This window comes from Nitrospira sp. SG-bin1, assembly GCA_002083365.1.
In the GTDB taxonomy this organism is placed as follows: Bacteria; Nitrospirota; Nitrospiria; order Nitrospirales; family Nitrospiraceae; genus Nitrospira_D.
This window is the reverse complement of sequence record LVWS01000033.1, coordinates 115,344-171,015: the sequence shown is the minus strand read 5'-3', so window position 1 is coordinate 171,015 and position 55,672 is coordinate 115,344. Positions and strand designations below refer to the sequence as shown.

Annotated in this window: 67 protein-coding genes and 2 pseudogenes (1 of these 69 running past the window's edge); 18 read left to right on the top strand and 51 right to left on the bottom strand. The window is 56.5% G+C overall.

Features of this window, described 5'->3' with window-relative positions:
* Positions 1-415 precede the first annotated feature (415 nt).
* A complete protein-coding gene (locus A4E19_05240; protein ID OQW32764.1) occupies positions 416-1,069 on the bottom strand; it encodes a DNA-binding response regulator in 654 nt (217 codons plus the stop codon).
* Positions 1,066-3,411 carry a hypothetical protein gene (locus A4E19_05235; protein OQW32763.1) on the bottom strand — a complete coding sequence of 782 codons (2,346 nt, stop codon included), beginning with the start codon at positions 3,409-3,411 and terminating at the stop codon, positions 1,066-1,068. Before A4E19_05235 ends, A4E19_05240 begins: the two co-directional genes overlap by 4 nt.
* Before the next feature lie 452 nt (positions 3,412-3,863).
* On the opposite strand from A4E19_05235, the gene A4E19_05230 reads away from it, so the two are divergent.
* Positions 3,864-4,526 (top strand): hypothetical protein, encoded by a 663-nt coding sequence (locus A4E19_05230; protein ID OQW32762.1) that lies wholly within the window; start codon positions 3,864-3,866, stop codon positions 4,524-4,526.
* Positions 4,527-4,677: 151 nt separating this feature from the next.
* Here A4E19_05230 and A4E19_05225 read toward each other — a convergent pair whose 3' ends face one another.
* From A4E19_05225 to A4E19_05170, 12 genes are all read right to left on the bottom strand, one after another.
* A complete protein-coding gene (locus A4E19_05225) occupies positions 4,678-5,529 on the bottom strand; it encodes a hypothetical protein (GenBank protein OQW32761.1) in 852 nt (283 codons plus the stop codon).
* 30 nt (positions 5,530-5,559) lie between these two features.
* Positions 5,560-5,922: a hypothetical protein gene (locus A4E19_05220; GenBank protein OQW32760.1), complete on the bottom strand. Its 363-nt coding sequence runs from the start codon at positions 5,920-5,922 to the stop codon at positions 5,560-5,562.
* A 126-nt stretch (positions 5,923-6,048) separates the two neighbouring features.
* A complete protein-coding gene (locus A4E19_05215) occupies positions 6,049-6,726 on the bottom strand; it encodes a hypothetical protein (GenBank protein OQW32759.1) in 678 nt (225 codons plus the stop codon).
* 232 nt (positions 6,727-6,958) lie between these two features.
* Complete coding sequence (locus A4E19_05210; protein OQW32758.1) at positions 6,959-7,258, bottom strand: hypothetical protein; 300 nt, start codon at positions 7,256-7,258, stop codon at positions 6,959-6,961.
* Positions 7,259-7,322: 64 nt separating this feature from the next.
* Complete coding sequence (locus A4E19_05205) at positions 7,323-7,691, bottom strand: hypothetical protein (protein OQW32757.1); 369 nt, start codon at positions 7,689-7,691, stop codon at positions 7,323-7,325.
* A 248-nt stretch (positions 7,692-7,939) separates the two neighbouring features.
* Positions 7,940-9,019, bottom strand: a complete 1,080-nt coding sequence (locus tag A4E19_05200) for a hydrogenase expression/formation protein HypE (GenBank protein OQW32756.1) — start codon at positions 9,017-9,019, stop codon at positions 7,940-7,942.
* Complete coding sequence (locus A4E19_05195) at positions 8,973-10,118, bottom strand: hydrogenase formation protein HypD (GenBank protein ID OQW32755.1); 1,146 nt, start codon at positions 10,116-10,118, stop codon at positions 8,973-8,975. The genes A4E19_05200 and A4E19_05195 overlap by 47 nt, the downstream gene beginning before the upstream one ends.
* A 197-nt stretch (positions 10,119-10,315) precedes the next feature.
* Entirely contained in the window at positions 10,316-10,909 is a 594-nt protein-coding gene (locus A4E19_05190) for a hypothetical protein (GenBank protein ID OQW32754.1), read from the bottom strand.
* A gap of 133 nt (positions 10,910-11,042) precedes the next feature.
* The gene (locus A4E19_05185) at positions 11,043-11,750 is read right to left on the bottom strand and encodes a hypothetical protein (GenBank protein ID OQW32753.1); all 708 of its coding nucleotides are present in this window, start codon (positions 11,748-11,750) and stop codon (positions 11,043-11,045) included.
* Positions 11,751-11,996: 246 nt separating this feature from the next.
* Positions 11,997-12,233, bottom strand: coding sequence for a hypothetical protein (locus A4E19_05180; GenBank protein OQW32752.1), 237 nt, complete (start codon positions 12,231-12,233; stop codon positions 11,997-11,999).
* Entirely contained in the window at positions 12,218-12,544 is a 327-nt protein-coding gene (locus A4E19_05175) for a hypothetical protein (protein ID OQW32751.1), read from the bottom strand. Before A4E19_05175 ends, A4E19_05180 begins: the two co-directional genes overlap by 16 nt.
* Before the next feature lie 418 nt (positions 12,545-12,962).
* A complete protein-coding gene (locus A4E19_05170) occupies positions 12,963-13,178 on the bottom strand; it encodes a hypothetical protein (protein ID OQW32750.1) in 216 nt (71 codons plus the stop codon).
* A gap of 228 nt (positions 13,179-13,406) precedes the next feature.
* Here A4E19_05170 and A4E19_05165 point away from each other — a divergent pair, with 228 nt between their 5' ends.
* Both A4E19_05165 and A4E19_05160 read left to right on the top strand, forming a co-directional pair.
* On the top strand, positions 13,407-13,658 hold the full coding sequence (locus A4E19_05165) for an antitoxin (protein OQW32749.1): 252 nt from the start codon (positions 13,407-13,409) through the stop codon (positions 13,656-13,658).
* Positions 13,655-13,909 carry a toxin YoeB gene (locus A4E19_05160; protein ID OQW32748.1) on the top strand — a complete coding sequence of 85 codons (255 nt, stop codon included), beginning with the start codon at positions 13,655-13,657 and terminating at the stop codon, positions 13,907-13,909. The genes A4E19_05165 and A4E19_05160 overlap by 4 nt, the downstream gene beginning before the upstream one ends.
* Before the next feature lie 62 nt (positions 13,910-13,971).
* On the opposite strand, the gene A4E19_05155 is transcribed toward A4E19_05160, so the two are convergent.
* The 8 genes from A4E19_05155 to A4E19_05120 form a co-directional block, all read right to left on the bottom strand.
* Complete coding sequence (locus A4E19_05155; protein ID OQW32747.1) at positions 13,972-14,220, bottom strand: hydrogenase assembly protein HupF; 249 nt, start codon at positions 14,218-14,220, stop codon at positions 13,972-13,974.
* 18 nt (positions 14,221-14,238) lie between these two features.
* Complete coding sequence (locus A4E19_05150) at positions 14,239-16,611, bottom strand: hypothetical protein (protein ID OQW32746.1); 2,373 nt, start codon at positions 16,609-16,611, stop codon at positions 14,239-14,241.
* Complete coding sequence (locus A4E19_05145; protein ID OQW32745.1) at positions 16,608-16,943, bottom strand: hypothetical protein; 336 nt, start codon at positions 16,941-16,943, stop codon at positions 16,608-16,610. Before A4E19_05145 ends, A4E19_05150 begins: the two co-directional genes overlap by 4 nt.
* Before the next feature lie 10 nt (positions 16,944-16,953).
* A complete protein-coding gene (locus A4E19_05140) occupies positions 16,954-17,415 on the bottom strand; it encodes a hypothetical protein (GenBank protein OQW32744.1) in 462 nt (153 codons plus the stop codon).
* Between the two features lie 77 nt (positions 17,416-17,492).
* Positions 17,493-18,794, bottom strand: a complete 1,302-nt coding sequence (locus A4E19_05135; protein OQW32743.1) for a dehydrogenase — start codon at positions 18,792-18,794, stop codon at positions 17,493-17,495.
* Between the two features lie 39 nt (positions 18,795-18,833).
* Positions 18,834-19,652, bottom strand: coding sequence for a hypothetical protein (locus A4E19_05130; protein OQW32742.1), 819 nt, complete (start codon positions 19,650-19,652; stop codon positions 18,834-18,836).
* Between the two features lie 9 nt (positions 19,653-19,661).
* Entirely contained in the window at positions 19,662-20,507 is an 846-nt protein-coding gene (locus A4E19_05125) for a Ni/Fe hydrogenase subunit gamma (GenBank protein ID OQW32741.1), read from the bottom strand.
* A complete protein-coding gene (locus A4E19_05120) occupies positions 20,504-21,640 on the bottom strand; it encodes a hypothetical protein (protein ID OQW32740.1) in 1,137 nt (378 codons plus the stop codon). The genes A4E19_05125 and A4E19_05120 overlap by 4 nt, the downstream gene beginning before the upstream one ends.
* Positions 21,641-22,085: 445 nt before the next feature.
* Here A4E19_05120 and A4E19_05115 point away from each other — a divergent pair, with 445 nt between their 5' ends.
* Positions 22,086-22,532, top strand: a complete 447-nt coding sequence (locus A4E19_05115) for a hypothetical protein (protein ID OQW32739.1) — start codon at positions 22,086-22,088, stop codon at positions 22,530-22,532.
* 96 nt (positions 22,533-22,628) lie between these two features.
* Here A4E19_05115 and A4E19_05110 read toward each other — a convergent pair whose 3' ends face one another.
* From A4E19_05110 to A4E19_05075, 8 genes are all read right to left on the bottom strand, one after another.
* On the bottom strand, positions 22,629-23,735 hold the full coding sequence (locus A4E19_05110) for a fructose 1,6-bisphosphatase (protein ID OQW32738.1): 1,107 nt from the start codon (positions 23,733-23,735) through the stop codon (positions 22,629-22,631).
* Between the two features lie 294 nt (positions 23,736-24,029).
* On the bottom strand, positions 24,030-25,226 hold the full coding sequence (locus tag A4E19_05105; GenBank protein OQW32737.1) for a hypothetical protein: 1,197 nt from the start codon (positions 25,224-25,226) through the stop codon (positions 24,030-24,032).
* 319 nt (positions 25,227-25,545) lie between these two features.
* Positions 25,546-25,896, bottom strand: a complete 351-nt coding sequence (locus A4E19_05100; protein ID OQW32736.1) for a hypothetical protein — start codon at positions 25,894-25,896, stop codon at positions 25,546-25,548.
* Between the two features lie 56 nt (positions 25,897-25,952).
* Complete coding sequence (locus A4E19_05095; GenBank protein ID OQW32735.1) at positions 25,953-26,201, bottom strand: hypothetical protein; 249 nt, start codon at positions 26,199-26,201, stop codon at positions 25,953-25,955.
* A gap of 25 nt (positions 26,202-26,226) precedes the next feature.
* A complete protein-coding gene (locus tag A4E19_05090; protein OQW32734.1) occupies positions 26,227-26,484 on the bottom strand; it encodes a hypothetical protein in 258 nt (85 codons plus the stop codon).
* A 270-nt stretch (positions 26,485-26,754) separates the two neighbouring features.
* On the bottom strand, positions 26,755-26,997 hold the full coding sequence (locus A4E19_05085) for a hypothetical protein (GenBank protein OQW32733.1): 243 nt from the start codon (positions 26,995-26,997) through the stop codon (positions 26,755-26,757).
* 943 nt (positions 26,998-27,940) lie between these two features.
* On the bottom strand, positions 27,941-28,186 hold the full coding sequence (locus A4E19_05080; GenBank protein OQW32732.1) for a hypothetical protein: 246 nt from the start codon (positions 28,184-28,186) through the stop codon (positions 27,941-27,943).
* Between the two features lie 12 nt (positions 28,187-28,198).
* Entirely contained in the window at positions 28,199-28,420 is a 222-nt protein-coding gene (locus A4E19_05075; GenBank protein OQW32731.1) for a hypothetical protein, read from the bottom strand.
* Between the two features lie 64 nt (positions 28,421-28,484).
* Between A4E19_05075 and A4E19_05070 the strand changes: the two genes are divergently transcribed.
* The 13 genes and pseudogenes from A4E19_05070 to A4E19_05010 all read left to right on the top strand — a co-directional run bounded on the left by A4E19_05070 (position 28,485) and on the right by A4E19_05010 (position 41,439).
* Positions 28,485-28,958, top strand: a complete 474-nt coding sequence (locus tag A4E19_05070; GenBank protein ID OQW32730.1) for a heat-shock protein Hsp20 — start codon at positions 28,485-28,487, stop codon at positions 28,956-28,958.
* 242 nt (positions 28,959-29,200) lie between these two features.
* A pseudogene (locus A4E19_05065) lies at positions 29,201-29,812 on the top strand (hypothetical protein).
* A gap of 103 nt (positions 29,813-29,915) precedes the next feature.
* Positions 29,916-30,404 carry an ATPase gene (locus tag A4E19_05060; GenBank protein ID OQW33180.1) on the top strand — a complete coding sequence of 163 codons (489 nt, stop codon included), beginning with the start codon at positions 29,916-29,918 and terminating at the stop codon, positions 30,402-30,404.
* A 7-nt stretch (positions 30,405-30,411) separates the two neighbouring features.
* Positions 30,412-30,999 carry a hypothetical protein gene (locus A4E19_05055; protein ID OQW32729.1) on the top strand — a complete coding sequence of 196 codons (588 nt, stop codon included), beginning with the start codon at positions 30,412-30,414 and terminating at the stop codon, positions 30,997-30,999.
* A gap of 24 nt (positions 31,000-31,023) precedes the next feature.
* The gene (locus A4E19_05050) at positions 31,024-31,881 is read left to right on the top strand and encodes a hypothetical protein (protein OQW32728.1); all 858 of its coding nucleotides are present in this window, start codon (positions 31,024-31,026) and stop codon (positions 31,879-31,881) included.
* An 11-nt stretch (positions 31,882-31,892) separates the two neighbouring features.
* On the top strand, positions 31,893-32,252 hold the full coding sequence (locus A4E19_05045) for a hypothetical protein (protein OQW32727.1): 360 nt from the start codon (positions 31,893-31,895) through the stop codon (positions 32,250-32,252).
* 11 nt (positions 32,253-32,263) lie between these two features.
* Positions 32,264-34,027 carry an acetate--CoA ligase gene (locus A4E19_05040; protein ID OQW32726.1) on the top strand — a complete coding sequence of 588 codons (1,764 nt, stop codon included), beginning with the start codon at positions 32,264-32,266 and terminating at the stop codon, positions 34,025-34,027.
* Between the two features lie 8 nt (positions 34,028-34,035).
* Complete coding sequence (locus A4E19_05035; protein ID OQW33179.1) at positions 34,036-35,025, top strand: pyruvate dehydrogenase (acetyl-transferring) E1 component subunit alpha; 990 nt, start codon at positions 34,036-34,038, stop codon at positions 35,023-35,025.
* Positions 35,026-35,042: 17 nt separating this feature from the next.
* On the top strand, positions 35,043-36,017 hold the full coding sequence (locus A4E19_05030) for a pyruvate dehydrogenase (protein ID OQW32725.1): 975 nt from the start codon (positions 35,043-35,045) through the stop codon (positions 36,015-36,017).
* Between the two features lie 65 nt (positions 36,018-36,082).
* Complete coding sequence (locus tag A4E19_05025; protein OQW32724.1) at positions 36,083-37,249, top strand: branched-chain alpha-keto acid dehydrogenase subunit E2; 1,167 nt, start codon at positions 36,083-36,085, stop codon at positions 37,247-37,249.
* Positions 37,246-37,506 (top strand): acyl carrier protein, encoded by a 261-nt coding sequence (locus tag A4E19_05020; GenBank protein OQW32723.1) that lies wholly within the window; start codon positions 37,246-37,248, stop codon positions 37,504-37,506. The genes A4E19_05025 and A4E19_05020 overlap by 4 nt, the downstream gene beginning before the upstream one ends.
* A 97-nt stretch (positions 37,507-37,603) precedes the next feature.
* On the top strand, positions 37,604-38,701 hold the full coding sequence (locus A4E19_05015) for an NrdH-redoxin (protein OQW33178.1): 1,098 nt from the start codon (positions 37,604-37,606) through the stop codon (positions 38,699-38,701).
* An 11-nt stretch (positions 38,702-38,712) separates the two neighbouring features.
* Positions 38,713-41,439, top strand: a pseudogene (locus A4E19_05010) (CoA-binding protein).
* Positions 41,440-41,469: 30 nt separating this feature from the next.
* Here A4E19_05010 and A4E19_05005 read toward each other — a convergent pair.
* From A4E19_05005 to A4E19_04960, 10 genes are all read right to left on the bottom strand, one after another.
* Positions 41,470-42,126, bottom strand: a complete 657-nt coding sequence (locus A4E19_05005) for a hypothetical protein (protein OQW32722.1) — start codon at positions 42,124-42,126, stop codon at positions 41,470-41,472.
* Positions 42,127-42,152: 26 nt separating this feature from the next.
* On the bottom strand, positions 42,153-42,776 hold the full coding sequence (locus tag A4E19_05000; GenBank protein ID OQW32721.1) for a hypothetical protein: 624 nt from the start codon (positions 42,774-42,776) through the stop codon (positions 42,153-42,155).
* Between the two features lie 135 nt (positions 42,777-42,911).
* On the bottom strand, positions 42,912-43,124 hold the full coding sequence (locus tag A4E19_04995; protein OQW33177.1) for an antitoxin: 213 nt from the start codon (positions 43,122-43,124) through the stop codon (positions 42,912-42,914).
* A 57-nt stretch (positions 43,125-43,181) separates the two neighbouring features.
* A complete protein-coding gene (locus tag A4E19_04990) occupies positions 43,182-43,700 on the bottom strand; it encodes a hypothetical protein (GenBank protein ID OQW32720.1) in 519 nt (172 codons plus the stop codon).
* A gap of 1 nt (position 43,701) precedes the next feature.
* The gene (locus A4E19_04985) at positions 43,702-44,169 is read right to left on the bottom strand and encodes a hypothetical protein (protein OQW32719.1); all 468 of its coding nucleotides are present in this window, start codon (positions 44,167-44,169) and stop codon (positions 43,702-43,704) included.
* Positions 44,170-44,175: 6 nt separating this feature from the next.
* Positions 44,176-44,661, bottom strand: coding sequence for a hypothetical protein (locus A4E19_04980; GenBank protein OQW32718.1), 486 nt, complete (start codon positions 44,659-44,661; stop codon positions 44,176-44,178).
* A 61-nt stretch (positions 44,662-44,722) separates the two neighbouring features.
* Positions 44,723-45,670, bottom strand: coding sequence for a pyruvate synthase (locus tag A4E19_04975; GenBank protein ID OQW32717.1), 948 nt, complete (start codon positions 45,668-45,670; stop codon positions 44,723-44,725).
* Between the two features lie 25 nt (positions 45,671-45,695).
* Positions 45,696-46,931, bottom strand: coding sequence for a pyruvate synthase (locus A4E19_04970; protein ID OQW32716.1), 1,236 nt, complete (start codon positions 46,929-46,931; stop codon positions 45,696-45,698).
* Complete coding sequence (locus tag A4E19_04965) at positions 46,916-47,833, bottom strand: hypothetical protein (protein OQW32715.1); 918 nt, start codon at positions 47,831-47,833, stop codon at positions 46,916-46,918. Before A4E19_04965 ends, A4E19_04970 begins: the two co-directional genes overlap by 16 nt.
* 8 nt (positions 47,834-47,841) lie before the next feature.
* Positions 47,842-48,153: a hypothetical protein gene (locus A4E19_04960; GenBank protein OQW32714.1), complete on the bottom strand. Its 312-nt coding sequence runs from the start codon at positions 48,151-48,153 to the stop codon at positions 47,842-47,844.
* 347 nt (positions 48,154-48,500) lie between these two features.
* Between A4E19_04960 and A4E19_04955 the strand changes: the two genes are divergently transcribed.
* On the top strand, positions 48,501-48,704 hold the full coding sequence (locus A4E19_04955; GenBank protein ID OQW32713.1) for a hypothetical protein: 204 nt from the start codon (positions 48,501-48,503) through the stop codon (positions 48,702-48,704).
* Between the two features lie 89 nt (positions 48,705-48,793).
* Here the strand turns inward: A4E19_04955 and A4E19_04950 are convergent, their stop codons facing one another.
* The 11 genes from A4E19_04950 to A4E19_04900 form a co-directional block, all read right to left on the bottom strand.
* Positions 48,794-49,153, bottom strand: coding sequence for a hypothetical protein (locus tag A4E19_04950; GenBank protein OQW32712.1), 360 nt, complete (start codon positions 49,151-49,153; stop codon positions 48,794-48,796).
* A gap of 79 nt (positions 49,154-49,232) precedes the next feature.
* A complete protein-coding gene (locus A4E19_04945; GenBank protein OQW32711.1) occupies positions 49,233-49,865 on the bottom strand; it encodes a hypothetical protein in 633 nt (210 codons plus the stop codon).
* Positions 49,866-49,950: 85 nt separating this feature from the next.
* Entirely contained in the window at positions 49,951-50,532 is a 582-nt protein-coding gene (locus A4E19_04940; protein OQW32710.1) for a hypothetical protein, read from the bottom strand.
* A 62-nt stretch (positions 50,533-50,594) separates the two neighbouring features.
* On the bottom strand, positions 50,595-51,128 hold the full coding sequence (locus A4E19_04935; GenBank protein OQW32709.1) for a hypothetical protein: 534 nt from the start codon (positions 51,126-51,128) through the stop codon (positions 50,595-50,597).
* A complete protein-coding gene (locus tag A4E19_04930; protein OQW32708.1) occupies positions 51,125-51,484 on the bottom strand; it encodes a glyoxalase in 360 nt (119 codons plus the stop codon). The genes A4E19_04935 and A4E19_04930 overlap by 4 nt, the downstream gene beginning before the upstream one ends.
* Before the next feature lie 16 nt (positions 51,485-51,500).
* On the bottom strand, positions 51,501-52,364 hold the full coding sequence (locus A4E19_04925; GenBank protein ID OQW33176.1) for a polyphosphate kinase 2: 864 nt from the start codon (positions 52,362-52,364) through the stop codon (positions 51,501-51,503).
* A gap of 218 nt (positions 52,365-52,582) precedes the next feature.
* Positions 52,583-52,942 (bottom strand): sulfur reduction protein DsrE, encoded by a 360-nt coding sequence (locus tag A4E19_04920; GenBank protein OQW32707.1) that lies wholly within the window; start codon positions 52,940-52,942, stop codon positions 52,583-52,585.
* Between the two features lie 52 nt (positions 52,943-52,994).
* Positions 52,995-54,404: a hypothetical protein gene (locus A4E19_04915; protein ID OQW32706.1), complete on the bottom strand. Its 1,410-nt coding sequence runs from the start codon at positions 54,402-54,404 to the stop codon at positions 52,995-52,997.
* Positions 54,405-54,466: 62 nt separating this feature from the next.
* On the bottom strand, positions 54,467-54,886 hold the full coding sequence (locus A4E19_04910; protein ID OQW32705.1) for a hypothetical protein: 420 nt from the start codon (positions 54,884-54,886) through the stop codon (positions 54,467-54,469).
* A complete protein-coding gene (locus tag A4E19_04905) occupies positions 54,883-55,410 on the bottom strand; it encodes a hypothetical protein (protein OQW32704.1) in 528 nt (175 codons plus the stop codon). The genes A4E19_04910 and A4E19_04905 overlap by 4 nt, the downstream gene beginning before the upstream one ends.
* A protein-coding gene (locus A4E19_04900) for a hypothetical protein (protein OQW32703.1) crosses the window boundary here: on the bottom strand, positions 55,407-55,672 show its end. It continues 298 nt past the right edge of the window; 266 of the gene's 564 nt are visible here — the last part of the coding sequence; its start codon lies off the right edge, out of view — the gene reads right to left on this strand; its stop codon occupies positions 55,407-55,409. Before A4E19_04900 ends, A4E19_04905 begins: the two co-directional genes overlap by 4 nt.

The window sequence follows — 55,672 nt, the reverse complement described above, 5'->3', positions numbered from 1 at the left end:
GGTCACGGAAACCTTTCCTGCTTTGTTTAAGTAATCAATGGCTAGGTACACTTGGTTCCAGGTAAGTTCCGGGCAGAGCCCGACCACCTCTTCCATTGAGCAAGTGGAACCAAACTGTTCCAAGGCTCCATAGACACGATCTATAATCGCTGAAACTTGCATAAGTTCACCACTCAGAGGTCAAACCTCGCAGCGTCTCTAGTCAGATCTCGAATCATCCGATTCGAAGGAGACAAACTAAACATTAACCACGGCTAATAGTAAGTACTGTGGAAGGACTTTGTGAACTAGTAATTTCACTAGAAAGATGTTGGTATATTACTAGCGAAACTGAAAATCCATGGGCGATCGAATCATAATGTTGTGGTGATGATGGCGAGAGATACCATTAGTGGAGACAAGCCGGTTTGAACTCTTACGAGGACACGCTCACAAGACCTTCCGCGATCGCATATTTGATGAGCTCAGCAGTTGAGTGGAGATCGAGTTCTCCCATAATACGAAACTTGTGAAATTCCACGGTCTTGACGGAAATATTTAAAATCGAGGCTATGGCCTTGGTACCCTTTCCCTCGGCGACAAGTTGTAAGACCTCCCGTTGCCGCTGGGTCAGGGAGGTCACCAATGGCTTGCTGGGCTGGCCATCGGGGGATTGTAGCGTCGCCGCCAAAACATCTTTCGTGATGAGCGGAGTCATATAGTGTTGTCCCCGCATGACCGCCTGAATGGCTTGTTTAAGCTCCACCGCAGCAGACCGTTTGATCAAATAGCCGGAGGCCCCTGCCTTAAAAGCTTCGGTCGCATAGGTCGGGGTGGCATGCATCGTCAGGAAGATCAGTTTACTTTCCGGCGTCAGTTTACTGATTTGCCGGGCCGCATCCAATCCATTGAGCAACGGCATCGAGATGTCCAGCAATACAATGTCTGGACGCAGCTGCTGTGCCGCTTCCACCAAGGCTCGCCCATCCTCCACCATACCGACCACCTCACCCTCGGCTTCCACCAACTTCCGAAGCCCAGCAAGGACGATGGCATGATCGTCGGCCATCAGGATACGGGGCCGCTTCATGTGACCTCCATCTCGCAAGGCACCCACGCACAGACCTTTGTGCCGTGGGATGGCTGCGAGTGGATCCGAAAGAACCCGTGCAGCTGTCGCAGTCGTTCCTCCATACTGCTCAATCCCAGTCCCTGTTGGTGAGCACGCAAGTCTTGCAGATCAAATCCCTTTCCATTGTCGATGACGGACAGGCCCACCCCCTTTGATGACCCGCGAAGCTGGACCGCCACGGCCGTCGCTTCCGCATGCTTCACCACATTTTGGACGCTTTCCTGCATGACGCGGAAGAGACAGGTCGCCTGATCGAGCGGCACCGCATTCGGAACATCCAGAATCTTCAGATGGATGGGTAAACCCGTGCGTCGGGATACCTGATGGACATGGTCTTCGACGGCCGGGCGCAATCCCGCGTGCTCCAACAACGAGGGATGAAGCCGGTACGCGAGCGTGTGCACATCGTCAGAAAGCTGCTCCAACTGTTCGCGCAGCGGTCCCAACGCGTGAGCCAGTTCAACGGGCTCGGTGGAAGGATGGCGTTCCAAGGATGCCACTTCCAAGACCAGCGCGGCCAACCGTTGGCTCACGTCGTCGTGCAAATCACGGGCGATTCGTTGCCGCTCATGCTCCTGTGCTTTCAGCAGCTTGGACGTCAGTTCTTCCAGTTGCACCTGCTGCTGATGCAATTCGAGTTGGTTGCGATGCAGAGCCTCCTCCGCCTGCTTGCGTTCGGTGATGTCGACTGCGACACCTCCCAAGAGCACTGGCGTACCCTTATGATCGACGATGGGAAACTTACTGACGAGCGCATGACGGATTTCCCCATCCCGAACGAACGGTGCGACCTCATGCAGCGGTGCCTTGTTCTCCCGCACTTTCTTATCGCTTAATTCGTACTGTTCAGCGATCTCCTCCGGCCACAACTCCCGCGCCGTCTTTTCTTTCCAATCTAATCCTTGGATGAGAGATTCTTCAAACAGCCGATTGATATACAGATATCGGCCTTGAACATCTTTGATCCACGCGAAGCCGTGCAAATTATCCATAAAGGATGCGAATCGGCGCTCGCTCATTTTCAGCGCCTCTTCGGCATGTTTCCGTTTCGTGATATCGATCATCGCCCCCAAGGTTCGAGTGGGGCGACGTTCCGGTCCGTCATGGTCGAATAACGTCCATGACCGAAAACTCACCCACCGGATACCGCCGTCATGTCGCAACACACGATGTTCAACCGAGAAAAGATCGTCACTGGCAGGGTCCTGTGCCTGCTTGATGGCAGCGACAATTGCGTCGCGGTCTTCCGGATGGATCAACCGGATGTATCCTTCCAGAGAAGCCGGTTCATCGGGCCCGACTCCGTAGATTTCTCTCATCGCGGGAGACCAGTACACTTTTCCGGTGCGATGGTCATGATCGAAAATGCCGAAGTTGGCCAACCGAATGACTTGATCGGACCGTTCCTCTCGTTCGTGCAATGCGTTCTTGGCTTCCACGCGGGCCGTCACGTCTTCGGTGACGACGACAATGCCGCCCACGTCACGGCCGCTATACCAGGGACGAACATCCCAGGTGATCCACTGGACGGAGCCATCGTGCCGAACGAACGGGTCTTCGTCCGCGCTCAGTACTTCTCCCGTCAATCCACGACGATGTACCTCCTTCCATCGCACTGGGATCTCGGGAAGTACGTCGTAGTGTGATCGGCCGATGAGGTCGCCGGCAAGCCGGTAATCTTCCATCCAACGACGGCTCGCCGCCAAGTAGCGCATCTCGCGATCAAACATCGCGATCGCAGCCGGGGCGTGCTCGACGAACAAGCGGAATCGTTCCTCACTATCCCGCATCGCCGCATTGATTCGTTCGAGATCGGCCGTTCGTTGCCGAACGCGTTGTTCCAACTCGTCATGCGTGCGGCGCAACGCCTCTTCAATCCTTTTGCGTTCGGTAATGTCATTGCCGATCGTCAGGAGGCAGGGTTTCCCCCTGAGCGTGATCAGGTCTGTCGAGATGAGGAACTGTCGCAATTCACCGTTCTTCATCCGCATCGACACTTCAAGATTGCGGACCGACCCTTCCGTCTTCAATCGATCGATGAGTCTGGCTCGATCATGAGGATCAGGCCAGATTCCCAACATCAACGTCGTTTTCCCGATGACTTCATCCCGGCGGAAACCGTAAATATCCAGGCAAGCGTCGTTGACTTCGAGACACAACCCGGTCTCGAGCTCCGTGATGCCGATGGGATGAGGGCTCAGACGGAAGGCTTCGGCGAAGAAATCGTCTCTTGCCGATTCGACCGCCTTCCCTTGCCAATCCTCTGTGTGAGGAACGTCCGAGAGCAGCCGTGCCTCCATCCAACGCTTCTTTTTGGTTGAGTTCGGTGTCATAGGGTAAAACTATTCTAGGCTTCTTACCTAAAGCTCGCAAGACTGAATTCCTGCACGGGCTATATCGGTAGCCACACTGGTCGGCATTTCATACAATTTCTGAACCCACACGAGTCATGACACAGCCTATGGTAGAAATTGTTCGACTCATGGGAATTTTTAACGACCGATGTTCGTGCAAGCATGCGGTAGGTAAAAAGGCTTTATATCTCTCTCCAAGATGATCGAGACCAGTGCCGAATCACCCACGAACTTCATATGCCATCGTCAAAGAGAGAGACACGCAGCGAAGACCATTCACGGCATCCGGTCGACGCAGAAGAAGAAACATCGGTTCGATGGCAAGGTCGTCTGGCATCGTGTAGACTCAAAGGTGACAGTTGTACTGGAGTGGCGAGTTTAGGAGAGAACACCATCGAATGGTACATCTCTGTGCGAGGAAACGGCGGGTTTCCACGAATGGCTTGCGGACTGTGGCGCTCGTCTTTGTCACTTTGTGGCTTTTCGCTTTTTCAGCTTCTTCGCAAGGGACCGAGGCTCCGACGGAAGCGGTGCGCGAGACGGTCACCAAGATTCTCCGTATCCTCGACGACCCATCCCTGAAAGACCCAACCCGACACGCACAGCGCCGTCGAATGCTGGAAGAGATTGCCGCCGACAGGTTTGACTATGCCGAAATGTCGAAGCGCGTGTTGGGCGGTTATTGGAGACCGCTGACTGAAGTTCAGCGGAAAGAGTTCGTCGAGGTTTATAAGAGTTTCCTCTCCGATAAGTATGCCGGAAGAATCGAGGACTATACGGGACGAAAACAAGAAGTGGGATACTTGGCGGAACGGATCGAAGGTTCGTATGCGGAAGTCCGGACGGAGTTGCGATCGGACAAAACCGCTCTTCCCATGGACTACCGCCTCTTGTTGAAGGATGGCCAATGGTCTGCCTACGACATCATTATTGACGGGGTGAGCCTGGTCAGCAACTATCGGAGCCAGTTTCAGAAGATCATTCGCGAGAGCTCCTACGATCAGCTGGTCACCAAGTTACGCGAGCGAACCGTGGTCGACGAGCCAAAATCAAAACGATAACTCGAGCGCTGCCACTGGGGCGCCCCAACCTGCAGCTTCACGATCCGATCGGGCCTGGCTCGCTTCAATCGTGTCGCCTCTGGCGGCCAGGCGGTCAGCATGTCCAATCATCCGCATCTGCTGAAGTACTGCGCTTGTCTCATGACGCCTCCTATCGGTCAGCGCCAGGATTGAGAATCATGGGGACATTCGTCTTTTCGGGCACGATGATCGTCTTCGCGTTGGGACTTTCATAGAGCTTGAACCGCAAGTAGTCCGGCGTCAGCGTTTTGGTGATGATTTCCTGCGCCTGCGACTGCCCGATGGCGCGGATTCTCATGCTGTCGGCTTCGCCTTCCGCGCGGATCTTCAAGGAATCGCCTTCGCCCTTGGCTTGAATCCTGGCTATCTCGGCATTGCGCTGCGCAATCACCACCTCGAAATCCTTCTGCTCCTTCTCTTGTTCTTTCGCTTGTTTCTGTTCGATGGCCCTCAATACCATCTGGGAGAATTCCATTTCCGAGAGCGCCACGTTGTAAACGTCCAGGTGACGCCCTTTCATCGCTTCGACCACGACAGCCTCGATTTTGCTTCCAATTTCGCTGCTGCGCTCGGGAAGCGTGACCATGGAATAGTTCGCGACGACTCCGCGCACAGCCGACAAGAGTTGCGGGTGCACCAGTTGCCTGTACCAATCAGGCCCCACTTCCTGCGCTAGAAAGTAGATTTCATCGGGAACTGGGCGCATCGTGATCGTGGCGTAGACCGTGACCGGCAGGTCGTCTGCGGTCAATGCATCGACCTTTTCTCGGAAGCTTTTCCATCGGGTGTCATAGATCAAGACGTCATTCCAAGGCGCTCGCCAGAAAATGCCTTCCTTGAGCGGTTCTTTCGTCAGTCCGGTGGTGAGGGGATACCAACGCAACCCCCGACTTCCAGGACTCACCGTACTGATGCAGCCTTGGAGGACCATCATGATCGGGATCAGCAAAAACAGCAGACGTGCCGTCGAAGAATGTGTCATATACTCCTCCTCTTTCGATGAGGTTAATGATTACCGGACGGTCTGTGGCCGCTGCCCGTGGCGACTCACGGCGGCATGAGCCTCGGCTACACGTTCAAGTTCCTGCGCCGTTTGTTCGTAGTAGTGAGCCAGTGACCGCGCACCGGCGACGGCGTCATCTTCGGGCCCGAAGAGCGCCTCGAAACGCGCCGCAGCGGTCGTTTGCGCATGGGCCTTTTCGCGCATCGAAACGGCTTGATCCCGGTAGTAGCCGGCTATGGCTTTCTGATCATGGGCGGGATCGAAGGAGCTCAAATCGAGAGGCGCATCAGCGGCGCAGCCACCGAATCCAAAGAGACACACCACCAGACTAATCCCTAACTTCACCGGTGGTGTGCGAGCCATCTTCACCATCAGCCGCATCTTCCGGTAATGAAGCATTCGCTACCAGCCCAATGATTGTACTACAAGCCGTACTTCACGGAATTTGAGCATGCGTCATAATGTTAGTTATGCGAATAGAGAGAGTGTCTTTTCAGTCTATTTTCCGACAATCTTGGTGGCACGCCGCAACTGCCACGCAAGACTGGTTCGGTTGAAGGCCCAGAACGGTGAAATCGGTAAGCCTGCCTTGCGCAAAGCATGAGCCGCATACTGGTGGCAGGTGTGAAACAGATGATAAGAACTCCTCGCAGGATAAAACGCAGATCGTCCAAACGAGGCGAGCGGAACCTCGTTCAACAGAGTCGATCGCAGATGTTGTCGGAGCCGCTGATGGCCCTCCTCACTCAGGCGGAACACGAACCGCTCAGCGGGTGGTTGTGGCGTACGATCCGCCCACACGCGATCATGATATCCCATTTCGACGACACCCTCAGTCGGCCAGAAGAGCGCGCGAAGAATCCCGACAAGTCCCGTCTTGCCCTCCACATACCACGCGCGCTCGGCATAGCCCCACTCCTCAAACAAGTGCTGAATGCTGAGCGATGAGTGCTGAGGAGAAATTCCTCTCTCCAGACTAAAATCTGACGGCTGATCGCTGTCTGCTTGATAAGTCGGAAACGCGATCATCGCGTGCCAGGTATCGAGCGAAACAATGACGGTCTGAGCCGGCGAGTTTTGCGCAGGCGGCCACAATCCTTCGACCGGCAAGGCACAGCCCGAGAGCGCTAGGATGGCCGAGAGAGCGACCACTATGACGGGACGAGCCGGTTGCAAAGGATTGCGAGCCTGTCTTTGATTGTGATCAGCCTTGGGCTAATGCACTGTCCGGACATCCTCGATGCCTACCGACCAAGCCCAACCCACGGTCGCGGTCTTCATACTAAATGGTTGGGGCGTATGGGGCGGATGGCGGGGAGGACAGCCGGTCGTTGCAAGTAGAACCATGGCGATCAGCCACAACAGCAGATGACGATTCATTTCAAGTCCATACCGTGTGTGTAGGCTCCTAGTAGATGATAGGCGGTCGGTTCTCGTTTATGATGAGCATGAGCCGCCGATGTTTGAGTGGCCGCTCTGGGTCTCGCGTGTAGTGTCCGAGATCCTCGGAAATCTCCGTGAGTCTGAGCGGAATCGAAATCCGCTGCTTCATATGAGGCACCTTGGTCTCAATCGCGAGATCGACTAGTTCCTCGGTAGTCCCAGTCACCTCGGCGTTCAGGTTCTTCTCGTCAAGGAAGTGCACGGTCACGCGTTCTTCCGGATCAATCCACGGGATGATCTGCTTTCGTTTTTCGTGGTTCGTCATCGCTGTCTCTCCGCCCTTATCGATAAAGTTTTCAATCCTAAGACATTCACATCTCACAAGAAGGTCATCGAACCAACGACCGGATATAGAGCAGGACATTTTGTTTATCCTTTTCCGATAAAACCCATTGCCAAGCCCCCATCGCGGTGCCTCGCTCTCCTCCATGGATAATCTGTGTCAGCTCGGCATCGGACTTTTTCTGAACGGCGGAACTGGTGAGGTCGGCCGGAGGAGGAGTCACCTCGTAGGCCTTGCCTTTGCCTTGTTCTCCGTGACAGAAGCGGCAATATTGTTCGTAGAGGCGCTTCCCATCCTGGAGATCGTAATGTTCGCGGAGCGCCTTCTGACTGCTTTTCTCTTCCGCAAAGGCGTTCGTAGCAAGTACGCATGACAGAGCAACTACCAATGACAACACCATGGATCGTGATGACATCACCCTTCCCCTTCTGAGCATTCTATGAGAATACCGGGCAACCATCGTGCCAATCGAAACGAGCCGCAGTTGGGTCGCAGTCGCGCTTGAAGCTATTGAAAGCACGAGTCTTTATCGTGGCGAGATGTTGGCCCATCTTCGAGGTCGGAAAAAAGTCCACGGAAAGAGAGCTGATCACTGTCGCGGAATGCTACAGCTGAAACGGAGTTGTCAGTACTTACTGGGCAGTTTCCTGCATACTTCCTAGTTCAACAAATTCTCGGCAGTTGCTCTCCCGACAACAGATCGAGGATACGATGTGTTCCGACGACGGTCCGCAGAATGACCATGGAAGGATCGCGTTCCGTGACCACGCCGATATTGATCGCCTGGTTCGCGGCCTTGTATCGACGCATCACTGCGAGCGCGGCCTCCGACTGTGAAGCCGGGACCATGGCGACGAAGCGCCCCTCGTTCGCCACATAGAGTGGATCGAGGCCTAAGAGCTCGCAGGCTCCGCGCACCGGCTCACTCACTGGAACAGCCGTCTCCTCCACCGTCATGCCCACCTTTGCTGCAACGGCCAGTTCGTTCAGCACGCTGGCCAACCCGCCACGGGTGAGATCACGCAGGCAATGGATGTCGATTCCGCTGTCGAGCAAATCCACAACGATGCGATGCAACGGGGCGGAATCGCTTTCGACGTTGCCGGCGAACGTCAGTCCTTCCCGCACACTGAGGACCGCCACGCCATGGGAGCCGAGATCGCCGCTTACAAGGATCGCGTCACCCGGCTGGATCAACGTCGGCAATATACGGACGCCCAGAGGCACCAAGCCCACCCCGGCCGTGTTGATGAAGATGCCGTCACCCTTGCCCCGATCCACCACTTTGGTATCGCCGGTCACGATCGGCACACCTGCCGCTCGCGCGGCTTCAGCCATCGAGTGCACGACTCGCTGCAGAACGTCCAGGCTCAGTCCCTCTTCCAGGATGAATCCCGCGCTCAGATAGAGCGGCTTCGCGCCACACATGGCCAGATCGTTGATCGTTCCGTTCACCGCCAAACTCCCGATGTCACCGCCGGGGAAAAACAGCGGATGCACCACATAGGAATCGGTGGTGAACGCAAGCGTCCCCTTGTCCATTGGCCAGGTCGCGCCGTCGTGCAGAGAATCCAGCAAGGGATTATGAAAAGCTCGTACGAATACGTCTTGAATCAACTCCTGCATGAGCCGTCCACCACCGCCATGAGCGAGTTGGATGGTGTTCTTGGCAGAGACAGGTAAGGGGCAGGTTGGCTCAAACGCTTTGTGGCTCACGATCGGCTCCGTCCTTGCCCTCGTCATGTTTCATGTGACTTCGGTATCGATAATAAGCGGCACAGGCTCCTTCACTCGACACCATCGGGGCGCCCAACGGTCGCTCCGGCGTGCATTTCGATCCGAAAGCCGGACAGTCCATCGGTTTGAGCAATCCCTGGAGAACCAACCCGCTCCGGCATTCTGGATCCTCCTTGCCTTCAACGAGCTGGGCAAGTTCTCGCTGAAACTTCAGCTCAGCGTCGTAGACACTGTAAGCAGATTTGAGGCGCAGACCGCTTGCTGGAATTTCGCCAATACCGCGCCATGCGCGAGCAGCTGGTTCAAAAACTTCCTCGACGATGGTCCTCGCCTGTCGGTTTCCCTCTCTGCTGACGGACCGCACGTATTGATTCTCGACTTCCACCCGTCCCTCTTCCAACTGACTCACCAGCATCGCGACGCCTTCGAGCACATCGAGCGGTTCAAAGCCGGTTACGACGATCGGCACGCGATACCGTTGTGCAATGGCCTCGTACTCCTCATAACCCATCACCGTGCAGACGTGGCCTGCGGCGAGAAATCCTTGGATCCGATTCTGCGGCGACGACAGGATCGCCTCCATCGCCGGCGGCACCAACACATGGGCGATCAACAGACTAAAGTTCGTGATCCCCGCCTGCTTCGCCTGCGTCACTGCCATGGCCCAAGCCGGTGCGGTGGTTTCAAATCCCACGGCGAAACAGACGATCTCACGATCCGGATTCTTACCAGCCAGTTCGAGGGCATCCAACGGCGAATAGATAATGCGCACATCTCCGCCTGCCGCCTTTACTCCGAAGAGGTCTCCGCGGGATCCGGGAACGCGCAACATGTCCCCGAACGAGCAGAAGATGACTCCCTGCATTGATGCGAGGCAGACGGCCTGGTCAATCAACGACACCGAGGTCACACAGACCGGACAGCCCGGTCCATGAACCAGCGTAAGGTTTGGTGGCAATAGGCTGTCGAGCCCGAACCGGACGATCGCATGGGTCTGCCCCCCGCAGACCTCCATGATCGTCCAAGGCCGACGCACGATCGTCTTGATCCGCTCCGCCAGCGCCGCCGCGACCGCCCGATCTCGAAACTCATCGACGTACTTCATAACCGTGATCCCTTGTAACGCCGTTGTTCGGCATTCGACCAAGCTCGGTGAGCATGGAAGTACCAGATCGGTAATTCAGGGCCGTACACCAATCTCAACAGTGACGCTTCATATTGTGTCCACGAAAGAATCATGTCCAGCGACGCCTTTGGAGAGTAGTGAGAAGGGAACTACCCTCGAACCGCTGAATAGAACGCTTAACTCGCATACTCTCTCGCTTTGGCCAGCGTAGCGTCGACCAAGTCGTGATCGCCAGCCATGCTTGAAAGTTGTGCTGCCGCAAGCAATGCAAAGGTACCCGCCAGGGTGAGAGCCGAGATTACCTCTTCGGCAGGATAGTTCACGGCACCTGTATATGTCTGTGTGACTCTGCGGACAAGCGCCTGATATCCGGTATGCGTAAAGCTGCAGAAGATCGACCAGTGCTTGGATTTGAGTGTGGATAACGGGCCTTCCGGTAAGCCAACCTGGGCTTCCACTAGATTGAGTAAAGTACCGAAGCCCATATCCAGTTTGTCCTTCTCGTACTTGTCGGCATCCTCGTCCTTGGCAACGTGAGACAGCCACAAGCCTCTTCCGAGCGCCTCGAATTCAACTCTTAAGAGGGCATACATCGGGCCGTACAGCTCGGATGTGCAAAGCAGGTGTATTCCTGCGTGATGTTCGATCGCGAGGTCGAAGCATGCGAGCGCAAGCTGGCGTTTCCGATCCACAGAGAAGGGGCGAGCGAGGTGATCGTTGATCCACCTTGCGATCTCTGCCTGCTTCTTCAGGTGTGAATCAATGGCCATGAGCGTTCTAACGGATCGGCTTTAACCGACGTGGGATTGCGCCGCTGGACTGCACCGAGCCTGAAAAGATTGATACCAAAACGGTACAGCCGCCATTTGAACTCCACCATTTCACGTCCGGTTCAACACCTTGTTAGGGCGCATCGGGCTTGGGCTTCCGAGTTCGCGACGGCCCGAACTGGATGGCCACGTCCTTCAGCTCCTCAGGCTTGACGGGTCCGTTTTCCACACCAAGCCATCCAATCAGTAAACGCGCACATTCCTGTTTGATCAGTACGAATATCCGGTGCATTCCCTCGTACGAGAAGTTGATCTCCTTGTCAGCCTTGAACATGTCACGAAGGAGTCGCAGCGACGCATGTTTGTCGGGACGAAGCACGCTCTTCGAATGCAAAATGACGTTTCGTAGCGTTCTCAGGTCGCCCATGATGTCCGATTGGACTTCGTTTAGTTCCACGCCCTTCGCACGCGCAAGCCGCGGCCGGATCTCGTCCTCCCAGTAAGTGAACAAGAAAATCAGAATCGAGCGAGAGTGCTGCTGCTCGTTCTTCCCTCCTGGTCGATTTGCCTCAAGGTATTCGTCGCTTCGGATAATCTGGTTGTGAATGATGCCGGGCTTGGAAGGGTCTTCGTAGCTGGCCCACACGACCGTTGGCATGCCCGTCTCATCAGGTGGCGTCGTTGAAACCGGGCGGTTAGATCGATGGATCTGGCGGGAAACACGAGCATAATGGCCAGCGAAGCCGGCCAATGCGCTCATGTACGCACCGACTTGCTCGTTGACGAAGTCGATGTACTCGCGCACGACCTCGTCGAACTGTTCCTCGGAAGGCTCGCTCATAGCGGCGACGTCCCGTGATGTAGCCTAACAACGTTTAGGGCCGATCCGCATAAGATCCAGAGCTTCCGATTTCTGTCCGTCTAACACGCCATCGAATGGTCCGAGCATAACGCCATAATCGTTAGCGATTCAATGCGATATGATATGACTGTGAATCTATTTATTGATGACGTCGGAGAGGAGAAGGAAAATCGACGACGAAGAGGATGCCTGGCGAGCCCCCATAAGACTCTCACCAGACGAGGTCTAGGCGGCGTCTTCCCCCGCGCTGGATTTGGCATGCAGAACAGTGACGCCGACCAGTTCGTTTCCGTCGTAATGATAGATGAAGCGCCCTTCCATTTCGCTGTCGCTCGCCCGTTGCGGTTTTCGCAGGCTGATATACAGCACGTCCGCTTCGTCATCGTAATCGAGCCACAGGTGGTTGGAACGCAGGTTCAATGAGTGCGGGACCAGGCTCAGGATGTCTATGACTTCTGCCATTGGATGCCTCTCTTGAGCAGCTTGTCGATCTTTGACGTCATGAACGCCGTGATCACGAACCCATCATGCTCCTGTTCCTTGTAAGCGACCACGACATGCTTCGCGCCAATCGCGGTGTGGTCATAACGCTTGACCGCCAGTCGTTCGCCTTTGACGCCGGTTACGACACAATCCGGATCACCGATTGTCTCTACAACAAGATCGAGATGTCCTGCCAGATAGTCGTGCGACTCGACAATGTGGCTCCACCGTTCATGCGTGAGGCGCACCGGAATGCCACGTTTGGAAATCAGTGTGGCGAGGGGTTCCACGCTCGCTGATCACTCCAGAGTCAAGATTCTGTATCTGCCGGAATCCCGACCACACAGTCGCCAGTGGGTAGTCGTGTTGAGGGCTTCAGTATTGCCCAGGCTGGCTGCTATTGCAAGTTTTGGAGACCTCTGGGTCTATTAGCTATTATTTACGACCTCGCAAGGGCAGCCTCGGGGCGATTGTTTAGGCTGCGTCGGTTCAAACCTTGCCGGGAAGCTTGCTGAGGCTCAGTTTCTGTAATTCGACCTTGTTGGTGGCATTGTCGATATCAATACCTCCAGCCGTCCACTCGAATCGTAATCGAGCACGACACCCTGAGACACTTCGCGACTTTCTACGCTCGGTCTTTCAGAAAGATCGATATACAACGAATCAGTATCCGGATGATAGTTGAGCTTCATGGTTCCGAACGCGTGATTATGCTGCTTCCACTTCGACGTGATCGCTTGTGGAGGCAGGAGTGGGAATCGGTTGACCCTGTTCCTTCAATCCCTCTAAGTGAAGCGCGATCGCTTCGCGAATCAGCGAGAGAGCCTCCTCCCTGGATTCACCGGCCGCGACGCAGCCAGGAAGGTCTGGAACGTATGCCCCATAGGAACTTGGGCCCTTTTCGACGACAACCAGGTAACGCATGCCCTTCACCTCTCTTTCTTAAGCCCGGCTTGCTTGAACGCACTATTCAACGTACCGGGCGGAATGTCAACGTTCGGCTTTCCGGCAATCGGCAGAACGTGCGAATTCACCGGTGCTGCACAGCCTTATCACCGAGCGTCTGGTGGGATGTGGGGTTAGGCATTGTGGCGACACTGGACATTTCCAGCATTCATCTGTACAGTAACGCGTACAGTACAGGAGGTGGCCATGGATACGCTGACCTATACCGCCGTTCGTGCCAATCTCGCTCGCGCCATGGACCGGGTGTGCGACGACCACGAAGCCTTGATCATTACCCGCAACGGCGAACAGTCCGTTGTAATGCTATCGCTGGAAGACTACAAGGCGCTGGAAGAAACCGCCTATCTTCTACGAACGCCGGCCAACGCCAAGAGACTTCTCTCCGCCGTTGCGCAACTGAACGCGGGCAAAGGCGTGGAGCGGAAACTGGCCAAGTGAAGCTGGTGTTCGCAGACGAGGCGTGGGAAGACTACCTGTATTGGCAGAAGCACGACAAACGCATGGTAGAACGAATCAACAAGCTCATCCGCGACACACAACGCGAACCCTTCGGTGGCGTCGGCAAACCGGAACCATTGAAGCATGCGCTCTCGGGGTTTTGGTCACGGCGGATTACCGACGAACATCGCATGGTGTATCGCGTGGTCAATGATACGTTAGAAATTGCGCAGCTCCGATTCCATTACTGATTCAGCCCGCCTCTCACTGTTGAGGCCGATTCGCTTAACGCATAACACGCCATAGCCAGCACTTACTGATCCGTTGTCTCTGACGATCCTGAGGCTGCTAACTCGGCATAGGTCTTCAACGTTCGTCGTGCTGCTTCTTCGTCGAGTTTGCTGATAGCAAAGCCGACATGGACGATGACGTAGTCGCCCACCCCTGCTTCCGGGACCAATGCCAACGAGACGGATTTCGTGACTCCGCCGAACGACACGGTTGCCGTGCGGAGCTGGTCATCTTCGATGTTCAGGACTTGCCCAGGAACTGCGAGACACATTCTGTGTACTATCTTTGTTTATTGACCGTCATTTCGCCGGTGCGCCGCTACCACTGCCTGGCCAAGTGACAGCCCTCCATCGTTGGGTGGAACCAGCGCATGACTATAAACAATGAACCCGGCGTTCTCCAGACGTTGTCTCACAAGTGAAAGAAGCAGTCGATTCTGAAAACAGCCTCCGGTCAGGACAATACGAGGTAAACGAGCCATTTGAGCCACGCGTACAGCTCCATTAACGAGGCTGACATGAAATCTGAGGGCAACCAACTCTGGACGGCAACCTCTAAGAAGGTCGTCCAGCATGGCACTGAGCATGGGACGCCAATCGACCACCCACTTGGCATCTGGATTCTGACTGGGCACCAGATCCATCTGATATCCTTCGACCCTCATTCCGCCTTCATCCTCCAGCTCCGCGGCAAACTGGACCGCCATGGCCGCTTGGCCTTCAAACGAAACTTGGTTGCACAATCCGGTGAGTGATGCGACGGCGTCGAACAGCCGCCCCATGCTCGTCGTCCACGGCGATGCGAGGCCGGACTGGAGCAGACTTGCCCATTGCGCACGCTGATCGTCCATCAGGTTCCAAGAAGGAAGCTGCTGGCTCAGCATCCCCTCTCCCATAATCTCCCACAGGACCGCTGCAGCAGATCGGCTCGGCTGCCGCATAGCCGCTTCACCACCCGGCAAACGAAAGGGCAAGAGATGTGCAAACCGTCTGAACTGCCGATAACTCGCGACCAAAAATTCTCCCCCCCACACTTGCCCGTCCGTTCCATAGCCGGCCCCGTCCCAGGCGATGCCCAACACCTCGCCGTCGAGCTTGTGTTCCGCCATACAAGAGGCCACATGAGCATGGTGATGCTGTACGGGGATCAAGGGTACAGATAGAGCCTCGCTCAGCGCTCGCGCGAAGGCTGTTGATCGATAATCAGGATGCAGATCGCAGGCAATGGCCCGTGGTTCGATATCAAGCAGCCGTTGGAGATCCTCGAGTGCCTGCCGGAAGGCTCTGTCCGCTTCAACAGTGGAAAGATCCCCAAGATGTTGGCTGAGGACAACGCGATTGCAGGTCAATATTGCGACGGTATTTTTGAGATGTCCGCCCACGGCGAGAATCGGGCTTTGCTCTCCATCAGCCAGAACATCACTCCAGCGAATGGCTTGAGGCACATAACCCCGCGCCCGCCTGAGGATCACCATGTCGGCTTTCGGTTTTTCCCCTTGCCCACCGTCTTTCGCCCAGACTCTTCCTGAAACCACCCACATCACCGAATCATCGACCGGCCTTGCGATCGGCCGGTCATGCACAAGGAACGCATCGGCGATCCCGTTCAATCGAACCAGCGCCTCCTGTTCGTCGGTCACGATCGGTTCTTCGGAGCGATTACCGCTCGTGGCCACCATGGGATGCCGGAGCGATGCCATCAAGAGGTGATGGAGCGGCGTCGCGGGCAACATCACACCTAGATAAGGATTGTCCGGCGCCACCGCGTCGGCGAGGCTTGCGTCTCGTCGCTTGCGGCTCAGGACGATCGGTGCTTGAGACGAGCAGAGTAGATGCTCCTCTTCCACAGACAACTGACAATAGCCTCTGACTGCCTCAATCGACGGAAACAGCACGGCGAAGGGCTTGTCCGCTCTCTGTTTTCGACCGCGCAACCGCTGAACAGCTTCCTCCGACGTTGCATCAACCCAAAGTTGGAATCCACCCAGTCCTTTCACTGCAACGATGAGTCCTCGTTCGAGCAGTGCCGATGTCTGCCGTAACGCTGCTTCTCCTCCTGCAACTCCGTGACCCTGTTCATCCCACAAAGATAGGCGCGGGCCGCAGGCTGGACAGGCTATCGGTTCCGCATGAAAGCGCCGATCTGATTCGGTGAAATACTCCGTGCGACAAGCAGAGCAGAGCTTGAACCCTGTCATCGTCGTGTTGGATCGTTCGTAAGGAATCGCCGTGATGAGGCTATAGCGAGGACCGCATTGCGTGCAGGTGAGGAACGGATACCGAAAGCGGCGGTCGCGAGGATCAGCAAGCTCGCGGCGACAGTCTTGGCAGGTCGCAAGATCGGGTGGAATGACAAGGGTTCGTTCACCTGACTCAGCACTCGTGACGATTGCAAAGCTCCTATCGCCATGTGCCGGAATGACGTTCGTGTGTATCGTCTCGATGGAAGAAGAACAAGGCACATCGGCTTGAAGCCGTCCGAGGAATATCTCGATAGCCTGCAAACTCCCTTCAGCCTCGATCATGACACCGTTCGTCGTGTTCCCTACCCAGCCGGTCAGTTCTAATGCATGTGCCAATCGGTAGACAAACGGGCGAAACCCCACACCTTGCACTGTTCCTTCTACGTTGACCCGAACACGCTTCACGAGGACCCTTCTCATTGCTGGACCACCAATTCGTGGAGCACTATTTCGGGCTTCTCCAGTCCCGCAACGACTGGTCCTCCGCAGACCGAACAAGCGTCATCCAATCCTGTGACGGCAGTGCCGCTCTTGCATTCGGGACACCATGCCTCGCTTGGAACAGGGATGATCTCTACTCTCGCGCCTTCGGCTTTCGTGCCGCGAGCGGCCAATCGAAATGTCGTCTGAAGCGTTGCCTGATCATGTGTCAAGAGATGCGAGAGGACGCTGACCTTCAGTCGCACGATTGACAGCCTGGCGCCTTCCGTTCTGTGCAACTCGTCCTCTACGGCTTTCACCACTTGCTCCATGAGGTGAAGTTCATGCACGGAGCACCTCGCACTCTTGGACGATCCGGTCTACGACCTGGTCCAAGGCCTTGGCAACCGGAGGGGACAACGGTCGGCCTGTTTCCGTGTTTCCAACTTCAACTCCGAAAACGATCACCGTAGCTGGAAGGACGCCCATTGCACGGGCCAGCTCCAGCGCATCCACCGTCCCGATGGCATGGCTGGAACGAGGAAAGATCTCGAGACCGATTGGGTCGATCGATGCATCAAGTCGATGGATCGTGCCCGGAACTTGCCCGCTTCGCGCTGCATCGATGAGAATCACGATATGCGCGTCCTTCATCAACTCGATGAGGTCTACTCCCACCATCTCCGCCTCGATCACTTCCGCACGGTGGTTGACTTCTTCTTGAAGTTTGCGGGCCGCCTGAAGACCGACCGCATCGTCCCCTCGCATGGCATTACCAAGGCCGATGATTCGAATGGTTGCCATGGTCTGCCTGATCTGTTGGGTCTATCTCGTCGATGGCATGTTGTCTGCTTCAGCTAATCTGTAAGCCCTCGCCATCCTTATGCACGCTCGATTTCCAATCGCAAAAAATGCGTCGCGCAGGAGATACAAGGATCATAGCAACGGATGACTCGTTCACAGGCCAGCGCCGCCTCCTTGTCGGGAAGATGCAAGAGGCGAGGCATGAAAAGACGCAGATCCCGTTCGATGCGCGATTGGTTCTGCGAGGTCGGAGGGATTATTTTTGCTTCACGAATCACGCCGTCTCCATCTAAGTTGTACCGATGATAGAGGATTCCCCTGGGGGCTTCCGTGCAGGCCATACCGGTACCTGGCCGAACTGCGACCGGCGATGTCGGTAAAGGCGGCGGCTCATACCGCTCAATGATGCGCAAGGATTCTTCCAACGCGTACAGGATTTCGATCGACCGCGCGATGATTCCGTGAAACGGATTGCCCAAGGGCAACGCAAGCCCTGTGTCGTCCAGCACTTGTCTGGCCGTGGGCGTCAGACGATCGTGATTGAGGTTCAAACGCGCCAGCGGGCCGACCAGATAGGGGGCGCCCTGCAATGTACAATGGAGGGCGTTGGAATAGGGCACCTGATGCTCGGCGAAATATTGTTCGAACTCGTTCGCCGAAATCTGCAGCACCGTGGATGCGGCTATCTGCCCTTCATTGAGCGGATACTCATCGGGGTGGCGAAGCGCGACATAATTGTAGTTTGGCTCAAATTCGGGAAACTCGAACGACGCCACCCACCGCACGGTTTCCACCGCCGCATCGCGCGCCCATAACAGTTCATCCTTCAACCCTTCAAGCTCACGCCGCAACGGCACCCGTGAGAAGCCGCCGACCTTCACCGAGACCGGATGCACGGATCGGCCACCGAGCAGCGTCATGACGGCGTTACCGGCCTTCTTGAGCTTCAAGCCTCGAGTCACTAGAGGCGCATGGTCCTTCGCCATCGCAACGGCGCTGCTGTAACCAAGGAAATCCGGTGCCTGGAGCAGATAGACGTGCAGGGCGTGGCTTTCGATCCACTCGCCGCAGTAGATCAGCCTGCGCAGGTCGCGCAATGCGCCTTCGACACGCAGGCCCAAAATTTGTTCGATCGCATGGACGGCGCTCATCTGGTACGCGATCGGGCAGATCCCGCAGATGCGCGCGACGATGTCCGGCACTTCGTCGTAATGCCGCCCTTTCAGGAAGGCCTCGAAAAACCTCGGCGGCTCGAAGATCCTGAGCTCCACATCGTGGACGGTACCGTCCTTTACCGTGACACGGAGCGCGCCTTCGCCTTCCACGCGCGCGACCATATCCACGGCAATGGTTCTGGTTTGCGCCGGTTCTTCAGGCATGAGCTCCTCGGCGCTCGCGAGTAAGATACCCTGTGCGCATCACGTCTTTTTCTCCCAGATCTCGCTCTCCGTCCGAAACGGCGACACGTAGCCGTTGATGCCGCGAAATCGCCGCATGACGTCGACCGGGATCAGGTGCAGGTCACGATGAAAGTGCATCGCGAGTGAAGCGGTGTTGGGGGGATTCCCTGGTCCTTTGCGTGTACCTTCGCTCGGGCCGAAGCAGCCGTAACAGTCGCGACCCATGCTCGGGCAGATCGCTCCACAGCCGATCCGCGTGACCGGCCCAAGACAAGGGATTCCCTTGGCGACCAGCACACAGACATTGCCGCGCCGTTTGCACTCCAGACACACGCTGTCGGCGGGCACCCGAGGCCGCACTCCGGCCACCAAGTCCGTGATGACGCGAAGCAGTTGGTCTTTATTGATCGGACAGCCCCACAATTCGAAGTCCACATGGACATGTTCCGAGATGGGCGTGGAGGTACTCAGACTCTGAATATATTCCGGGCTGGGATAGACCGCCTGCTTGAACGCTTCCACGTCGGCCCAGTTGCGCAACGCCTGAATCCCGCCGGCCGTGGCGCAAGCGCCGATCGTGATCAACACCTTCGTTTGCTGGCGCAGGGACAGAATGCGATGCGCATCCTCCGCAGTGGTGATGGATCCCTCTACCAGCGCAATATCGTATGGACCCGGGCTCATGTCGCTGGAGGCTTCGGGGAAATAGGCGATGTCCAACGCCTGGCCCAACGTCAGCAAGTCTTCTTCCAGATTCAAGATGCTGAGTTGACACCCGTCGCATGAGGCGAACTTGAAGACAGCCAATTTTGGCCGCTGTCCGTCTTGCTTAGACATGGCTTCTCCTCACACCCCAGCCCGTCCCAACCACCGCGCGACTCGGTCATACCGCATGACAGGGCCGTCTTTGCACACAAAGTGGGGGCCCAACTGACAATGGCCGCACAGCCCGATCCCGCACTCCATGTGCCGTTCCAGCGAGACATAGATCGCGGTTGCAGGAATGCCGCTGTTCATTAAGATTGGTACGCCCAGGCGCATCATGATCTCGGGCCCACACATCAGTACCATGCTCTTCGCGGAGTCAACCGACACCCGCTCGAACAGTTCCGTCACCACGCCGATGTGATAACTCCAGGTCTTGTCCGGTTGATCACTGGTCAACCACACTTCCGTATCGGGAACGCGTCGCCATGCGTCGAACCGCTCGCGATAGAGCAGATCGTGCGGCGTCTTGACGCCGTGGAGAATCTTGACCGACCCGTATTGTTCTCGCCGCCGGAAGATGTACTCGATGGCCCCGACCACCGGAGCACATCCCAGTCCGCCCGTGACGATCACCACATTGCGTCCACGCGCTTCGTCCAGCGGCCAACCTTGTCCGAACGGTCCTCGGATGCCCAAGACCTCACCGGGCTGGAGAGCGGCGATCGCCTTCGTGATTCGTCCTACAGTGCGGATGGTATGGTCAAGAAACCGAGGCTCATCCGGATCCGACACGATGGAAATCGCCACCTCACCGACTCCGAACAGGTACACCATATTGAACTGTCCCGCGTTGAATCGGAATTGCCGTCGCACCTGCTCGTCAACAAGCTGCAACCGGTAGGTATGGATGTCTTCGGCCTCCCGGATCTTCTCAATGATCGTGGCTGGATGTATGACATAGGGGTTCGCAGATTCGACGTTCACGACGACGTCCCTTCTTCCTGTCGACTCACGGCAGGCCGCTGACTTGCCGGTGTCAACAACGCCGGCAATTCCTCCGTCAAATCGATCCCGACCGGACACCAGGTGATGCAACGGCCGCAACCGACGCAGCCCGACATGCCGAACTGGTCGATCCACGAGGCAAGCTTATGCGTCAGCCACATCCGGTACCGATCTTTAATAGTTGGACGAATGTTCTTGCCGTGGATGTAGCCGTGCTCCTGCGTGAAACAGGAATCCCACAATCTGGTGTGCGCGGTGCGTTGATGATCGAGGTCCGGTGTCTCCTCGATCGCATGGCAAAAGCACGTCGGGCAGACCATCGTGCAATTCGTGCAGGAGAGGCACCGCCCCGCCACATCGTCCCATCGCGGATGTTCTTGAGCGTCATAGAGGGCTTGAGGCAAGCGAGTGTGATCCAGTCGGCGGACTTGGCTCTGGGCACAGCTTTCAATGAGCCTTGTTGCTTCCGTGATGAGGGCCTCTGATGCGGGAGAGAAGGAGAGATTCATAAGCAGATCAGATCCTGCTTCGCTGCCGGCTTCGATGAGCAGCTGGTCTTCGACTTCTGTCAGCACGAGATCGAATCCGTTCTTGGCGCGGGGGCCCGTGTCCATTGACGCGCAGAAACAGGTGGGCAGTGCCCTGGTGCAGTTCACGGCGATCACGAAGAGCGCGTCACGTCTGACCGCATAGTAGGGATCGCGGTACGCGTCCTTGAGAAAAATGCGATCTTGAATGACGAGGCCGGCGAGATCGCAGGGACGAGCCCCGATGACTGCAACTTTCTCTGATTGAGGAATCGTCGGACGAGCGGTGAATCCACCCTTACTCCGGTCGATTTGTAACAACGGCTCGCGCGGGACAAAGACAAACGGTTTCAACGATTGCGGGCCATGGACGACTCCGAATAGGTTTTGGGCTCCGGTCTGTTCAAGCCGATAACGTGCGGGCTCCTGCTGGTCTTGCCAGCCGATCGGCAGATCCGACACCGATCGGATCGTCTCCCACACCACGGACCCGTCATGCACCGTGGGTCCGATGATTCGATAGCCCTTGGCGCTTAAGGCATCGAACAAGCGTTGCAGGTCGGCTCTCGGTAGGATGCCGCGCATTTCACCAGCCGCTACTACGAAGGGAACCGCTCATTTTTTGATACACGGACCATCGCCATCGTACGGACTCTCTTCCTCCCATGCAAGACGGGAAGCATCGGAAGAGCAGCTGAGTGCTCTGTGCCCTTTGGCTGTTGCGTCATACACAGGGGAATCAACTAGTTGCGCGGTTCGTAGCGTCCCCCTATCATGCAAATGGCGCGAGAGCGCACGACCACGGCAAAGACACCACATGCTCGATCCATTCATCTACTCTGATGACGGATGAATGATGAATAAGTGAGCGACTATGGCAGCATCACGGTTTCATATGAGAGCGTTCGTCCCTTGGTTGATTCTCCTTGTCCTGGCCGCTGGATGCTCTGGCCGAACAGTCGCAACTACGGGGGAAGACCGGGCTTCTACGCCAAGTTCATCTCCGGCCGCTGTCACAGAAACAATAACAGTGAAAGCGGAACCACTGCCCACGGTTACGACTCCGATCGAAGAGGTACGCACGGCGGAACAACCGGTCCCTGTGCCCCCGGAGCCGGCAGCCTCTGCGTCGGCTCAACCGACGCCGGAGCTGTCGGACATTTTTTTCGATTTCGATCAGTACGCTATTCGGAGTGATGCACGACCCAGGCTCAAATCCAATGCCGCGATTCTGAAGGCGCAACCGTTTCAAAACGTTGTGATCGAAGGCCATTGCGACGAGCGGGGAACCAGTGCGTACAACCTCGTTCTTGGGGAGCGGCGCGCACAGGCCGCCAGTCGACATTTGCAGGCTCTCGGCGTGCAGGCATCTCGAATTCAGACGGCGAGCTATGGGAAAGAGCGGCCGTTCTGCATGGAGCGCACCGAAGCCTGCTGGCAATCAAATCGGCGTGCTCACTTCAGGTTGCTGCCTTAACCAGGCCTATGTGTCTTGCGACGAACTGTAAAGGACAGAATGCGATCGTCTCGCCCAACGCCATGATTCACGCCTGGCGTTGATCCTCCTGTCAGGTTAGGAATCTGTGCGTACGCGGAATCGTGGCTCAAGCGCCTTCAGGTTTTCCATGATGCCTGTATATTCCAATTCCCCCATGGGCAGCATGGCGGCACCGAAGAACCCTTGGCGGCGCATGTCGATGGCCTTGTCGGACACGGTGTCGCGTACTCGATTCCAAAACGGATGAGCGAACGGATCCACCGGTTCGGTGAACCGTCCCTCGTGCATGGCGAACGCCGCACAGGTGATCACCGGAGGGCCATCGAAGTAGCTGATACCGGACTGAAGGGGAACCGGCATCAAGGGCATCTGATGGGAGCCACGCATCCCACCTGCCACATAAGGCCCGACTGCATAAGGTGCCAAGATCTCGCCCGTGGCCGGGAAATCCTTCTGTACTCGGACAAGCATCACCGGATCGTCCTTGCCGGTGTACTTCCCGGCGATGTTATGTAGCCGGGAGGTGGAGGCGACCACCGCTTGTTCCCCGCTTGCGGCTGACCAGACCGATTCCACCGCGTACCGTTCGGTGTCCCGCAATAACGCGGCGATTTCGTATAATTGTTTCGGGGCATCCAGCTCGATGATCCGGTCGCCTTCAGTATGATTCACATCCATAATGACGAAGCGGAAGCCTTGTGCCATGTTGGGCGCCAGGATCAACCCCGGTGTGTTCATGGGATCGGCGAAAGCCAGATACAGCGGTAGATTAAAGGCACCCGGATCGGTCTTATCGGCCGCGAAGAACAGAAATGGCTCATTCGGCCGCTCGTTGAACTCCATCTCCGCCACGGCGGGTCCCATCCCGTGCACATTGCCCGAGAAGGCGTCTTTCAACAAATCCTGACCGGCACCGTAGAGCCCCTGTTGTTTGGCAACCTTCGTCCCGGCCAGGAAGGCGTCCCACGCCAGTTTGTGGACCGCCTCGTGTCCGACGCCATGCCGGTGGCTCATCAAGATCGCGATATCATCACCGGTACTGCTGACATACTGGTCGATCAATAACGAAGAGCCATGCTGAGCAACATAGCTCCGAACCGTTTCCAGCAATTGGCGCGAGGGACAGATATGGCCGCCGATCGATCCGATATCGGCTTTGATGATGCTCAGGGTGACCTTCATGGCTGTCTCCTCTTCTGGCGAACGAGAGCACGCCTGCTACCTAAACAAAGATGAGCAATCTCAATGCCACAGCGGTTTCGGAGCTATTTTACGTTCCGTGGTCGGATTCATAGAGATACGTGGCATGGGCAATGATTCAGGCACTTACTTGGGGAATGGGTCTACAGTGAAGTGAGGCGCGATGAGGCGCGATGCAACAGTGGACGAGGCTTAACATGGTCTTGCACCAGGCGCATTCATGAGAGTGCTGTCATTTGTTGCTGAGGCATTCGACACACGCCGCGTGTAACGCTTTCAGCACACTGCATACAGGCCCCTCGTCAGCGCGTTGCAGAAAGCCTTCACACGCGTGAAGGCCAATTGAACTTCTTGCCTAATTTGCGGACGTACGGCCTGCAGCGTCCTCCCGGCTGTCGGAACGACTTCGACGACCACCAATTGCGGTGAAGAAATCGGACGCCCGATCTGGCTAGTGATCCAAACGGTGACCTCTCGCACTCCGTGCACTTTCTTATGGATGTCTTCGGCTAATACCTGCGCCAGTACGTTGTATATTTTTCCGACATGCGTCACCGGATTCTTGCCGGCCGCGGCCTCGGCGCTGGCCGGCCGGCGGAGTGAGATAATCCCACAGACACGATTGCCCCGCCCCACCTCGCCGGAATCACCGGCCTCCGCCGATGTGCCGAGTAGCGTCAGATAGGCACCGGCCTCACCGGCGCCGCGCCGATCCAATGTATTCACGTGTATGTGCGGTGAAACGCCGCGCCCACTGTTTCGTTCCACAAACTCTTTTAGCGCGCGCGTCACCAGCGCCTTGCGTGCGAAATACTCGGACTCGCGACTGATCAACGGAGCGAGAAACGGCATCGCCACCGTCACAGTCAAATCCCTGCCGCGTCGTACGGCCAGTACCTTGACATCTTCGCCGGTGTCCGGAAATTCATTTTTGAATGAACGGCTGTTCAAGAATCGCTCGATCTGGAACACCAGCCGCTCCGTCGGCGTCAAAGGTGCGTATCCGACGGTGGCGGATGTATCATTGGCGACGGCTTCCCGCGGCTGCTCAGACACGGACCGCAGTTCCTCTGATGCCGGCCTCAATTCAACTTGGCATTCCAGTTCTTTGAGCGGCTTGATGCGAGGTAGATGCCGTTTGAGCCACCTGAATGCCGTTTGTTCGGCGATCTCGTTAATCGGCATACGCTTGTTTTTCCATTCGAAGGTGGCCCGGTCGCCCATCACCAACCGCATCGGCGTCAAGATCGACCCTCCGCCAAATCGACAATCGACCTGGCCGGCCACTAACATCCCCTTGTCGGCATTGAAATGGAGGACGCGGCCGCACGTCTTAAGATAGGTTCTGGCCAGTTGGACAGCAACAGCCTCCATCACGGCATCGCAAATGGTGTCGGGATGACCCAACCCTTTTCGTTCCACGATCTCCATCGCTTCCTCTGCGGGTGAGATCCGAGAGGATTCGACGATCATCGGCTCAATGAGACTCATTGTTCACAGGTAGGGTCCGATTAACTCACGTTTGCGCGAAAGGCAATCTGTTTCTGAGCGGATCACCAAGGGCCATCAGCGGTATCCACTGATCCGGTGCGTCATGATGAAGGTTTGCCCGCCTCAGGCCGTCCAACCCGCGTTCGCCCACTCTTCCCGCTTGGCCCTTCGCACGACGGTGCCAGCATCAAGGGCCCAGCTGCACGGGGAATCACCTGCTGCAACAATGTGGAGACAGATTCCGGTCCTTGTACTCACGCTTTCATTGGGCTCGCGCGCTCAGACTTGTTTACAAAGCGCTTTATCTCATCTTAGGTGATTTTTTCGGTTTCACCTTTTCCTCTTCCACATCGATCACCGCACCGCTCTCGGCGTCGATGTGGACCTCCATCACCTTATTCTCGGCCGTAAGGACTTCGACTTCCCAGACGATTTTGTTGTGCTTTTTCTCAAGCTCGGCCTCGATGACTTTCCCTGCCACCTTGTCCGATGCCGTTTTGATCGCCTCGTCGATCGTCACCTTGGCTGCTGCAGCCATCTCCGCCTTGCCTTTCTTTTCTTTGTCGGTGGCGTAGGCTCCTCCGGCGACGGCTAGTGTTCCAGCTGCCAATAACAGGGCCAAGGCACACACGGCGAATGATTGTCGTCTCATGGGCAACCTCCTTCTCTATTGAGTGATCCAAGCAGCGCAACTCCTGTTGGACGTGATTACGCGTTGCATTCGAGCCCGAGGATCTCTCGCTCTGCCTCCAACCAGTCCTCGAGCGCGCGGCCCTGCCGATATCCATGATCCACGTACAACTCATAGGCGCGATTGGTGATGCGGGCTTGGAGATCGTCACAGGGAGAAACCGGCTGGCAATGGACCGGCTCCTTCTCAGCGGCAGCCGACTCCGGTTTCTGGATCGATTCAGTGCCCTTCCGCTTGCGCGCTTCTTTCGCCGTCTGTGGTTGCATGGCTTCACTCCCTCCTTCTCTTCTCTCACGCAGGATGGTTGCACGATGTGGGGTTCGGCCCCGCATAGAGGCCGGTACTTTTCATCGTGAGTCGGACTTGTCCCCCTCGACTCAGGCGGTTCAGCTCACAGAACACCTGATTCCAGATCCAGGTCTGGACACTCAAGAACCACTTCTTCGAGCTGGCTACCTGGGGAACGAAGGATGACTTCCAGGATGTGTTCTCCCTTCTGATCGACGTGCGCACTGCTTTGGTCGTGGAACGGAAGAGCTCCGCTTGCATCTTGAATGCCACTCATGGTCGCCGGTGAGACGACAAGACGGAGCGGCTGAAAATGATGCTACTGCGAGCGGGCGGCGTTAAGGTCAGCCACCGATAAGCTCAGCGTTCCCTGTCATAACGTGTGGTATTGTGCGGCACTACCACTCGGAATCCTGTGGCGGAACACCGCTCTCACCGAGACGCACTCTATGTACGGTTCACGTCACGGCATCTCACGTGGAGAGAGACATCACGGAAGCAAGGCAAAGACTCTACGCTTATCTGGTCACATTACTTCGAACCTTGGTACGGATCGTCGAAGGTGGCCCCACACTCCAGGCATCGAACTTTGCCTGTTCGCTTGCCACCTCTGGTCAGGACCTCGTCGATGAGTCGTCCATGAACGCAGGACGAATTCGCGGTGGCTTCGTCGGATTTCTGCACCGTTTCACGCACTATGGGAGTCTCCATAGACACCTCCGCTCCTTCGAGCAACGAATGCTCGCCTTCGGACCCCTGGAGAGATTTTTCCATGTGCCCTTGCCGTTATCGATCACGATGGCAGAGGCTGTTATTGTAGGCCTCATCACAAAGACTCCACAAGAGCGACATGCTCCCGATCGGCTTGATAAGTGAGGAGTCAATAATATTTGCATGTATGATTAGGACAACCCTAGTGCCGAAACCTAGGAGAATGCTTGAGCGTCTTGCGCCATTTGCGCTGCCTCCGTTGTCCCCAAGAAAAGCCTCGATGCATCGGCCACACACTGGCTCGTCTATGCCCCCTCCGCTACAGTGGTCAAGTGATCGGGGATTGATTATGCGTAAAGCGGGGTTATCTCGTAGTTGAGCGGAGGCTTCGGTGAGAGGAACAGTCAGGGAACCGAGGTCGAGCGCTGGGGTGGTGAGCAAGCCCGCCGGTGTCGAGCGGGAAGCCTAAACCCCTCCAAGACCTCCACTTTTCACGAAGAGCTCTCTAGACCTGCCTCCGCTTTTGCCTTACGTCCAGGTGATGTCCCGGATAAATGGATGCAGGTCATAAAATAGAGTGAAGCCTTTTTAGACTGAGTGGTTGGTGTCGTTGGAGTCTTGGAAACAAGAATTCTCATAGAAGGAACATAAACAACGGCTCGCTCTTGTGTAGAACGACGGGGACCGTCATCTGGCCGGAATCACGCTCGGCAATCCTTCAGTCGCTTAAGGCTGATTGCCCCGCGCCTCAATCTTTATTCTGGCCCGCATTCACGGCCGTGCCTAATGGCACCGATGACCGATAGCGCGTCCCTCGAACTGTGACTCCGCGACGGAAACAGCGCCCGCATCCCTCGCACATTGGCTGCACAGGAGCGAGCCCTCACCTACCACCTTCGCCCTCTCTACATTCACGACACCTCCTTCACTTATCAGATAATCTCGATCTCGCCGGAATCAAGAAAGCCACAGAACCCGGCAGTATAAGGCCCGACGGAAGCAGTAACTAACTGAATCGGGCTTTCCCTTTCCTGGCAAAAAGCCTCTGCGCTTCTTCGTAAGCCATATCCTTCGGACTCTGTGTCTGACGATGGGCGAGAATGACCGCATCGACACGCTCCCCGCAGCAGACACAATGCCAATCGAATGAGCCAAGCTCCAACACTTTCTCCCGAACCATCAACCCGCCGCAGCGATCACAGCGGTGAAGGCGAACTCTTGTGTTTTCTTTCGTGGCAACAGCGCTGGTCATAGACTGTCCTCCTTAGGCCGTGAGAGCCACCGGGATGGAAAAGGATTCGACAATGACCTCGCTCGGCTTTCGTTCAAGACTCACTGCCGTGATGTCGAAAGAGGCAACAGCACCATGGATATCACTGTCCCGTAATGCCACATACTCCTCTCCCGTCGACCATCGCAAAATCAGTATTTCACAGAGATACCGCTTATCTTGGATGACATAGGTTTGCGTCGCGGACGGTGGCACCGTCGATGCACAGTCGTCAGACTAGAGGATCCGACACTCATCACCACACAAGGAGGTCTTAGTCATGAGCGCGTTGACTAGATGGGAACCGACGACGAGATGGAATCCCTTCAAAGAGATCGAGGATATGGAGAAACGACTTTCAGGCTTCTTCGGCCGGGCACCGATTTCCGCCGGTGGGGATAAGAAGGAAGCCATTACGGTTACGGAGTGGTCACCGCTGGTGGATATCTCGGAGGACGAGAAGGAATACCTCATCAAGGCTGAAGTACCGGAAATGAAGAAGGAGGAGATCAAGATCAGCGTTCACGACGATGTCCTGGCCATCAGTGGCGAGCGGAACTACGAGAAAGAAGAAAAGGGCAAGAAATATCACCGCGTCGAGCGCTCATACGGCAGTTTTATGCGAAGCTTTACCCTTCCCGAAGATGCCGACGGTTCCAAGGTCAACGCCGAGTACAAGGATGGCGTGCTTAAAGTGCATCTCCCCAAAGCGGAAAAGGCCAAACCCAAATCGATCGAAGTGAAGATTTCCTGACGGGAACCAGGCTCGGGATGTCTCATCCCGAGCTTCACTGACTGAAGGGAGGGCATCATGTTTCGGCACCCCCGCTACCTGGACATTCCCTGGGAAGTCCATTGGGATCAGAAAGAACACGAGCCTCATCATCATGTGCTCCTCATCCTCGCCATTATTCTCATGGCGATGTTCCTGATCGGGGTCGGTGTGACAAGCGGCTTGATGTAGAGCCGTCCGTCCAATCGGCAGAGAGGAAGACGGTGACGTTCAGGAATCGTGAAGAGGCTGGTCGTCGGCTCGTTGAGCCGCTGCTGCAGTACCGGAACGACTCCACGGCCATTATTTTGGCGCTTCCTCGCGGTGGAGTCGCCGTCGGGTATCAGTTGAGTCTGGGGCTGCGCCTTCCACTGGATGTCTTCATCGCTCGGAAGCTGGGGGCACCGGATAATCCGGAATATGCGCTGGGTGCCGTGGGGGAAACAGGGACGATCTATTTGAACCCTGAAGCCATGGCGGCCTATGGGTTGTCTCAGGCGGACTGCGACGCGTTGGTTCAGATGCAGCAACAAGAGATCAAGCGACGGCAACAGCTCTATCGCCAGGATCGCCATCTCCCCACGCTTGCCGACCGTATTGTCATTCTCGTCGATGACGGCATTGCCACGGGTTCCACGTTCTTTGCGGCGGCCAAGTCCATCAAGCAGCTGAGGCCGCACCGCCTGATCGGAGCCATTCCAGTCGGCCCATCGGAGACGATACGAGAAGCTCGTGAGCAGGTGGACGAGTTGGTGGTGCTTGCCACACCGGATCCGTTTTGGGCCGTCGGAAACCACTATGTCGATTTTACACAGGTCAGCGATCACGATGTGGTGGAGTATTTGAATTTGGCGGAAGAGTCGCTGTTGGGATGGAAGGAACGGACCCACTCTTCAGCTGCTTCACCGCCATGAAAATGGAGCGCGCATGACAGCCAAAATGAAGACACCGGCAGGCTTGGGAGCTCGACATGATCGAACTCTCCAGGAGCATCAGCACGATACCTATAAGCTGCGCGGGAAGCTCAAAGAACCGACCGTCTGTACCGAGTGCGGAGCCCTGTTCCACAAGGGACGGTGGACCTGGGGCGCAAGGCCTGCGCACGCCGATGAGATCGTCTGCCCCGCCTGCATGCGGATTCGCGACACATACCCTAAAGGTGTGGTCACGGTCGTCGGTAGTTTCAAGGACGAACAACGGGAACAGGTCATCGGTCTGGTAAAGAACACCGAACAAGTAGAGAAAAAGGAACACCCGCTGTCTCGAATCATGTCGATTGAGACCAAGCCTGAAGGCCTCGTCATTTCCACGACCGACAGCCATTTGCCCAGACGTATCGGCGAGGGACTGAAGCATGCCTATCATGGAGAGCTGGACCTGCATTACGACCAAGACGAGGATTTCGTGCGCGTCATATGGACGAGGTGACACATCGATGAACCCTTATTCGACCGCTGAGACAAGAAGAAGGCGAGGCGCTCCGATTCGACGCTTGAGCAGACGTGCGGCCGTCACAGCATGTCTCTTTCTCACCTTCCTGATCGGCCATGGAACGGCTGAAGCCAAGATCGTTGTGCCGGCTGGCGCGGTCATCGAAGTGGACGAGGCCACAGCCAAGGCCGTCGTCGCAACCTTTGACCTGGCAGAGCAGGCCGTCAAAGCCCATGATCTCGACAAGGTCATGGCCGTGTATTCTCCTCACTACAACTACCATGGGTTGAAAAAGGACGATCTGCGCAAGATCTGGAAAGACCTGTTTGACGAATATCAGGAGATCGCGAGCACCCATCTCTTCACGAAGATGGCCAAGGTGGGATCGGGTCGCGATGCCGTGCTGGAGGTCACCTGCACCGGCCATCTCTGGGCCAGATCGAAGACCAGCGGTTTGTACGTCCCCATCGACAGTTGGCATGAAGAAGTACACTATCTTGTCCTTGAAGACGGAGCGTGGCGGATACGCGGTAATGTGGGTGAATCACCGCGCGTGCTTCCATTCGGCACCGCGCCACATCCGCTGTTTTGAACCACGGATGGGAAAGGTCAGGGCATGAGAGTCATCATCGGCGTCGATTGGTCCGATCAGGCGTTTGCCGCCGTCACGCAGACGTTCCAACTCTATCGTCCGACCGATGTCACACTCGTCCACGGAGTGGAGTTGGGAATTTTGGAACATCCGTTCGTGGCTCAGGCGGGCAATGTGCAAGGGTATGACGATTTCCGCAAGGCAATGGTCGATTCGGGCCGCCAGGTGCTGGAGCGTGCCGCCGCTCTCATACCGCCCGAGGTGGGGTCGATCAGGACGGTGAACGAAATCGGCAGTCCCGCTCAGCTCATTCTCGACAGCGCCAAAAACCTCTCTGCCGACCTGGTCGTCATGGGCGTGCGCGGACGAAATCGTCTGTCCGAGATGGTCCTCGGCAGTGTGTCTCATCGGGTGCTCCTGCACGGCTCCTCTCCGACGCTGATCGTCAGGGGAGCCGCCCGCAAGGTTCAGCGGGTGCTCGTCGCCATCGAGGATCGAGACGACGCAGACCGGATCGTAAAATGGCTCCTGCGATATCCCTTCGCAAATCCCACCGAGCTCTGTGTGCTTCATGCCCTCGTCCCGATCGGAGTCAGCGACCCCTATGACGCGTTGGGAACCGGAGCATGGTGGGAGGGCGCGGAACGTTACGCCGATGAGCTCGTCACCTCAACAGCCGGCAAACTATTGTGCCCTCACTACAGGGTGAACACGAAAGTCGCCACGGGCGATCCGGCGGAGGTGATTGAACAGGAAGCCAAAGACATGGATCTGGTCGTCGTGACCTCTCATGGGCGTAGAGGCCTGTCTCGCTTTCTCTTGGGAAGCGTCTCCCACGCCGTCGTACATCACGTGACCTGTCCGGTCATTGTCTTGCGGTGAAAGGAACGAACATGAAGACGACGGCGCCTCTCGTACTCCTCATGCTTTGCGTCTCGATCGCTGCCGCCTTCGCTCAAGTGATCCGAGGGGATGCCAAGGCGGGACAAGCAGTCTATGAACGACAGTGTGTGCGTTGTCATGGGGCCAAACTCGATGGGAATGGCCCGGACAGTCAAGATCTCATTGTGCGTCCGGCCGATCTACAATCACACGCGACGCGGGCCAAGACCGACTGGGAGCTGCTGGTCGCGATTTCAAACGGCGTGCTGTTCAGCCCCATGCACAGCTTTCGCGGCAAACTGACGGATCAGCAGATGTTGGATGTGTTGTCGTACATCCGATCCATGGCACCACCCGACATCACCAGCTAGTACGAAACGACGTGGTTTGGACACCAATCATCAAATCCCGCCGAGAGTGGGAGACGGTTCCGCATCTCTACGACTATGGAACCGTCCGTTCGCATTTTTCCTGGGAGCAGGCCAGGCAAGACTTAGATGGGCTTCCCGATGGGCAGGGTCTCAATATCGCGCATGAAGCGATCGATCGTCATGCGACGGGAGTTCGTGCCTCCCACCTGGCGATCCGATGGTTGGGAAAAAACGGAACGGTCGAAGACTATTCCTACGGCCGCCTGAACGAGCTGACCAACCGCTTTGCCAATCTCCTCCAGCAATTAGGTGTGAGACATGGCGATCGTGTGTTCGTATTGGCGGGACGGATCCCTGAACTCTACATTGCCGCCCTCGGAACCTTGAAGAACCGCAGCGTGTTCTGCCCTCTGTTTTCTGCATTCGGCCCTGAACCGATTCGGGCACGGCTCACCATCGGCGAGGCGAAAGTGCTGGTAACCACTAACACGCTGTATCAACGAAAAGTCGCTGCGATCCGCTCGACGGTGCCCAGCCTCGAACATGTCTTACTCATTGGAGAAGACCGCCGACCGACCGCCATCGACGGCACGCAGGACTTGGGCGTCCTTATGCAGCGGGCAAGTCCAGATTTCACGATCGGTCCCACAGACCCGGAGGATATGGCGCTGCTCCATTTTACGAGCGGAACGACTGGCACACCGAAGGGTGCGATGCACGTGCATCAGGCTGTAGTCGCTCACCACATGACCGGCAAATATGCTCTGGATTTCCACGAGGATGACCGGTTCTGGTGCACGGCAGACCCTGGGTGGGTCACGGGAACGTCATATGGCGTCATCGCACCCTTGACGAGCGGCATCACCAGCATCGTCGACGAAGCGGAATTCGATGCCGAACGCTGGTATCGCACCCTGCAAGACCAACAAGTATCGATCTGGTATACCGCCCCGACGGCCATTCGCATGATGATGAAAGGCGGCGCAGATTTGGTTCGTAAGTACGATCTTCGTCGCCTTCGTTTTCTCGCCAGCGTGGGCGAGCCTCTCAACCCCGAGGCTGTCGTCTGGGGACAAGAGGCGTTCGGCCAGCCGTTCCACGACAATTGGTGGCAGACCGAGACGGGCGGCATCATGATCGCCAACTATGCCTCCATGGACATCCGCCCCGGTTCCATGGGTCGCCCGCTGCCCGGCATTGAAGCAGCAGTCGTCCGAAGAACCGACAGCGGTGTGGAGGTCCTGGTGGAACCGAATGCCCAAGGGGAACTGGCATTGAGACCCGGCTGGCCTTCGATGTTCCGTGGGTACTGGAACGAACCGGAACGGTATAAGAAATGTTTCGTTGGGGGCTGGTATCTCACGGGCGATCTCGCGAAACGAGACGGAGACGGCTATTTCTGGTTTGTCGGTCGTGCCGACGACGTGATCAAGACCTCCGGCCACCTCATCGGACCGTTCGAAGTGGAAAGCGTGCTGATCGAACATAAGGCTGTGGCGGAGGCGGGCGTGATCGGCAAACCGGATCCCGTGGCGATGGAAGTCGTCAAAGCCTTCGTGTCTTTGAAAAATGGTTACGCGCCCAGCGAGGAATTGCGTCGTGAGTTGCTGGGCTTCGCGCGGGCACGCCTCGGAGCCGTCGTGGCCCCGAAAGAGATTACGTTTTTGCCGACTTTGCCCAAGACCAGGAGCGGGAAGATCATGCGGAGGCTGCTGAAGGCCAGAGAGCTGGGTTTACCCGAGGGCGATACGTCGACGTTGGAGGCGGGCTCATGACAGCGTCGATAGACCAACACCATGCCCTCGAGCTGCTCCAGCAAATGCTGCGTATCCGACGGTTTGAAGAGAAATGCGCTGAACTCTATAGCCTTGGCAAGATCCGCGGTTTCCTCCATCTCTACATCGGTGAGGAGGCCGTCGCTGTCGGTGCCATGCCTTGCTTCACCTCGGATGACGCAATCGTCGGCACCTATCGCGAACATGGCCACGCCTTGATACGGGGCACGCCGATGGGACCGTTGATGGCGGAGCTTTACGGGAAAGCGAACGGCTGTGCGAGGGGACGCGGAGGCTCTATGCACTTTTTTGACGCCTCGCGGCGGTTCTACGGAGGGCTCGCGATCGTGGGAGGCGGTTTACCTGTCGCGGTCGGATTGGCGTTAGCCGACCAGATGCAGAAGCGTCCCCGAGTGACCGCCTGCTTCTTCGGCGATGGCGCTGTGGCGGAAGGTGAATTTCATGAGTCGCTCAACTTGGCGGCGCTCTGGAAATTGCCGGTGCTCTTTCTCTGCGAGAACAACCTGTACGCGATGGGTACCGCGCTGGCCCGACATCAAGCTCAGACCGACATCGCCAAGAAGGCCGATGCCTATGCCATTCCGGCCGAATCGGTGGACGGAATGGATGTCCTGGCGGTGGAGTCAGCGACTCAACAAGCCGTGAATATCGTACGACAAGGCGGTGGGCCTTACCTCATTGAGTATCGCACATACCGCTTTCGACCCCACTCGATGTACGACGCCGAGCTGTATCGCACCAAAGACGAAGTCGCCCAATGGAAACAGCGCGACCCCATTGCTTCCTTTGAGCAATATCTTCGGGGTAACGGGCTGCTGCACGATGCCGATATCGAGAAGATGGAGACCGCCGTCGCCGTTGAAATTGCCGAAGCAGTGGCGTTTGCCGAGGCCGGAGAGTGGGAACCGATCGAAGATCTTGAGAAAGACGTGTATACGCCGGCGAGCAGTTCAAAGGCTCTGACTGCCGGGGGCTAACCGCCCATATATCTTACATGATCAAGATGACATACAGAGAAGCCGTTCGAGCCGGACTCCGTGAAGCATTGCAGAATGACCCTCGCGTCTTTCTCATGGGCGAAGACGTCGGCAAGTACGGCGGCACCTATGCCTGCAGTAAGGGGTTCCTGGAAGAATTCGGACCGGAACGCATCCGCGACACGCCGTTGTCCGAATCCACCTTCGTCGGTGCCGGTATCGGCGCTGCCCTTGGCGGCATGAGGCCGATCGTGGAAGTGATGACGGTGAACTTCAGTCTTCTGGCCCTCGACCAGATCGTGAATAATGCCGCTACGATTCGACACATGTCCGGCGGACAGTTTAGCATTCCGCTCGTCGTGCGTATGGCCACGGGGGCCGGTCGGCAAGTCGCCGCCCAACATTCCCATAGTCTGGAAGGTTGGTATGCTCACATCCCCGGCATCACAGTCCTCACGCCCGCGACCGTGACCGATGCGAAAGGCATGTTGCTGACAGCGTTGAAGGAACCGGACCCGGTCTTTATTTTTGAACATGCCTATCTGTACCCGATGGAAGGAGAGTTGAACGAAGGTGTATTGCCTGTCGACATTTCGACAGCGGCCTTGCGCCGACAAGGAAAGGACGTGAGTTTGATTACGTTCGGCGGCTCGCTGTGGAAGACACTACAAGCCGCCGAGACGTTGGCCAGTGAGGGAATTGACGCAGAAGTCGTCGATCTCCGCGTGCTACGCCCCCTCGATCAGGCGACGATACTCGCTTCCGTGAAAAAGACGCATATGGCCGTCGTCATCGACGAAGGGTGGCGCACCGGAAGTTTCGCTGCAGAGATCAGCGCGCAGATCATGGAGAGAGGCTTCTATGATCTCGATGGTCCGGTGGCTCGCGTGTGTAGCACCGAAGTACCGATCCCCTACCCGAAACATTTGGAAGACGCGGCGCTTCCGCAGCCGGAGAAGATTGTCAGCGTCGTGCATAGCCTCATGGGTTGATGTATGGTTACTGCTTGCCCCTCCCTCATCACGTATCACCATTCATGCGTCGCGAGGTTTTTGTCATGGCTGAATTCGTGATGCCGACATTGGGCTCGGACATGACCGAAGGGACGTTGGTCGAATGGAAAAAGAAGGTCGGTGATCGAGTGACCAAAGGCGAGATCATCGCGGAAGTAGATACCGAAAAGTCCGCGATCGAAGTCGAGTCCTTCCATACCGGTATCATTGAACAGTTGATAACAAAGCTCGGCGATACGGTTCCAGTCGGCACAGTCATGGCCATCATCAGCGAAGAGGGGAAACCGGCTGAGCGGGTCGAAGCAAAAGTCGCAGCCGAGCCCGCGAAGGAGTCGCCGTCTCCCCAAGTGAGTCAGCCGATGGTTCCCTCACCGCTCGAGCCAGGCCGATTACGCATATCACCCGCCGCCAAACAGCTCGCGGTGGAGCTTCGTGTCGATCCTTCGGCCCTGAAAGGAACTGGGCCTGGTGGTGCCATCACCCTCGACGATGTGCGAGCTGCGGCGGCAGTATCGACGAAGGAACCAGCTGCCACAGCAGTCGACCGCCAGGCCCGGATGCGGGAGACCATCGCCGCCGCGATGGCGCGATCGAAACGGGAGATTCCCCATTATTACCTGAGCACGACGATCGACATGGGCCGGGCCATGGCCTGGCTCACGGAAGAAAATGTCAGTCGATCCGTGACGGATCGACTGCTCTACGGCGTGTTGTTGATCAAGACCGTGGCCTTGGCACTTCGACAGGTGCCGGAATTGAACGCTCTCTGGAAAGGAGGTACCGCCGTTCAGAGCCCCGACATCCACGTCGGTGTCGCCGTGTCGCTTCGGCAAGGTGGTCTTGTCGCCCCGGCCATTCACCATACCGACAAACAAAGTCTTGGGGAATTGATGACCCGCTTTCAGGACGTGGTGAAACGGGCTCGCGCCGGGATGTTACGGAGTTCGGAATTCTCCGATCCGACGATCACGGTCACGAGCCTCGGTGAACAGGGAGTAGAAACGGTATTCGGGGTCATCTATCCGCCACAGGTTGCTTTAGTCGGTTTCGGCAAAGTCGTGGAGCGCCCGTGGGTCATCGAGGGGCACGTGGTCTCAAGGCCGGTTGTGACGGCAAGCCTCTCCGCAGACCATCGCGTGACTGACGGTCACCGCGGCGGAGTCTTTCTTTCGGCCGTCGATCGATTGTTGCAGGAGCCGGCGCAACTATGAACAGGTCTCTCCCACGGGATGAAATTAGACAGACGGTCCTTCGCCTGCTGGGTGAAATTGCCCCGGAAGCAGATCTTGCCGCCGTGAAGCCGAATGTTAGCTTCCGTGATCAGCTGGACATCGACTCGATGGACTTTTTGAATTTTGTGGTCTCGATCCATCGGACCTTTGGCGTGGAGATCCCGGAAGTCGACTATCCTAAATACAGCACCCTCGATGGCTGCGTGGAGCAGTTATCTGATCATCGAGCGAAATGACTGCTCCTTCTTTTCCCGCTGGCGAGCTGTTGTGTTCCACCTCCAACAAGGCATAGGAGACTACGTCGGCACAATCGGCACCTCCATCCTCTTCCTCATGCTCGTTCTAGGGAACGTGGTACAAGTTTCAGCCGACGAGCCAATCCCGGATCTCGAGGTCTTCGTCCGTACCGGCTGTCCTCACTGCGAAGCCGCCAAGGTGTTTCTCGCTGAACTTCAGCATGAACTACCATCATTTCAGATTGCCGTTTATAACATCGCGGAGGACTCAGTTGCACGGCAGCGTCTTGCGTCACTGGCTGCTGAGCGAGGCATACCTGATTTCGGTGTTCCTGCCTTTCTCGTCGACGGAGAACTGATGATTGGGTTCCACTCATCCGGCACAACAGGAGCTGAGATCCGCGCCAGGCTCGAACGGCATGCACAAGGCGCTGCCGCACCGCCCGTACCGAAAAGTATCAAGACCGAGTGGTTCGGTGAGCTTCGAGCGCAGGACCTCGGCCTCCCACTGTTCACCATCGCGATCGGGTTGCTGGATGGATTCAATCCCTGCGCGATGTGGGTCCTGTTGTTCCTGTTGTCGTTGCTCGTCAATCTCCAAGACCGGAGAAAGATGGCCCTCATTGCCGGAACGTTCGTCCTCGTCAGCGGATTGATTTATTTTGCCTTCATGGCGGCCTGGCTGAACGTGTTTCTCTTGATCGGTCTTTCGCGCGGCATTCAAATCACGCTGGGTGTCGTCGCCCTCTTCATGGGAACAATCAACGTCAAAGATTTCTTTACCTTCCACCGTGGGCTCTCGTTGAGCATTCCTGAAGCGGCCAAGCCGGGGTTCTACGCCAGAGTCAGAGGAATCCTCCAAGCTGAACACCTCGCCGGGGCCATGGCGGGAATCGTCGTCCTCGCCGGGCTCGTGAACATGATCGAACTGCTCTGTACCGCCGGGTTCCCGGCACTCTATACACACATCCTTACGATGCAGCAGTTGCCGGCCTGGGAGTACTATGGTTATCTCGGGTTGTATAACCTGGCCTACATTCTGGATGATAGCCTCATGGTGGCGATTGCGGTATTCACATTGAGTCGCAGAAAGTTGCAAGAACATGCCGGTCGCTGGTTGAAACTGACCGCTGGAGCGGTGATGACGAGCCTCGGCATCGTGCTGATCGCGAAACCCGAATGGCTGGCGCTTTAGACGGACGGACGATGAGAACAGTTCGCCCCCTCTACATTCCGCCCCTCAAGACAGACTACAGCGAGTCTGGCTCGCTCATCATGCGAGACGGCTCGACTGCCGCCATCCGACCGGCCGAGCCCGCTGATGCAACAATGCTGCAAGAGTTCGTCAGCCGCTTGTCGCCCGAGTCAAGACGTCACCGGTTCTTTTCTGAAAGCATCCCGCCGACCGAGGCCGTCGCCGTCTTGTGCGATGCTTCCAATCCCCGTTCCCAGTTCACGTTGATCGTGACCCGAACATGGGAGGGGCAGCAACGCATTATTGCTGCCGGCTCCTATTGGGCGAAGGACCGTCACACGGCAGAAGTGGCCATGGCTGTAGACGACCTGTTTCACGGGAAAGGCCTGGGGACGCTGCTGCTGGAACGACTGGCCTTGGTCGCCATCCGACACAATTTTACTCACCTGTGGGCTGTCACTCATCCCGATAATCTGGCCATGCGCGAAGTTTTCCGAGAATCGGGGTTTACGTCCCATGAAGCGTACGAAGGCGACGACATGGAAGTGGAGTTGTCCTTGATCCCCACGGAGAAGACCGTTACTTGCGCCGAGGTCCGAGAACGGCTCGCTACAACTGCCTCACTCCAACCGTTTTTCCACCCACGATCAGTCGCAGTAATCGGAGCGTCACGCGACCCCCTGAGCATCGGCTATCGGCTTCTCGATGCACTCCGCATCAATCGATTTCAGGGTGTCATCTATCCGGTCAATCCACATGCCTTAGAAATCGCTGGCGTCCCGGTGCATCCATCGGTCCACGCGATTCCTGAGTCAGTAGACCTGGCCATCATCGCGGTGCCGCGCCAACAGGTCTTATCCGTCGTCGATGACTGTGCGGGCAAAGGTGTCCGGGCGTTGGTGGTGATTACGGCAGGCTTTGCCGAAGTGGGAGCTGAAGGGTCGGCGCTCCAGAGGCAGCTGGTTGACAAGACCCGTCAGTACGGGATGCGCATGATCGGTCCCAATTGCTTCGGTATCTTGAATACAGACCCCGACGTCCAGTTGAACGCGACCTTCACTACCCTGTTTCCCCCTCGCGGCCGTGCCGCCATGTCGTCCCAAAGCGGCGCCATCGGGATTGCGACCCTTGCCGGCGCGCGCCGGTTCCACTTGGGCATCTCGTCCTTTGTAAGCGTGGGAAACAAGGCCGATGTGTCCACCAACGATCTGTTGCAATATTGGGAAGAAGACCCTTCCACGAATGTCATACTCCTTTACATGGAGTCCTTCGGCAATCCTCGAAAATTCGCTCGCATCGCGCGGCGCGTGAGCCGTCGCAAACCCATCATTGCGGTCAAAGCCGGACGGTCACAGTCGGGACGGCGAGCGGCCAGTTCTCACACGGCGGCGCTCGCAGCCAGCGATGTGGCCGTCGAGGCCTTGTTTCATCAAGCCGGCGTCATTCGCGCAGAATCGCTCGACGAATTGTTGCATTTGGCCGCCGGCCTCTCGAATCAACCCTTCCCACCTGGGCGGCGGGTCGGAATAATCACCAATGCGGGAGGGCCGGCCGTGCTCTGTACCGACGCGTGCGAGCAATGTGAGATGGTCGTTCCGGAACTGTCCGCCCAAACCAAAGCCACGCTCGCTTCTTTTCTTCCGATGGCTGCCGCGCTGGGCAATCCCATCGATTTGATCGCTTCGGCGACTGCGGATCAGTATGCCAAGGCAATCGAAACGCTCCTTTCGGCGAGCGAGATCGATGCATTGATCATTCTCTATACGGCTGTGACCGTCACGGATACAGCCGACATCGCTCGTGGCATCATGGCAGGAATCGAGAATGGTCGAAACGCCGGCGCGAAGACCAAGCCGGTACTCATCGGTTGGATGGCAGAAGGTAATCGGGATCGCACATTCCGTTCCTCAACGGAAACCATCCCCGCTTACCACTTGCCGGAGACCCCCGCCCTCGTGCTCAGCAAAGCGGCAACGTACTCGGATTGGCGACAGCAACCTGCCGGCATGGTGCCCGACTTCGACGATCTAGACCTCTCCGCTGTTCGACATATCTGTACCGACGCCCTGTCGCGTCGCGGATCCGGCTGGTTGACGGTGGAAGAAACTCGAAACGTCCTGAGTACGATCAAACTTCCTGTTCAGCCTGGGGGAGTAGCCAGAACAGCCGACGAAGCAGTAGCCTTGGCAAATCAAGCCGGCTATCCAGTTGCTGTTAAATTGGCCTCGCATCAGATCGTGCACAAGACCGAGATTGGTGGCGTGCAATTGAACCTCAGCGACGAACAGGCGGTGCGCAGGGCGTTCGACTTGATCAGAAATAAACTCGCCGAAGCCGACCAGCTCGACGCCATGGAAGGCGTGCTCATACAATCGATGGTCACCGGTGGTGTGGAAGTCATGATCGGAATGACTGAGGACCCGTTATTCGGTCCGTTGATTGCGTTCGGCCTCGGCGGGATTCACGTCGAGATTCTCGGCGATGTGCAATTCCGGATCACGCCGCTCACCGACCGTGACGCGGCAGAAATGATACAAGAAATTAAAGGCTATCGGCTGCTGACCGGCTATCGAGGTCATCCACCGGCCGATCTAGAAGCGCTGGAAGAAACCCTGCTGCGGATTTCTCGTCTCGTCGAAGAAATTCCGGAAATCAGCGAGCTCGATCTGAATCCAATCTTCGCCCTCCCACCCGGCCAGGGCTGTCGAATCGTGGATGCGAGGATCAGGGTTTCTGGGGAGGGAAGAAATGATATGACTGACAAATTACTAGCGAAGAAATCCGTCTCTTCGGGCATCCTCCACAAACAACCTGGACGTCGATAATAATTCCTCTAGAAGGCGGTCACTCACGCTACCGTACTCTATATTCATGATCTCCCAGTCGCTCGATTTAAAAGGAACGACAAGGGCGATGGCGAACCATGCCAGTTGTTTTCCACGTATCGAATACTGGTAGCGATTCTTAAGCTTGGCATCGATAAACAGTTCATATGTCACATTGTATCCCAGCGAATCGTCATAAAATGGAATTAGCAACTGGACTGAGATTGAAAATACAGCCCACGCTTTCCTCAAACCCGACGCCTCCAATTCCTCAAGCCGCAGTGAACTAAATATGCCGGTTTCGGGAGCACTCTCCATCACTTGAAAAATACCAATCCCATTCTGGGTCTTTATCTTGCTCTTCAATGCGTCAATGATCTTATGAGGTGAGGGCAAGAGAAAGCGCTCAGATGGCAAAGGCCCCTCAGACAAATACTTTGGAATATACAAAGGAAGCGAGGCTAATTCTGGATGTCTTTCGATCGCCGCGTCCTGAAAAGACCCAACGCTAGCCCCTTTCCAGTTCTGTATCTGACAGGCTGTGAGCAGGAGGATCGTGATCATTGCTAGACTGACGCGGGGAAAGACTTGGAGCTTCATCGATCCTCAAATGACAACTATCGCGCCTATGTGGGAGCCATGTGTAAGTGGAGGTGTCCATCTGCTTGGGCATCCCGAAGAAATTGGTAGATCGTTCCTTGGAAAGCCTGACGGTAATCGACCATCAAACCATTCATCCACATGATCGGAAGGAGTGCGATCCACTGCGCTCTTCTTTCCTTAATCTCGTACCGATAGGTCTTTTTCAATTCGCTGTCCACCAGCAGATCATACTGCACCAGAAATCCTCCTCTGGAGCTATAGCAAGGAAGAGCGGTGAGGGTTAGAAGCGACAATGAGCAAAAGAACCTGCTAGCTATGGATTCTTCAATCACTATTTCATAGACATTCAGATGAATACCCTTGAGAGACGCTGGAGTCGAAACGGTAGCCGCGGCAAACCCACCTTTATTCTCTAAAGCCTCTTGGATAAGTCTAAATTCTATGGGCAGGGAGTTTTGTTCTTTTTTTGGATCACCTACCGCACCAGTATAGAAAAAGAATCCTGCAATTCCCGCTTTGGTGGGAGGCGGGGTGGGTTCAACCGCTTCCGGCATGTAGCTGATGATCATGCACCCAGTGACAGTAAAGAAAATACCAACACAAAAGATGCTTCTACAGAACCAACCAATCAGTCTGGAATGCAGCATCCCTATGCCTCAACGAATAAGTTAATGGTATGTAGCATGGTAACGTTTTCATTCTAGACTCGCTTACCCCTCACGCTGCAAACTCAACACGCGTGATGAGCATTTCCAAGCTGAATTTGTCCCACGTTCCACGCACTACGACGCCCATTTCATGTGGAGTTTGCGGTGGTTCACCGCACAGTCTCGAGGGTAAAGATTGATCAGGCTCTGATATGGGATTCCCATTTCTTCCGCGATGGATTTGAAATAGGTAACCGTATCGCGGTCGAGCCTCATCGTGACCGGCTGACTCTTGATATACGGATTCTTGCGCCCTTTCATTTTGGAGAAATCGTAATGGGCTCTCATCATTCTTTGCTCAATAAGAACTCTTAATCATTGATAGCCTCATGCCAAGCTTTGAGCCTACTGCTCCGGGTGGGGATCTTTTCGGATGAGCGCGAGGTAGAGCAACATATCGGTAAGCTCTTGATCGGTCATCGTCGTGTCGGGGAACATGCCGGTCCCAGGATGGCCTTCTCGGATGGCGCGGGCCCTTTCCTTGTCGGTTTTCAAACGCAGCTCCTCGGAATTTCGTAAATCTGAAGGAGGAGGATTCAGTTTGGCGATGAGGGCAGCAGTGTCCGGTGCAAGTCGAGGCGGCCTACCGATATACCCATCAATGCCATGGCAGTAATAACACACGCCTTTTCCGTTGAAGATTTCTCGCCCCCTCAATATATTGCCCTTTAATTTGCCGCTCGGTTCTGACTGACCGGACTCAGCCCAAGCGGAATGGCTTACCGTTACCGTCTCCATTCCCAACCAGCCCGCGAAGAGCAGGCCTAACCACGTGGGCACCCCTAAGCTGACGTGAAAGAGAATGTGTCTCACATTGCTTAATCGTTCTTGTTGATTATCGTCAGTGATCACTGCAACAGGCATTCTACCGGTCTTCCGGAATCCTGTTCATGTTGCTGAAGATGGTGGCACGCTCGTCCCCGTTGGTCACGTTATCGATCGAGGGATAGAGCGCCCGCTCTTCCTTCCGATTATGAGAGCTCAAGAGATTGAACAGCGCCTGCTCGTCCTGATCGGAGTCGAGATTTTGCTGTTCCACCTTTTGATGGATGGATTCGAGCAATTTCTTGATTTGTTCATGCTCAAATCGCATCACGGGGGTCGGGCCGTCCTCGATCATCCCGGTTTTCTCTTCCCACATCGGAAACAGCAGTTCCTCTTCCCACACGATATGCCGCTGAAGGCCAACCTTGAATTTCTTGAACGCCTCCTTCGCCTTCGAAAAGTCCGAGCGTTTCGATGTTTGAAAAGCCTTGAACAGCTCATCAAGCCGATCATGATCCCGTTCATAGTATGCAGTGATGGTTTTCTCCTCGCTCATGCCTACTCCCATGCGTGATCAACCTTCCTCCCCGACTTTGTATTCCACATGACAGGCCACACAGGCCTTCAGGAGATTATTGAACGCCGGTAAGATCTTCTTCAAGTCCTTGGAGGGAATAGTTTCGGCCAACTCCTCCGCTGCTTCGTGATGCGCCATGGCCAGGTCGTGATAAGCCGGAGGAAAGCTTTCTGATTCGCCATAGGCGAGCGCCTGGCGATGCCTGAAGAAGCCGAGATGCGATTCGGTCAACCCTTTTGCCAACTCGTAGTCCTCTTCGACCAGCGCACCGACAATCACCTGCATCGTTTCCAGGTGCTGCAGCATCACGGCCCGATGTTCCTTCCCCGCCGATGATGACAACGGAATAGCCTGCCTCGTATCCGGGGTGAGATAGGGATTGGGTCGCGTCGCTCTCTGTGCTTGCCCGACGTCGGTGCAACCGACGGCTACCGTGGCACAGACCAGTCCTCCACTGACAAGGAGGATAATCCTCTTCCACAATGGAGATGTTACGAATCCGGGAACTGTTCCCGATCCTCCAACGATCAATCTTTGCAAGTCGTCACGCCTTCTGTTCTGTCTGTTTCACCCGTTCCCAGTATGCATCCACTCTGTTTTGAATGTGCGCGATCGCATTCTTCTGTACGGTCGGTTCAAACAGATGACGGAAACGCCCTTGGAGCGTGAGGTATTCTTCGACCGGCCTGCGCTTGGGAAAGTAGGTATGGGTAACCTCCCCGTTGATCGACTCTTTCAAAGGCCAGAGGCCCGTCTCGACCGCCAGCTTAGCAACCTCCGGCGTCTCACCCGGGTCGTACAGCCAGCCGGTGGGACAAGCGGACAGTGCAAGGAACAGTTTCGGTCCGGTGAACGTGGCCGCACGAGCGAATTTTTCCTCCAGATCCAACGGGTAGCGGGGCGAGACGGTTGCAAGATAGGGCGGCTTGTGCGCTCGCCAGATTTCGAAGATGTCCTTCTTCTCTTGGATCGTGCCTGTAGGATGTTGCAGGCTGCACGGTGACGTCGCCGTCCGCGCACCATATGGCGTCGCTGAGGACAGCTGCATGCCGGTATTGCCGTAGGCTTCGTTGTCGTAGCAGAAATAGTAGAAGTCCAACCCCCTTTCGATGGCTCCTGATGTCGAGGAGAGCGCCATGTCGTAGGTCGACCCATCCCCTCCCAACACCACGGCTTTCAGATCCTCGTTTTTCGGCAACCGCCCCTTAGCGATCAGGATATCAAGCGCGTCGCGCACACCTTGCGCGCCGGCCGGCGCTGACCCCATCGTGGCGTAGAGCCAGGAACCTTTAAACGGTGTGTAGGGATAGGCCGCCAGCATGGTAAAGCAGCCGGCTGCGTTCACGTACACTACGTTGTCACCCAACACTTTTGCGGCCAACCGCAGCGCCTCTAATCCCCCGCACCCGGCGCAGAGAGACGTCCCCGCCAAGACGTATTCCTCCCGCGGGATTTGTTTAATTTTCTTATATGTCTCACGTTGCCATGGCATATGAATGCGCCCCGACTATTGACTCTCAGCCACCCATCGGAGGTCCTGTCGCCAGCATTTGAATTTCCAACATGTTCCGATGCTCGGCTTCCGTGTAAAGCAACACTGGCCCGATTCCATTGCCGCGTACTCCGGCTTCGGCCGTCTGTTCGAACATCGCGTGAAACTCACCGTCAGAAATATCCTTTCCACCGAGACCGCCGATGAATGAACAGAGCGCGCGCGGCCGTAACGGTTCGTGGTAGAGACAGGCCGCGATTTCCTGAAAGAGGATGCCTCCCTGCCCTGGAGAGACATTCTGGTCCAGAACTGCGACAGCCCGCCTGCCTTGCAGTGCATGACGGATATCATCGGCCGGCCATGGTCGGATCACGCGCAGCCGGAGTAGACCGACTTTACGGCCTTCATTCCTCGCTGCATCCACTGCCGCCTTGCCCTTGCTCGCGAACGCATTGGTCATGATCAGCACATCCTCCGCGTCATCAAGTCGATACCTCTCCACGAGACCATAGCGACGGCCAAACAACCGTTCGAACTCCACCGCCGCCTCTTCATGGACACGCAGGGCGTTCATCGATGCCAAATGAATCTGATGTCGGAAATAACTGTAGGCCGAACCGCCGAGCACCGCCGTCCCCAGAGCATGGGGAGCTGAAGCTTTAAACCCGAGATGGGTGGGACGGAAGGGCCGCAAAAATTGCTTCACCTTATCCAGATCCGGCACAGCCACCGGCTCGCGGGTAAAGGACAAATAGAAGCCGTCCAGATTCACGATGACGGGCAGCATGACCCGTTCATCCTCTGCAATCCGATAGGCCATGAGAATCGAGTCCAGCACTTCCTGGCAGGTCTCGGCGTGGATCTGCAGAAACCCGGAATCTCGCGCCGCCAATACGTCGTTGTGATCCGGCTCAAGCGTGATAGGAGCGGCCAGCGCCCGCGAGACGTTCACCACTACGAGAGGAACGCGCCAGCCGGAGACCGAATAGAGCAGCTCGAATGCGTACAAGAGTCCTTGGCTGGATGTCGCGCTAAACACACGCGCCCCCGTCGCACCGGCAGCTCCGGCCGCCGTCATCATGGAATGCTCGGAATCCATCGTCACCAACCGCGCTGCCAGTTCTCCGCTCTGGCACCACGCGGCCAGTGCCTCGATGATTTCGGTCTGAGGAGTGATGGGAAAGGCCGGGATATAGTCGACATCGGCAAGACGAGCACCCCAGGCCGCGGCCAGGTTACCGGTCATCATTTCGCCGTCCATGCCGCTTCTCCTTCTTTCTCTCGCTCGGCGACCAATGCGTGAGTCGGGCACTCCTGGACGCAGATCTGACAACCCTTGCAATGATCGTAGTCAATCACGGGTCTGTTATCCTTGGTCATTGAGATCACTCCATCCGGACAATAGACGAAACAAAGCCAGCAGCCGTTACACTTGTCGGGCACCAGCACAGGCCTGAAGGTCCGCCACCCTCCGGTTTCGCGCAAAAGCGAATTTGCGGCAGCGCTGATCCTGGCCGTTCCTCTGGTCGGCGGTTCATAGGTCGGTACTCGAAGTCGCGCCGGACTTGGAGCCTCGCGTGCGCTGGTTTCAAGGGGAACTACCGGAACCGCTGCATAACAGTGCCGCGCGGCTGTTTGATTTTGCTCGATAACCGAGGCGGCCAGCCCGAGAGCCGCCAACTCGCGTGCGATCGCGCCGCGGATCGATTCCTCACGGAGGCCAAGGAGTCGTCCGGCGACGGCGCCGAGTAATGCGCTGATCGCCTCACGCTTACCGAGCTGCTGGAGGGCAATCTCAGTCAGATCCAAGGTCGTCACACGACTGGAATCTGAAGCCTGAATCGCAAACCGCTCGGCCGACAGTGACGAATTGACGAACACGACCGTCTTCTTGCCGACTCCCTCAAGCACCCGAGCTGAGGGATCATGGATGAGCGACGAATCGGCTACAATCACCACATCGGGATGAGTAATGACTCCACGCTCACGGATTGGTTCTCTCGCAATACGGGTAGACGCCGCGACCGGTGCGCCACGCCGCTCAGCTCCGTAAATCGGCGAGTCCTGCGCCACAAATCCTTCCAGGAACGCTGCCGTTCCCAGGATACGACTCGCCGTCTTGGCGCCTTGCCCGCCTCGACCATGGAAGCGAATAGCGAGCATAGAATTACTCAGCTACGGCATGTATCCATCCGCTCTTTCATCGCCTCTCGACCGGCCTTCACCGCCGCTTCGACATCCGCTTTCTTCTCCTCCACAAAATGTTTCCCCCGCTCGATGACTTCATCGAGGGCGGCTCGCGCCTCCTTGGCTTTCTCGATGATTTCTTCTTCCGTCCTGCGCGCATGCTCCTTTATGTCGCGTCGCATTTCTTCACCGGATTTCGGTGCGAGCAGGACACCGGCCATCATTCCTCCAACCGCACCTGCGAGAAATGCGAGGATGACGGTCTCCGGTCTACATTGAGCATCCTGATTTGCCATGGCAGAGCCTCCCTGTGTTAGGAACATCTGTCCTGTCAGAGAGCCAAGTTTGTGCCAACAAAACCTGGTCAGCGCGGCAAAATTGTTACGGGTTGACGCGATCTTACGCCATAGTGCGAGGCCGATAACTGTTGTGGCTGGGGAATTTCAGGGCTGAGAGGTGTGTGGTAACTGTCGCAATTGGCAACAGTCAACTTAAGTTTGTTGGAATCGAATGTTTCAATCAGAACTCTGGATGAACTCTATTCCACGGAGAATAGCGCGATCATGCCCTCACGCGACTTAGGTCGAAGACCCTCCCCAGAACGCGCGGGCTGAACGAGTGAAGACTCTGACGCTTACTTAAGATGCTTATGCTCATGGGCCCCATGGTCGCCCAGGTGCCCATGCTCGTGATCGCCGGACTTTGCATGGGAATGGCCATGCGCATGTTGATGTACATGCCTGTGGGTATGGCTTTCACCGGCATCATGTGTGTGAGCATGACTATGTTCGTGTTTGTGCTGATGAGAACCTTTCATCGTTGGTATCCTCCTCTTGCAAGCCGTTGAACTCCGACGACCTTCAGACTGTCATGCGCGCGTCGGACTACTCCTCTCGTAGCACCCTATATCTCTCAAACAACCCCCCCCTCGTTTCTCTAGCTGATAGGATTAAATGGTGCCAAACTTCGAATGTATCTCACCACATCCCGAATCTCTTGATCGGATAAGCGATCCGCCCATCCGTGCATCGGGCTGAAGAGGACCCCCTGCTTGATCGCGAGGTAGAGTTCCATATCGGTCTTGGTGCGCGATTTCACTGCACGAAAATCAGCCGGAGGAACAATCAGCTCCTTGATCTCGGGCCCCAGCCCATCACCGGTGGCTCCATGGCAGTTCGCACAATGTTGTTGAAAAAGCCTCTCGCCGTTCTTCGTACTTCCTCCCTGGCCCTGTGCCAGCACCCAAGATCCGGTCCAAGCGATCACCGCGATACTCACGACCAGACGTAAAAACATACGAGTCCCCTCCTACCTGCTCAACCGCTTTCTATCGATGATGAATACGTCGCCACAAGCGGATTTCGACGTTCGATATTCAGTGCTGGTGTTGCTGTCCACCGCTGGATCCACCACTCCCATGATCCTTACCGCCCTGTCCATGCCCCCCCATGGCTCCTCCTCCCATTCCGCCCATCATGCCACCCATCATTCCACCATGGCTCATCCCACCCGTTCCACCCCCGTGCTGCCCTCCGGCCTTCATCTGGTCATGCAACGCACGATCTTTCTCTCGCTGTTCAGGAGTCAGCATGGCCATGGCGTTGCGATTGCTTTTGATGGCCGCGACCAAGCAAGCGGCTTCCGCTTTTTTCAGTTGGTCCACTTTGGCTTGGATCGCACTGACGTCGGTTTGCTCGTCTTCCACTAACGCATGCAACTCGAGTTTGGCCACCTTGGCATCTGCTTCCAATCGAGCCTCTGTGCGTTTGAAGTCCAGCTGTAGGGCCTTAAGCTTGCTGATTTGTTCCTGGGTCAGCCCAATTTCTTTGGCATGCTTCAGCAGATGTTTTAGATAGTGTCCACTGTGGTCGTCCAGTTCATCCTGATCGTGACCACCATGCATCATCTCCCCGTAACTCTCCGCGATAAAACCCGGAAACACGGCCATCGCCACGAGCAATGCCACTCCTCCGAATCCAACGGTCCACTGATTGTTCCGCTTCATCATGGCCGATACCTCCGAGGTTTGGTTCTTTCGCGAGACGCTGGCGCACCTACTGCGCCACTTAAGCGTCACGGACTCTCAACACGTGTTACTGCTTCACAATGACTCCGCAGGCGATCCTGGGTCCGCCTGGGGCGTCCTTATTCGGCGGATCCGGTAAATACTTGTCCGGCAGCTCATGGATGATAAACGCGCTCCCGTCCTGATCGAAGAGCGTATTCAATCCGGGCGACAATGTGACGCGGCTCGTGACGGTATAAAGCGCCCCCTTTCGATTCTCATCCACGGAGAGGTTCTGAAGATCACCGAGATGGTACGGATGATTACCAAGACCTGGATTGACCGACGCTTCAGGATTGATGTTTTGATCCACATTGCCGTCGTAATGTCCCTTCGCGGCCGAAAACGGCTCACAACTCCCCACTTCGTGGATGTGAATTCCGTGCAGACCCGGATTCAGCTTGCTCTCCGTGGTGCCCTGAACTTTCAGCTTGATGCGCACACGGCCTTCATACTCTTCGTACAGGTCGGCCTCTCCGGTAATACCAGGCCCCGCAAGCGACGCCTTTGCCTTCAGTTTATTGTCGTGTTTTCCCGTGTGGTAAGAAGAACAGCCACCTACGAGCAGTCCAATGATCAGCCCGGTTCCAACTTTTGTGAGCGCATTCATACCGACCTCCTTCTACTGCTCATGAAAGTAGCTCCCATGACCAGACGGCATATATTCTCTGCTCATTCGCCCATTCCGCCTCTCCGCCCACGATGCCCCATACCTTCTCTTTCACCCATCCCACCGCGGGGCCCCATGCCCTCTTCCATCATGCCCGGTCCGTGGCTCCCGGCGAAGGTGCGCTCGTACTGAATCAGAGCCCATATCTCCTGGTCCGACAAGACCGCCCCGAACGCGATCATGGCCGTCCCGCGTGAGCCATATTTGATGGCCCAAAAGATTTCTCCCTCAGTACGATGCCGCCAGAAACCATGGTGTCGAAAGTTGCGTGGAGCGGGATCCATATTCACCGCCCCAGGCCCCTTGCCGTCTCCTTCTATTCCATGACAGGTGACGCAGCCTCCCTTGCCGTTGTACACCGCTTTGCCTTGCTCGATGACTTCAGGAGCATTTGACAAGGGGTTTTTGAGCGCCCGCGCTTCCGCCAATTTATCGGCTGGCACGATCGGCTGCATCATGTGGCGTTCGGCTTGCGCGTGCGGAGCCATGGCGGTTACCCAGATTGCAAAGCTAGAGACCACGACCAACCGTTTCATGAGGCATTTCTCCTATGAATGGTGACATGATTCCGGTCAGGATCTTCAATCACCGCCATCCTGCAAACCGGTGTGTCGAATACTTCCGTGACGAACACGACCGCTCGCTCTTTCATCCTCTGAACAAAGGCATCCAGGTTGGAGACCTCGAAGGCCACGACCGCTCCCCTAGCCCCCGGAGTGTGACCCATCGCTGTCGTCGTGATGGCAAAGGTCCCGTCACCGAGATCGTACTCTACCCACTCGTCTTGATAGTGCGACGTCGTGTGTAAGCCGAGCACGTGCTCGTAGAACGCCCGTGCCCGTTCCATATTGGAGACGGGATAGACCGTAAACGCGATCGACTTGATCGCCATGGCGGGCTCATTCCTCTCAGAGATCCAGTTCCACCATCTTGCGGTGGAACCGCGTAATCACGTTCGGATCGGGCGTCAATCTGATCTGGGCTTCTTCCTTACCCTTATAGGGCAACAGATTCAACACGTAACGCAGGCTCTCAAGGCGGGCCGCCTGTTTGTCGTTGGCCTTGACGATGATCCACGGGCTGTACGTCGTGTGTGTCTTGCTGAACATCTCTTCTTTGCTGCGCGTGTAGGCATCCCACAACTCCTGTGCTTTTTCATCGACGGGGCTGAGCTTCCACTGTTTCAGGGGATTTTGTCGTCTCGCGTCAAAGCGTTTCGCTTGCTCTTCCTTCGAGATGGAGAACCAGAATTTAATGATGGTCACGCCATCTTCATAGAGCATATGTTCGAATTCGGGAACCTGCTGCAGGAAACGCTGATGCTCTTTCTTAGTGCAGAATCCCATCACCGGTTCGACGACGGCACGGTTGTACCAACTACGGTCGAAGAAGACGATTTCGCCCTTGTTCGGCAGTTGGCGAATGTATCGTTGGAAATACCACTGGCCTCGTTCTTCGTCGCTCGGTTTCGGCAATGCCACGACCCGCATCGCACGAGGGTTCAGATGTTCGGTAAAGCGTCGAATCGTGCCGCCTTTTCCCGCGGCATCCCGTCCTTCGACGAGAATCGCAATGCGCGCTCCCGTATTCTGAACCCACCGTTGGAACTTGACTAATTCCACTTGCAGCTGCCGCAGCTCATGTTCGTACAGTAGCCTCTTGCGCACGTCCTGAATATCGACGCCTCGCTTCTCCAGCAATTGGATGAGACCTTTTCTCGTGTTGATTCTGCGGAGATCATCTTCGGTCAACGTGGCCCCTGAGTCTCCGATTTGTTTCAACACTGTTCCGATGGAGGCACTGGCCGGTGGCGGATATCCGTCTCCCTGCATAGGCACCTTCGTGGGGATCGTCTCCAGTTCATTCGTGTCCATCCGCTTGGGTTCCTTCATAAGGTCGTCGATATCTGGAATCTCCGGCCGCTCTTTGCGGTCTTTTGATTTCCCGGATGATTCACCGCTCGCCATGCGAAGCCTCCATCTCACAAGAATCAGAACATCACGTTCCGGTCGCGTTCAGCCACGGCCTTGATGTAGTCCGGCATCCCCTTGATGGATGCACCGGCGACGAGATCCGAGGCTCCGACCTGTCTCGCCACGGCGCAGGCCCCGCAAACCCAGATCGGCACACCGGCAGCCTGGACGGCAGCCAGTAGTTCCTTCAACGGCGTCAAATTCACACCCGTCACATGATCCGCCACGCCTTTCCGACCCAACGTCACGGCTTCGTTCCACAACCACAGGACCACATCATGCCCTTGATCTTTCGCCGTCTTGGCAGCCATGAAGGGCAACGTCGCCATCGTTGGATCATCGGTCCCTCGACTGCCTGAAATCATGAATGTCGCCATAACGGGCTCCTCCATGGTTTTTCGACTCTTTCGACAATGCGTGACCCGCCCTTCACTTGGCAAGACTCCGGATATAGTGAACCAGCTGCCACACCTGTACATCCGGCAGCGAGGCAAACGACATCATGCCGGTTCCCGGGGAGCCGTTCTTGATGATCCAGAACAGTTGCCCATCAGGAATGTCTTTCATCATCGCGCCACAGGTAAAATTCCTGGGCGGCGGCACGAGGGCCGCACCCATCAATCCCCTGCCGTCGCCTTGCTCGCCATGGCACATCACGCAGGCGACCGGCTGCGCCGCTCTCAGGAACAACTCTTTTCCCGCTTGAACGGAATCGGCCGAGGCGGAAAGCGGATTCGCCTTGGAGAGGAAGCCTTCCGGCGCCTTGGCCGTCTTGCGCGGCTGCACGCAGACCGCGCTCTGGGCACCGCCATCCGATGCGGCAACCTCGGGAATTCCCTTGAACGTCACCCTCAAATAGGCGATCACGTCCGCCACACCCTGCTGCCCGATGGTCAGTCCCCAATACGGCATGTTCGGTGATTTGCCGATCGCAGGACCGCCATGGTTGATCACGTTGTACAGATACTCCATCGGAAGTTTTTCAAAGGGCATGTTGGCGTGAATGGCGGGCTTCGGTTCCAATCCCGAGGCCGCTGGGCCGTCTCCTTTGCCGGTCAACCCATGACACTGGGCGCAGTATTCTCGGTACAAGACTTTGCCGCGCCCGGCGTCGGCCTTGCTGAACTCAGGGCTCGTCCACGGCTCATAGTACTGAAAGTCTGGTACCCCTTGAACCATGAGATACCCGATCACGGCACGCAACTGCGGCTCCGTCGCATCGGCTAGAAACTCGCCGCTGTGCGGAACGAAGTCCTGTGGGTTCAGACCGAAACGAAACAACCAGTCCTTGTCATATCGCTGACCCGACTTCTGCAACGCCGCGCTCTGTTGCCCTCCGATTAATCGGCTGTTCTCTTCGATCGTATGGCACCCCAGACAGGCGTGGGCTTTATAGGCCGCCGCACCGAACTGAACGTCGAACTTCGTCACCTTCGATAGGTCAAAGGCTCCGACCGTGACGCGCGGGTCCTTGTTATGTTCGGCAAAATAGTCGGCAATCGCGGCGGCTTCCGCCTCTGTCACGATCGGATGTTTCGCGGGGACCTCCGTCAGATCCCATCGATAGCCCTTGGCATAGATCGGGGCCTCTTTTCCGGTCAGCCAACGAATGAGCCAGGACCGTTGGTATTTACTGCCGGCCCACATCAAGTCGGGCGCTCGCAGATTGAACCGAGAATCGGCCGTCCCTTCCAGTCGGTGACATTGCATACAGGTTTGCTGGAGAAGCTCCTTTGCGCGGGATTGATCACTTCCAAAGGATGGATCCTGCATGAGGACCAATCCTGCCGCCAGCGACACCGTGGCTACAATCGCTCTCCTCGTTCTTCCCTCCCCCATCTTACGCTCCTTCATTTCATGAAGCCGTGGCCATGATTTCGCATGATCGTATGCGAGTGTTCTCACGACCCGTTGGGTTTCTGATGCGTCGGTGGATTCAACGTGATCCCGATATTCGGCGTCACGGCGATGGATTGGTGAACCGTGCAGCCGTGCGCCACTTTCAGAAGACGCTCCTTTTGTTCCGCCGTGATGCGATGGGGAAGATGGATACCGATGTCGATCCGGCCCACCCGGTGAGGAACTTCCTCCATCGTCCATTCCGCATCGACTGTCAAGCCGTCTCGAGAAATGCCGTGCCGCCCGCAAAATTGCCCCACGAAATACGCGACACAACTCGCGACGGACCCGACAAAGAGTTCAACCGGTCCCATTCCGGCATCCTGTCCCCCGTCTTCCACCGCCTGATCGGTGATGATTCGATGTGTGCCGCTTACGATGTCGTAGCGTGTCCCGCTGTGAAAGGTCGCCGTGAGTTTCATGTCGATCCCGGCATCGGGAGTTTCGCCGCTCCCCACAGGCACAGTCCGCCGAGGGGCAATGCGATGAGGAGTCCATTAATTCCGAACGATCCATGAATCGTCATCGGTCCGAATCCTCCGAAAGAAGCCAAAGATGACTCAAGATTCGGCCAGAGGAAGGCAAACGTCAGCGCACCGACCAGGCCGCCGACAACCGTTATCCACGCGTCGGGCTTCCCTTCGGCAGCGGCGGCAAGAGCCGTCCCCGGGCAGTAGCCCGTGATGGCGAACCCCACTCCAAAAATCAGCCCTGCCACTACGATCCCCGGAAGATAGAGATCTTTGACTTTCATATGAGCTGTACCCAACGCATCCAATGCCTGCACGCCGATCAGCCCCACACCGATGGCGGTCAGGATAACCTTCATGATCGTGAAGTCTTTGAGCCGCAATGTTCCGATGATCTTCGTATGGCTCGACGCACCGCACAGTTGAAGGACCGCGCCGAACGCCGCACCGAGAAATAGTCCCAAAAGTAATTTCATCGCATTTGTCGCTGCGTTTGTCGCTCGGGATACAGCCATCGCGCCGTGAGAATCGCACTTGCAAAGAGAGCCGTCGAAAAAACGAATGAACTGACAGCCAATTGAGAAATTCCGCTGATCATGTGGCCGGAGGTGCAACCGCCCCCGAAGCGGGCTCCGAAGAGAAGGAGAAATCCTCCAATGAACGACCCTAGCAGACGCCTCATCGGAGCCGGCCCGAACCGTTGCGCCCACACAGAAGGCACCGCTCTCATGCTGAATC

Excerpts from the sequence above, each read along its gene's own strand:
- A4E19_05180 (OQW32752.1), bottom strand. The coding sequence starts at position 12,233 with ATGGCAGAAGTCATAGACATCCTGAGCCTGGTCCCGCACTCATTGAAC.
- A4E19_05150 (OQW32746.1), bottom strand. The coding sequence starts at position 16,611 with ATGAGAAGGGTCCTCGTGAAGCGTGTTCGGGTCAACGTAGAAGGAACA.
- A4E19_04935 (OQW32709.1), bottom strand. The coding sequence starts at position 51,128 with ATGAAACGGTTGGTCGTGGTCTCTAGCTTTGCAATCTGGGTAACCGCC.
- A4E19_05185 (OQW32753.1), bottom strand. The coding sequence starts at position 11,750 with ATGAGCGAGCCTTCCGAGGAACAGTTCGACGAGGTCGTGCGCGAGTAC.
- A4E19_04960 (OQW32714.1), bottom strand. The coding sequence starts at position 48,153 with ATGGCAAATCAGGATGCTCAATGTAGACCGGAGACCGTCATCCTCGCA.
- A4E19_05030 (OQW32725.1), top strand. The coding sequence starts at position 35,043 with ATGATCAAGATGACATACAGAGAAGCCGTTCGAGCCGGACTCCGTGAA.
- A4E19_04905 (OQW32704.1), bottom strand. The coding sequence starts at position 55,410 with ATGAAATTACTTTTGGGACTATTTCTCGGTGCGGCGTTCGGCGCGGTC.
- A4E19_05190 (OQW32754.1), bottom strand. The coding sequence starts at position 10,909 with ATGGCCATTGATTCACACCTGAAGAAGCAGGCAGAGATCGCAAGGTGG.
- A4E19_05165 (OQW32749.1), top strand. The coding sequence starts at position 13,407 with ATGGATACGCTGACCTATACCGCCGTTCGTGCCAATCTCGCTCGCGCC.
- A4E19_05145 (OQW32745.1), bottom strand. The coding sequence starts at position 16,943 with ATGGAGCAAGTGGTGAAAGCCGTAGAGGACGAGTTGCACAGAACGGAA.
- A4E19_04910 (OQW32705.1), bottom strand. The coding sequence starts at position 54,886 with ATGAAACTCACGGCGACCTTTCACAGCGGGACACGCTACGACATCGTA.
- A4E19_05060 (OQW33180.1), top strand. The coding sequence starts at position 29,916 with ATGAAGACACCGGCAGGCTTGGGAGCTCGACATGATCGAACTCTCCAG.
- A4E19_05135 (OQW32743.1), bottom strand. The coding sequence starts at position 18,794 with ATGCCTGAAGAACCGGCGCAAACCAGAACCATTGCCGTGGATATGGTC.
- A4E19_05085 (OQW32733.1), bottom strand. The coding sequence starts at position 26,997 with ATGGAAAAATCTCTCCAGGGGTCCGAAGGCGAGCATTCGTTGCTCGAA.
- A4E19_05025 (OQW32724.1), top strand. The coding sequence starts at position 36,083 with ATGGCTGAATTCGTGATGCCGACATTGGGCTCGGACATGACCGAAGGG.
- A4E19_05050 (OQW32728.1), top strand. The coding sequence starts at position 31,024 with ATGAGAGTCATCATCGGCGTCGATTGGTCCGATCAGGCGTTTGCCGCC.
- A4E19_05195 (OQW32755.1), bottom strand. The coding sequence starts at position 10,118 with ATGAAGTACGTCGATGAGTTTCGAGATCGGGCGGTCGCGGCGGCGCTG.
- A4E19_05000 (OQW32721.1), bottom strand. The coding sequence starts at position 42,776 with ATGCTGCATTCCAGACTGATTGGTTGGTTCTGTAGAAGCATCTTTTGT.
- A4E19_05090 (OQW32734.1), bottom strand. The coding sequence starts at position 26,484 with ATGCAAGCGGAGCTCTTCCGTTCCACGACCAAAGCAGTGCGCACGTCG.
- A4E19_05155 (OQW32747.1), bottom strand. The coding sequence starts at position 14,220 with ATGTGTCTCGCAGTTCCTGGGCAAGTCCTGAACATCGAAGATGACCAG.
- A4E19_04940 (OQW32710.1), bottom strand. The coding sequence starts at position 50,532 with ATGAATGCGCTCACAAAAGTTGGAACCGGGCTGATCATTGGACTGCTC.
- A4E19_04915 (OQW32706.1), bottom strand. The coding sequence starts at position 54,404 with ATGGGGGAGGGAAGAACGAGGAGAGCGATTGTAGCCACGGTGTCGCTG.
- A4E19_05095 (OQW32735.1), bottom strand. The coding sequence starts at position 26,201 with ATGCAACCACAGACGGCGAAAGAAGCGCGCAAGCGGAAGGGCACTGAA.
- A4E19_04970 (OQW32716.1), bottom strand. The coding sequence starts at position 46,931 with ATGGACGGCGAAATGATGACCGGTAACCTGGCCGCGGCCTGGGGTGCT.
- A4E19_05205 (OQW32757.1), bottom strand. The coding sequence starts at position 7,691 with ATGTCATCACGATCCATGGTGTTGTCATTGGTAGTTGCTCTGTCATGC.
- A4E19_05225 (OQW32761.1), bottom strand. The coding sequence starts at position 5,529 with ATGACACATTCTTCGACGGCACGTCTGCTGTTTTTGCTGATCCCGATC.
- A4E19_05170 (OQW32750.1), bottom strand. The coding sequence starts at position 13,178 with ATGCGTTACCTGGTTGTCGTCGAAAAGGGCCCAAGTTCCTATGGGGCA.
- A4E19_05055 (OQW32729.1), top strand. The coding sequence starts at position 30,412 with ATGAACCCTTATTCGACCGCTGAGACAAGAAGAAGGCGAGGCGCTCCG.
- A4E19_04920 (OQW32707.1), bottom strand. The coding sequence starts at position 52,942 with ATGGCGACATTCATGATTTCAGGCAGTCGAGGGACCGATGATCCAACG.
- A4E19_04965 (OQW32715.1), bottom strand. The coding sequence starts at position 47,833 with ATGCTCGCTATTCGCTTCCATGGTCGAGGCGGGCAAGGCGCCAAGACG.
- A4E19_04995 (OQW33177.1), bottom strand. The coding sequence starts at position 43,124 with ATGAGAGCCCATTACGATTTCTCCAAAATGAAAGGGCGCAAGAATCCG.
- A4E19_04945 (OQW32711.1), bottom strand. The coding sequence starts at position 49,865 with ATGATGAAGCGGAACAATCAGTGGACCGTTGGATTCGGAGGAGTGGCA.
- A4E19_04950 (OQW32712.1), bottom strand. The coding sequence starts at position 49,153 with ATGTTTTTACGTCTGGTCGTGAGTATCGCGGTGATCGCTTGGACCGGA.
- A4E19_05020 (OQW32723.1), top strand. The coding sequence starts at position 37,246 with ATGAACAGGTCTCTCCCACGGGATGAAATTAGACAGACGGTCCTTCGC.
- A4E19_05005 (OQW32722.1), bottom strand. The coding sequence starts at position 42,126 with ATGAAGCTCCAAGTCTTTCCCCGCGTCAGTCTAGCAATGATCACGATC.
- A4E19_05220 (OQW32760.1), bottom strand. The coding sequence starts at position 5,922 with ATGGTGAAGATGGCTCGCACACCACCGGTGAAGTTAGGGATTAGTCTG.
- A4E19_05080 (OQW32732.1), bottom strand. The coding sequence starts at position 28,186 with ATGACCAGCGCTGTTGCCACGAAAGAAAACACAAGAGTTCGCCTTCAC.
- A4E19_04985 (OQW32719.1), bottom strand. The coding sequence starts at position 44,169 with ATGGGAGTAGGCATGAGCGAGGAGAAAACCATCACTGCATACTATGAA.
- A4E19_05140 (OQW32744.1), bottom strand. The coding sequence starts at position 17,415 with ATGGCAACCATTCGAATCATCGGCCTTGGTAATGCCATGCGAGGGGAC.
- A4E19_05235 (OQW32763.1), bottom strand. The coding sequence starts at position 3,411 with ATGGAGGCACGGCTGCTCTCGGACGTTCCTCACACAGAGGATTGGCAA.
- A4E19_05130 (OQW32742.1), bottom strand. The coding sequence starts at position 19,652 with ATGTCTAAGCAAGACGGACAGCGGCCAAAATTGGCTGTCTTCAAGTTC.
- A4E19_05230 (OQW32762.1), top strand. The coding sequence starts at position 3,864 with ATGGTACATCTCTGTGCGAGGAAACGGCGGGTTTCCACGAATGGCTTG.
- A4E19_04955 (OQW32713.1), top strand. The coding sequence starts at position 48,501 with ATGCTTATGCTCATGGGCCCCATGGTCGCCCAGGTGCCCATGCTCGTG.
- A4E19_05015 (OQW33178.1), top strand. The coding sequence starts at position 37,604 with ATGCTCGTTCTAGGGAACGTGGTACAAGTTTCAGCCGACGAGCCAATC.
- A4E19_05110 (OQW32738.1), bottom strand. The coding sequence starts at position 23,735 with ATGAAGGTCACCCTGAGCATCATCAAAGCCGATATCGGATCGATCGGC.
- A4E19_05105 (OQW32737.1), bottom strand. The coding sequence starts at position 25,226 with ATGATCGTCGAATCCTCTCGGATCTCACCCGCAGAGGAAGCGATGGAG.
- A4E19_05210 (OQW32758.1), bottom strand. The coding sequence starts at position 7,258 with ATGACGAACCACGAAAAACGAAAGCAGATCATCCCGTGGATTGATCCG.
- A4E19_05200 (OQW32756.1), bottom strand. The coding sequence starts at position 9,019 with ATGACGAGGGCAAGGACGGAGCCGATCGTGAGCCACAAAGCGTTTGAG.
- A4E19_04975 (OQW32717.1), bottom strand. The coding sequence starts at position 45,670 with ATGCCATGGCAACGTGAGACATATAAGAAAATTAAACAAATCCCGCGG.
- A4E19_05240 (OQW32764.1), bottom strand. The coding sequence starts at position 1,069 with ATGAAGCGGCCCCGTATCCTGATGGCCGACGATCATGCCATCGTCCTT.
- A4E19_05070 (OQW32730.1), top strand. The coding sequence starts at position 28,485 with ATGAGCGCGTTGACTAGATGGGAACCGACGACGAGATGGAATCCCTTC.
- A4E19_05100 (OQW32736.1), bottom strand. The coding sequence starts at position 25,896 with ATGAGACGACAATCATTCGCCGTGTGTGCCTTGGCCCTGTTATTGGCA.
- A4E19_05045 (OQW32727.1), top strand. The coding sequence starts at position 31,893 with ATGAAGACGACGGCGCCTCTCGTACTCCTCATGCTTTGCGTCTCGATC.
- A4E19_05120 (OQW32740.1), bottom strand. The coding sequence starts at position 21,640 with ATGCGCGGCATCCTACCGAGAGCCGACCTGCAACGCTTGTTCGATGCC.
- A4E19_04990 (OQW32720.1), bottom strand. The coding sequence starts at position 43,700 with ATGCCTGTTGCAGTGATCACTGACGATAATCAACAAGAACGATTAAGC.
- A4E19_04930 (OQW32708.1), bottom strand. The coding sequence starts at position 51,484 with ATGGCGATCAAGTCGATCGCGTTTACGGTCTATCCCGTCTCCAATATG.